This window comes from Streptomyces sp. NPDC043952 (assembly GCF_056435325.1).
Map to the genome: position 1 here is coordinate 127,725 of NZ_JBWKES010000015.1, position 46,290 is coordinate 174,014.

A 46,290-nucleotide genomic window follows, 5' to 3' on the forward strand; every position below is an offset into this window, starting at 1 on the left:
ACCACCAACCCCCCCCCCCCCCCCCCCCCCGCCTCCCCCCCCCCCCCCCCCTCCCCCCCCCCCCCCCCCCACCCCCCCCCCCCCCCCACCCCCCTCCCCCCCCCCCTCTCCCCCCCCCCCCCCCACGGCCGTCAGGGGATCGTCTCCGCCGCTCACGGCAGACCCGACGCGGTCCCTCCTACTTGTGCACCGTCACACAAGCGTCGTCCGCGTAGTCGATCTCCCTCTTCACCTTCTGGACACCACCGCAGATGATCGTGCCGTTCGGGTAGCTGCGGTTGCTGAGCTTCGAGAAGTAGACCACATGGCCGCCCCCGGACCACGAGGTCCAGGACCAGGTTTCCTTGTCGTGGACGATGTACTTGGCGTAGTAGTAGCCGGAACGGATGTGGCCCGCCGCCTCGGAGACGTTCACAGCGCCGACGTACAGGCCCTTACCGACAACCTCAACACAGTTGTCACGCTGGCACTTCGCGGCAGACGCGTTCGCCACACCACTGCCGAGCAGGGTCATCGCTCCCGCGACTGCTATCGCGGCAGCGACGGTTCCCGTTCGTATACGCACTCTTTCCCCCTTTACAGATGACACTCGAAGGTTCACTTCGAGTGGGACGGCGCGAGCATACGTACGAACTAATGTGCGCAGCAAGGGAGTTCTGACAGACGCGGCGCCGCGGCCGCCGGCGCCACGAGCCGGTCGGCCACCGGCGCCGACCGGCATCACGTCGACGCCCCGGCACCAGCGTGGTCTTGCCCGCAGGGCGCTCGTCCGCACCCGAGCGGTGGCGCGTCGCCCATGAGGTCTTTCCCGCCGCTGCCCTGGGGGAGCGGGCAGGCGGGCTCCAGTGATCAGACTCGGTGCCATGCCGGCACCTCGACCGCCTCCGTCACAAGGCCATCGGCGCGGCCCTCAAGAGCTGACGGCTCCCTCCGGGCCGTCGAACTCCGGGGCGCCGGCACCCTTTCGGAAACCGACGGCTCGGTGAAGGGCGGGCGAACATTCCCTGTTCGTCCGCCCTTTTGGTTCTACCGGTGGGTAACCTCATTGGCCGTGACCAGTCAAAACAGTTCACTGCCGGCCTCCAAGGGCCCCGACTCCCTTCCCCCCAGCCGCCGTACGGTCGTCAAGGCCGCGGCGGCGACCGCCGTGCTGGCCGGGCCGCTCGCCGCCGCCCTTCCGGCCCGCGCCGCCGCCCAGGCCCCCGCCTTCCTGCACGGCGTGGCCTCCGGCGACCCGCTGCCCGACGGCATCCTGCTGTGGACCCGCATCACCCCGACCCCGGACGCCACCCCCGGCTCGGGCATCGGCCCGGACACCGTGGTCAGTTGGGTCGTCGCCACCGACAAGGCGCTCACCCAGGTCGTCAGCCGGGGCTCCACCACCGCGACGGCCGCCTCGGACCACACCGTGAAGGCCGACATCCGCGGCCTCCAGCCGGCCACCGACTACTGGTTCCGTTTCTCCTGCGGCGGCACCGACTCCCCCGTCGCCCGTACCCGCACCGCCCCGGCCGCCACCGCGGACGTCGCCGGGCTCCGCTTCGGCGTGGTCACCTGCGCCAACTGGGAGGCGGGTTACTTCTCCTCGTACCGCCACCTCGCCACGCGCAACGACCTCGACGCCTGGCTGCACCTCGGCGACTACATCTACGAGTACAAGTCCGGCGAGTACGCGGCCCGCGGCAAGGTGATCCGGCAGCACGCCCCCACCAACGAGATCATCACGCTCGCCGACTACCGCACCCGGCACGGCAAGTACAAGACCGACCCCGACCTTCAGGCCCTGCACCTGAAGGCGCCGGTCATCGCGATCTGGGACGACCACGAGTTCGCCGACAACGCGTGGTCGGGCGGCGCGGTCAACCACACCGAGGGCGCCGAGGGCACCTGGACCGCCCGCAAGGCCGCCGCCAAGCAGGCCTACTTCGAGTGGATGCCGGTGCGCCCGGCGATCGAGGGCACCACCTACCGGCGGCTGCGCTTCGGCAAGCTCGCCGACCTGTCCCTGCTGGACCTGCGTTCCTTCCGCTCCCAGCAGGTGTCCGGCACCAGCGGCTCGGTGGACGACGCGAACCGCACCATCACCGGCCGGGCCCAGCTCGACTGGCTGAAGGCGGGCCTGAAGGCGTCCGACACCAAGTGGCGCCTGGTCGGCAACTCGGTGATGATCGCGCCGTTCGTCATCGGTTCGCTCACCGCCGACCTGCTCAAGCCGCTCGCCCAGCTGCTCGACCTGCCGCAGGGCGGCATAGGCGTCAACACCGACCAGTGGGACGGCTACACCCACGACCGCCGGGAACTCCTCGACCACCTGACGTCGAACAACATCGGCAACACCGTGTTCCTGACCGGCGACATCCACATGTCCTGGGCCAACGACGTGCCGGTGGACGCGGGCACCTACCCGCTGTCGGAGTCGGCCGCCACCGAATTCGTCATCACCTCGGTGACCTCCGACAACCTCGACGACATCGTCAAGGTCCCCGAAGGCCTGGTCTCCACGGTCGCCGCGCCGCTCATCGAGGCCGCCAACCGGCACGTGCACTGGGTGGACACCGACCGGCACGGCTTCGGCGTCCTCGACATCACCGCCGACCGCGCCCAGATGGACTACTACGTCCTGTCCGACCGCACCGACCCGAACGCCACCGCCGCCTGGGAGCGCTCGTACCGCACCCGCACCGGCACCCAGAAGGTCGAGCGGACCTACGACCCGGTCTAGGCGTTCCGCAGGCCGTCGAGGAAACCGAGCGCCACGCGCCAGGTCGCCTCGGCGGCCTGTGCGTCGTAGTCCGGCAGGCCGGGGTCGGTGTACAGGTGCCCGGCCCCGGCGTACCGGTAGACCTCCACGTCGGCGCCCGCCCGGCCCATCCGCAGGTACCAGGCGCTGAGCCAGTCGTCCGTCTCGAACGGGTCCGGCTCGGCCACGTGCAGCTGCACCGGCAGCTCGTCCACGTACGCGTTCGGGGCGAGGTCCGAGGTGCCGTGCAGAAGCAGCAGCCCGCGCGCCTTGTCGTCGCCGAGCGCCAGGGTCTGCGCCACGGAGGCACCCAGCGAGAACCCGGCGTAGACCAGTCCGCGCTCCGAGTACGGCGCCGCCGCCAGCACGGCCCGCTTCAGCAGCTCCTCCTTGCCGATCCCGTCGCCGAACTCCATGCCCTCCTCGACGGTGTCGAACGTCCGGCCCTCGAAGAGGTCCGGCGTCCACACCTCGTGGCCGGCCGTGCGCAGCCGGTCGGCGGCATCGCGCACCGCGGGCCGGAGCCCGTAGGACGAGTGAAAGAGCATGATGTTCATGAGCCCATGGTGCCAGCCGCGGGCGCCCGGCCCCGGAGCGGGACAAGTCACAGGTTCACGATCGCCGTAGCCGGTTACGTTCCAAGGCATGGAGACCGTACTGCGCCCTGTGGTCGTGGTCGGCGCGTCCGTGTTCCTGACCGTCCTCATCGGCTGGGCCACGGACGTGCTGCTGCGCAAGGCGGACGAACGCCACCCCGAGACCCCCCTGTGGGACCGGCTGCGGCGCGCCCGCGTCCCGTACCAGCTCGTTCTGTGCGCCGCCCTGCTCAGAGGCTCCTACGACCAGGCGGAGCTGCTGGAGGAGCACCGGGTCGGCATCGGGCGGACCCTGACCCTGGTGCTGATCGGGGCCGCGGCCTGGCTGGTGATCCGGATCGCGGGGGCCGTGGTCGAGACCACGTACAGCCGCTACGCGCGTGCCCATCACGACGCGGCGCGGGTGCGCCGGGTGCGAACCCAGGTCACGCTGATCATGCGGGTGGTCTCGGCGATCGTCGGGGTGGTCGCGGTGGCCGCGATGCTGCTGACCTTCCCGGCGATGCGCGCGGCGGGCGCCTCCCTGCTGGCCTCGGCCGGTGTCCTCGGCATCGTGGCCGGCGTCGCCGCGCAGTCGACGCTGTCGAACCTGTTCGCCGGGCTCCAGATCGCCTTCGGGGACATGGTCCGCATCGGCGACACGGTCGTCGTGGACGGCGAGTGGGGCACGATCGAGGAGATCACCCTGACCTTCCTGACGGTACGGACCTGGGACGAGCGCCGGATCACCATGCCGGTGTCGTACTTCACCTCCAAACCCTTCGAGAACTGGTCGCGGGGCACCCCGCAGATGACCGGGATAGTGTTCTGGCAGCTCGACCACAGCGCTCCGCTTGAGGCGATGCGCGAGAAGCTGCGCGACATCCTGCGCCAGTGCCCGGCCTGGGACGGCCGCGCCTCCAACCTGGTGGTCACCGACTCCACCCCCAACACCATCGAGGTGCGCGCGCTGGTGACCGCGAAGGACGCCGACGACATATGGACGGTGCGGGTCGCGGTCCGCGAGCAGATGATCACCTGGCTGTCCGCGGAGCACCCCTACGCGCTGCCCCGCGTCAACACCGCGGACGCGGTGCTGCCGCCCTACCGCATCCCCTCCCCGGACCGCCACTCCCTGCGCAAGGCGTACGAGTTCCCGCGCACCGGCCGGGGCTGAGCGGGGCGGGGCCGTCGGCCGGTCCGGTTCCGCTCAGTGTCCGCGTTCCGCGCCTCCGTTGACCTGGATGATCTGGGAGGTGATGTGCCCGGCGGCGGGCGAGGCCAGCCAGTGCAGGGTGGCGGCCACATCGCCCGGTTCGCCGGGCCGGCCGGTGGAGGTCTCGGCGATGAGCTGTGCGCGCCGCTCCTCGGGCAGGCCGTCGCCGAAGAAGCCGGTGTCCTCGACATAGCCGGGCGCCACCACGTTCACCGTGATGCCCCGGTGGCCCAGCCGGCGGGCCAGGTCATGGGCGTACGGATGCAGCGCGGCCTTGGCGGCCGCGTAGGCGCCGGTGCCCGAGCCGCGGTAGGCGGCGATGGAGCTGAGGAAGAGCACCCGCCCGCCGGGCTCGGCGAGCCGCTCCAAAAGGGCCTCGGTGAGCAGCGCCGCGGTCAGGGTGTTGAGTCTGAAGGCGGTGGTCCAGGCATGGGCCACCCGCTCCAGGGGGTCCTCGCTCCCGGCCGGGGCTTCCAGGCCGCCGGAGCCCCCGGCGCTGTGCACGAGCACGTCGACGGTGCCGAACTCACGGGCCACGAGGCGGGCGACCTCCCGCACGCCGGCGGGCTCGGTGAGGTCGGCCGCGTGGGTGAGCGCCCCTGGCACCCCGGCCTTCTCCAGCACCTCCGCGCGCCGACCGAGGAGCAGCACCCGGTCCCCGTCCGCGGCGAAGGCCCGTGCCGTCGCGAGGCCGATGCCCGTGCCGCCACCACTGATCACGATGTTGCGAGTCATGATCCGAGAGTAGAAGTCCCCGGCGGACGGCGCTTCCGGTTGTCCACAGCCTCCCCATATTTGTATGACCGGAAATACACAGCCAGCCGCGTCACCAGCCTCTCCGGACACCACACCTAGCGCAGGCTGCGCACATCGAGGTGGCGCAGGACCCGGTCCACGATCTCCGGGTCCATCCCCGGTTCGCTGCGCGCGGCGAGCACCTCGTGCCGGGCCGCGCTGAGCATCTCGCCCTGGATGCGCCGGATCCGCTTCAGCCGCTTGGCCCGCTGGTGCTGTGCCTCGCGGCGCTCCTCCTCGCCCATGTCGGGGCTGATCCGGATGCCGATGTCGAAAGCCTGGCGCAGCATCTGCTCGGACAGTTCCTCGGGCAGCTCCTCCACCTGCTCGATCTCCCGCAGCCGCCGCTTGGCCGCCTTCGCCACGCGCACCGCGAGCTCCTTCTCGTACTCCTTCTCCCGCTCGGCGTCGGCCCGCACCCGCAGCCGCCTGACCAGCCACGGCAGGGTCAGCCCCTGGAGCACCAGGGTGGCGACGATCACCCCGAAGGCGATGAAGACGATCTCGTCCCGGTCCGGGAAGGGGCCCCCGGCGTCGGTCTTCAGCGGGATGGCCAGCGCCAGCGCGACCGAGGCCACCCCGCGCATCCCGGACCACCACATCACGACCGTCTCCCGCCAGCTCGCCGGGATCTCCTCGTCCACGTCGCGCCGGGCGTGCAGCCGTTTGGTCAGCCAGGTCGCCGGCAGCAGCCACAGCAGTCGTACGACGATCACCACGCCGGCGACGGCGGCCGCCCAGCCGAGCAGTTCGCCCCACCGTCCGCTGGCCGTGCGGATCGCGTTGTGCAGTTCCAGGCCGATCAGCCCGAAGGCGACGCCCGTGACGAGGGTGTCGATGATGTCCCAGAAGGTGTGTCCGGCCAGCCGGGTCATCACGTCGTCGGCGCCGGTGGCGTACTCGGAGAGGTAGAGGGCCGTGGTGAGCACGGCGAGCACACCGGAGCCCTGGAGCTTCTCCGCGAGCACATAGGAGGCGTACGGCACCAGCAGGGTCATGCCGATCTGGAGCGTCGGGTCCCCCAGCAGGTCCATCACCCGGTTCGCGCCCCAGCCGAGCAGCAGCCCCACGGCCACCGCGACCACGGCGGACAGCACCAGCGCCAGACCGGCCCGCCAGGGCGAGAACATGCCGCTCACCGCGGCGGCGATGGCCACGTGGTAGAGCACGATGGCCGTGACGTCGTTGAACAGCCCCTCGCCCTCCAGGATCGACACCAGGCGGCGCGGCAGCCCGAGTTGTCCGGCGACGCTGGTCGCGGCGACCGGATCGGGCGGGGCGATCAGGGCGCCCAGCGCCACGGCGGCGGCGATCGAGAGTCCGGGCACGATCGCGTGGGCCACGACGGCGACGCACACCATGGTCACGAACACCAGGGCGACGGCCAGGGTCAGGATCGGGCGCCTGTTGGTCGCGAACTGCCGCCAGGAGGTGCGCCGTACGGCCGCGTACAGCAGCGGCGGGAGCAGTCCCGGCAGGATCAGCTCGGGCGGGATGTTCACGTTGGGCACGAAGTCGGCCACCGCGAGGACCCCGCCGAACAGCGTCATCAGCACCGGGGCCGGCACCCCGAGGCGGTCGCCCACCGGGACGCTCACCAGGGCCCCGAGCAGCAGGGCGAACAGCAGAGCCAACTGATCCAAGGCCGGCGCTCCGGGGTCGACAGGGCGGGCGAGGCTTCAAGCCTGCCATGCCGCCCGGCGCCCGGCCGTTTGTGCGCATCGCCTAGGGGGTGCCCCCGCACTCTGTTCACCGGCTCTTTCGCCGGCCGTCACAGACCCGCCGTCACAGACCCGCCGTCACAGGGCGGCTGTCAGAAGCCCGCCGTCACAGAGCGGCTGTCACGGACCGGCCGTCACGGACCGGCCGTCACAGGGCGCGGCGCATCGCCCGGTGGGGTATGCCGGCGTCCGGGAACTCCGGTCCGTAGGCGGCGTAGCCGAGCCGCTCGTAGAAGCCCAGCGCCCGCGTCTGCGCGTGCAGGTCCACCGCGGTCAGGCCGCGCGCGCGGGCCGCGTCCTCGATGGCCCGCACCAGGGCGGCGCCGATGCCGAGCCCGCGCGCCTCACGGGAGACCGCGAGCCGCCCGAGGGAGCCGACGGAGGCGTCCGCGCCGGTCTTGGCGACGGCCGCCTCGCCGGTCAGCAGCCGGCCGGTGCCCAGCGGGGCGCCGTCCGCGCCCAGGGCCAGCACATGCACGGCGACGGCGTCGTACGCGTCGTACTCGATGGTCTCGTCCACGCCCTGTTCGCGGACGAAGACCTCCTTACGGACCGCGAAGCACGCCTGAAGGTCTGCGGGGCCCTCGGCGACGCGGACGGTGCGGGTCATCCGTAGGTCTCCTCGCGGACCTGGTCGAGGGCCTGCTGGAGGTCCTCGGGGTAGTCGGAGGCGAACTCCACCCAGCGGCCGTCGCCCGGATGCTCGAAACCGAGGCGCACCGCGTGCAGCCACTGGCGGGTGATGCGCAGCCGCTTGGCCAGGGTGGGATCGGCGCCGTAGGTGAGGTCGCCGACGCACGGGTGGCGGTGGGCGGCCATGTGGACGCGGATCTGGTGGGTGCGGCCGGTCTCCAGCTTCACGTCGAGCAGGGAGGCGGCGCGGAAGGCCTCGATGAGGTCGTAATGCGTCACCGAGGGCTTGCCGTCGGCGGTGACCGCCCACTTGTAGTCATGGTTCGGGTGGCGGCCGATCGGGGCGTCGATGGTGCCGCTCGTCGGGTCCGGGTGGCCCTGGACCAGGGTGTGGTAGCGCTTGTCGACCGTGCGCTCCTTGAACTGGCGCTTGAGCGAGGTGTACGCGTACTCCGACTTGGCGACCACCATCAGGCCGGAGGTGCCCACGTCCAGGCGGTGCACGATGCCCTGGCGCTCGGCGGCGCCGGAGGTGGAGATCCGGTACCCGGCGGCGGCGAGACCGCCGATGACGGTCGGTCCGGTCCAGCCCGGAGAGGGGTGCGCGGCCACGCCGACCGGCTTGACGATCACGACCACGTCATCGTCGTCGTGCACGATCTCCATGCCCTCGACGGGCTCCGCGACCACCTGCACCGGCGCGGGCGCCCCCGGCATCTCGACCTCCAGCCAGGCGCCGCCGCGCACCCGCTCGGACTTGCCGACGACCGCGCCGTCGACCTGCACCTTGCCGGACGCGGCCAGCTCGGCCGCCTTCGTGCGGGAGAAGCCGAACATGCGGGAGATGGCGGCGTCGACGCGCTCGCCCTCCAGGCCATCGGGCACGGGCAGGGTACGGATCTCGGGAATCGTGCTCACCCGTCGAGTATGCCGGACCGGCGGGGCGCCCCCGACCGAGCCTGTGGAAAACCGGCCCCGGCCGGTCCGCCGGGGCCGTACCGTCAGTCCTGGTGGAGCGTGCCGTCAGTCCTTGTGGACCGTGCCGTCCGGGTCCAGGCCGCGGAAGGAGAGCAGCACGATCAGGATGCCGCCGCACACGATCGCCGAGTCGGCGAGGTTGAAGATCGCGAAGCCCTTGGGCGCGATGAAGTCCACCACCTGGCCCTCGAAGATCCCCGGCGCGCGGAAGATCCGGTCGGTGAGGTTGCCGAGCGCGCCGCCGAGCAGCAGGCCGAGCGCGATGGCCCAGGGGAAGCTGTAGAGCTTGCGGGCCAGACGCATGATCACCACGATCACCGCGGCCGCGATCACCGTGAAGATCACGGTGAAGGCCGCGCCGAAGCCGAAGGCGGCGCCCGGATTGCGGATGGCGTTCAGTTCCAGCAGGTCCCCGACGAGCTTGATCGGCGCGTGGCCCTCCAGCTTGGCCACCACCAGCGTCTTGCTGATCAGGTCGAGCGCGTAGGCGAACGCGGCCACGGCGAACAGCACGGCGATACGGCGGCCACGGCCGGTCCGCTGCGGCGCCTGTGCCGCCGACTGCTCCGGGGCCTGCTCCGGGGCCTGATGTGCGCCGTCCTCCGGGGTGTCCGGCGTATTGATGATGCGCTCCGCCTCTGCCACGTGCGTCCCTCGACCTAGGTACCTGACTGAGGACGAGACTACGGCACGCTCCGGCGGCCCCACACGCTCAGGAGCGGCGTTCCTGCTTCTGCTTGCACTCCACGCACAGGGTGGCCCGCGGGAAGGCCTGCATCCGTGCCTTGCCGATGGGGTTGCCGCAGTTCTCGCACAGGCCGTAGGTGCCCGCGTCCAGCCGCTCGATCGCGCGCTCGGTCTGGGTGAGCATCTCGCGGGCGTTCGCGGCCAGCGCCAGCTCGTGCTCGCGGGTGATGTTCTTGGTCCCGGTGTCGGCCTGGTCGTCGCCCGCACCGTCCCCGGAGTCGCGCATCAGGCCGACGAGGGACTCCTCGGACGAGCTGATCTCCCGCCGCAGCCGCTCCATCTCGGACTGGAGCTCCGCGCGCGCCTCGGCGACCTCCTGCGCGGTCCAGGGGTCCTCGCCGGGGCGCACCGCCAGCTCGCCGGGCTCCGCCGCGGCGAGGCGCGCCTTGGGAACGGCGGTGTCCTCCGCCGTGACCGTGCCAGGAGTCTTCTTCGCAACCACCTTGGTGGCTCCCGTCTGCTTCGCGGCCCGCGCCGCGCCCGCCTTCTTGGCCGTGCTCTTGTCGTCCGGCTCCGCCTTGTGGGCCGCGGTCTTCGCGGCCTTCCTGGCGGAGGTCCCCGCCGCGGCGCCGCCCCTGGCCGCCGTTGCCCTGGCCGCCGCTCCCTCGGCCGCCGCCTCCTCAGCCGCCGCTTTCTTGTCCGTCGCCTCCCTGGCCGTCGCCTCCCCGGCCGCGGTCTTCCTGGCGGCCGGTTTCTTCGCCGCGGCCTTCCTGGGCGGCGTCTTCCCGGCCGCCGAGGACTTCCGGGCGACCGCCGTGGTCTTCCCGGCCTCCCCGGTTTTCTCCGCAGCCGCGGTTTTCTCCGCCGCCGCCGTCTTCTCGGCCGCCGTAGCCTTGTCGGCCGCCTTGCCCTTCCCTGCCGCCGCCTTCTTCGCCGGCGTCTTCTTGGCGGCCGTCTTCCTCGCCACCGGGTGGGCGGCGGCCTCCTCGGCCCCGCCCGTCTGCTCCAGGACCGGCTTCACGGCGGCTCCCTTCCCGGCCGCGGCCTCGGTGGCCGCCGCCTTCTCTTCCCCCTCCTCGGCCGCGCCCTTCCGCGCCGCCGCCGTCCTGGCGGCGGCCTTGCCGGCAGCGGTTGTCTCGGTATCCGTCTTCCCGGCCACGGCCTTCTTCGCGCTCTTTCTCGGCACCATGGCCGCGGCCCCTTCGCATAGGGTGATCTTGCTCGCGAATCGTGCTGGGACGATAAATCGACTTGCCTCCCGCGGCAACGGGGCACACCGCCCGATTCGCCCGCCCGCACCCCGCGCGACGGGCCTGCATCCGTTGTGCCCCGCTCCCCGCGGGGTAATCCGCCGCGCCGGGCATCACCCCGGCCACCCTCGCCATTCGGGGCACCCGGCACCCACGCCGGGCCCCCGGCGGCCGCCGCCCGAAAAGCGGTCGGCCGCTGTCCGCGGGGCGCCGTACACTGGGCGCAGCGAGAAGCGTGGATGGGGACGAGTAGCGGCGTACGCAGCCCAGAGCGACCCGGGGACGGTGGAAGCCCGGGGGCGAGCGCGACGTGAAGATCACCCCGGAGCCGCCGGAAGAAAGCCGCAGCCGCAGGGCCAGGCCAGTAGAACCGGTTTCGCGAACCCAATGAGGGGGCTCACCCGCGGCCGGTGCCGCGGCGGGCCAAGGAGGGTGGTACCGCGGGAGCGCGCCGCACACGGCGTAGGAATCGAAGCTCTCGTCCCTCCGACGGAAGGCAGCAAGTCCGTTGGAGGATGCTCGCAGATGACAGCGCCGACGTACCGCCAGGTGCCCGCACAGGTCGACCTGCCCGCGCTTGAGCACGCCGTGCTCGACTTCTGGCGTGAGCAGAAGATCTTCGCCAAGACCCTGGAGCAGTCCGAGGGCCGCCCCGAATGGGTGTTCTACGAGGGGCCGCCCACCGCCAACGGCATGCCCGGCGCCCACCACATCGAGGCGCGCGTCTTCAAGGACGTCTTCCCGCGCTTCCGCACCATGCGCGGCTATCACGTGGCCCGCAAGGCCGGCTGGGACTGCCACGGCCTGCCCGTGGAGCTGGCCGTGGAGAAGGAGCTGGGCTTCTCCGGCAAGCAGGACATCGAGGCGTACGGCATCGCGGAATTCAACGACAAGTGCCGCGCGTCCGTGACCCGGCACACCGACGCCTTCGCCGAGCTGACGACCCGCATGGGCTACTGGGTCGATCTGGACGACGCCTACCGGACCATGGACCCGGAGTACGTGGAGTCGGTCTGGTGGTCGCTGAAGGAGATCTTCGGCAAGGGCCTGCTGGTCCAGGACCACCGCGTCGCCCCCTGGTGCCCGCGCTGCGGCACCGGCCTGTCCGACCACGAGCTGGCGCAGGGCTACGAGACGGTCGTCGACCCCTCGGTGTACGTCCGCTTCCCGCTCACCTCCGGCCCGCTCGCCGGCGAGGCCGCGCTCCTGGTGTGGACGACGACCCCCTGGACCCTGGTCTCCAACACGGCGGTCGCCGCCCACCCGGAGGTCACCTACGTCGTCGCCGCGAACGGCGAGGAGAAGGTCGTCGTCGCCGAGCCGCTGCTCGCCAAGGCGCTCGGCGAGGGCTGGGAGCCCACCGGGCAGACCTTCACCGGTGCCGAGATGGAGCGCTGGACCTACCAGCGCCCCTTCGAGCTGGTCGAGTTCCCGAGCGTCAGCGAGGGAACCGATGGGCACAGCCCGGAGCCGGCCCACTACGTGGTCAACGCCGACTACGTGACCACCGAGGACGGCACCGGCCTGGTCCACCAGTCCCCCGCCTTCGGCGAGGACGACCTCAAGGTCTGCCGCTCCTACGGACTGCCCGTCGTCAACCCGGTGCGCCCCGACGGCACCTTCGAGGAGGACGTGCCGCTGGTCGGCGGCGTCTTCTTCAAGAAGGCCGACGAACAGCTCACCGAGGACCTCAAGCGGCGCGGCCTGCTGTTCCGGCACCTGCCGTACGAGCACAGCTACCCGCACTGCTGGCGCTGCCACACCGCGCTGCTCTACTACGCGCAGCCCTCCTGGTACATCCGCACGACGGCGATCAAGGACCGGCTGATCCAGGAGAACGAGAAGACCAACTGGTTCCCGGAGACGGTCAAGCACGGCCGCTTCGGCGACTGGCTGAACAACAACATCGACTGGGCGCTGTCCCGCAACCGCTACTGGGGCACCCCGCTGCCGATCTGGCGCTGCGAGGACGACCACCTCACCTGCGTCGGCTCCCGCGCGGAGCTGTCCGAGCTGTCCGGCACCGACCAGTCGGACCTCGACCCGCACCGCCCGTACATCGACGCGGTCACCTTCGCCTGCCCGCACGAGGGCTGCGGCAACACGGCCACGCGCGTGCCGGAGGTCATCGACGCCTGGTACGACTCGGGTTCGATGCCGTTCGCGCAGTGGGGCTACCCGTACAAGAACAAGGAGCTGTTCGAGAGCCGTTACCCGGCCCAGTTCATCTCCGAGGCGATCGACCAGACCCGCGGCTGGTTCTACACGCTGATGGCCGTCGGCACCCTGGTGTTCGACAAGTCGTCGTACGAGAACGTCGTGTGCCTCGGCCACATCCTGGCCGAGGACGGCCGCAAGATGTCCAAGCACCTGGGCAACATCCTCCAGCCGATCCCGCTGATGGACCAGCACGGCGCGGACGCGGTGCGCTGGTTCATGGCGGCGGGCGGCTCCCCTTGGGCGGCCCGCCGGGTGGGCCACGGCACCATCCAGGAGGTCGTCCGCAAGACGCTGCTGACGTACTGGAACACGGTCGCCTTCCAGGCGCTGTACGCGCGCACCTCGGGCTGGGCGCCGAGCGCGGCCGACCCGGCCCCGGCCGAGCGCCCGCTGCTGGACCGGTGGCTGCTGTCCGAACTGCACGCGCTCACCGACCAGGTGACGCAGGCGCTGGAGGGGTACGACACCCAGCGCGCCGGCAAGCTGCTGTCCGCGTTCGTCGACGACCTGTCCAACTGGTACGTCCGCCGTTCGCGCCGCCGCTTCTGGCAGGGCGACAAGGCCGCGCTGCGCACGCTGCACGAGGTGCTGGAGACGGTCACCCGGCTGATGGCCCCGATCACGCCGTTCATCACCGAGCGGGTGTGGCAGGACCTGATCGTGCCGGTCACGCCGGGCGCGCCGGAGTCGGTGCACCTGGCGTCGTGGCCGGAGCCGGACCTCGGTTCGATCGACCCGGAGCTGTCGAAGCAGATGGTGCTGGTGCGCCGGCTCGTGGAGCTGGGCCGGGCCACGCGCGCCGAGTCGGGCGTCAAGACGCGTCAGCCGCTGTCCCGTGCGCTGATCGCGGCGAGCGGTTTCGAGACCCTGGACGGCGAGCTGCACGCACAGATCACGGAGGAGCTGAACGTCTCCTCGCTGGCGTCGCTGTCCGAGGTCGGCGGCTCCCTGGTGGACACCACCGCCAAGGCCAACTTCCGTGCGCTGGGCAAGCGGTTCGGCAAGCGGGTGCAGGACGTGGCCAAGGCGATCGCGGCCGCCGATGCCGCCGCGCTGTCGCTGGCGCTGCGCCAGGGCACGGCGTCGGTCGAGGTCGACGGCGAGACGGTCACGCTGGCGCCGGACGAGGTGATCATCACCGAGACGCCGCGCGAGGGCTGGTCGGTGGCGTCCGACTCCGGTGCGACGGTGGCGCTGGACCTGGAGATCACGGAGGAGCTGCGGCAGGCGGGGCTCGCGCGTGACGCGATCCGGCTCATCCAGGAGGCGCGCAAGAACAGCGGCCTGGATGTGGCGGACCGGATCGCGCTGCGCTGGACGTCCTCGGACCCGGCGGTGATCGCGGCGCTGACCGAGCACGCCGGGCTGATCGCGGAGGAGGTCCTGGCGACGGACTTCGCCCAGGGCGAGGCCGACGACAGCTACGGCGATGCCTTCACCGACGAGGGGCTCAGCCTGGTGTTCCGGCTGCGCAAGGCGTAAGCGCCGGCAGCTACTTGCGCGAAGGGCCCGCTCTCCGATGCGGAGGGCGGGCCCTTCTTGATGGGTGCGGCTCGCAACTCTTGCCGTGCGCGGTTCCCCGCGCCCCCCAAAGCTTCGGCGCGCCCCGTTTGAAAGAGCACCGCACACATAGTCCGTAAGAGCACCGCACACAAGAACGCGGCCCCGGACCGGAGTCCAGGGCCGCGTTCTCAGCGTTGCCGACGCCTATGGCGCACTACTCACCGTTGCCGGCGCTCAGTTGTCGTCCTCGTCGATCAGGAAACCGCGCATCGGCGAGGGGGCCTGGCCCATCGGGGACGGGCCCTGGGGGCGGACCGGAGCCATCGGCTGGGTCATGGCGGGCGTCATCTGCTGCTGACCGCCGTAGGACGGGCCGGACGACTGGGAGGGCGAGCCACCCATCGACTGGTTGCCGCCGTAGGACGGGGCGCTCGCGCCGGCCGGAGCCATGGAAGGCGCCGGGGACGGCGGCAGGGACGCGGCGGCCGGGGTGCGCGGCGGGGCCAGCGAGTCGTCGGACTGGGTCTCCAGCTGGCGCAGCTGCGACTCCAGGTACGACTTCAGGCGCGTGCGGTACTCGCGTTCGAAGCCGCGCAGGTCCTCGACCTTGCGCTCCAGCGTGGCGCGAGCGGACTCCAGGGAGCCCATCGCGACGCGGTGCTTCTCCTGCGCGTCCCGCTCCAGGGCGTCGGCCTTGGCACGGGCGTCACGCTCCAGACCCTCGGCGCGGCTGCGGGCCTCGCCGACGATCTTGTTGGCCTCGGAGCGGGCCTCGGCGATCGCCTGGTCGGCGGTCTGCTGGGCCAGCGAGAGGACGCGGGCGGCGCTGTCGCCGCCGGGGCCCTGACCGGGACCGCCCATGGGACCGCCCATCGGGCCACCCATCGGACCGCCCATGGGGCCACCCATCTGCTGCTGCATGGGCGGCTGACCGCCCATCGGGCCCTGACCCATCGAACCCTGGCCCATGGGGCCCTGTCCCATCGGACCCTGGCCCATCGGGCCGGGGCCCCCCGGACCACCCTGCCCACTGGGACCGGCGGGCAGCTGCGGGGCACCGCTCGGCAGCTGGGGCGGACCACCCATGGGGCCACCCATCTGCTGCTGCGGCGGGCCCGATATGCCGGCGGGTACGGGAGCGCCGGGACCTCGCATGCCCTGCTGTTGCTGCTGTTCCTGCTCAGGAGGCTTCCGGGAGTTCTGCTGGTTCTGCGCCGCGGCCCGCGTGGCGGCGGCCAGCTTCGCGCGCAGGTCCTCGTTCTCCCGGAGCAGGCGGGTCAGTTCGGCTTCGACCTCATCGAGGAAGGCATCGACCTCGTCCTCGTCATAGCCTTCTCGGAGGCGGACGGTCGTGAACTGCTTGTTCCGCACGTCCTCGGGGGTCAACGGCATCTCTTCACCTCAACGTAGTCATCGGCAGTCGGCAAGACCGGATCGTCCACACGCTCATCTCACGAAGTTCTGCACGATGGCGATGAGAATGTAGACGATGATCATCAGTACGAAGAAGGACAGGTCGAGCGCCACGCCCCCGAGACGCAGCGGCGGAATGAACCGCCGCAGAAGCTTCAGCGGTGGATCGGTGACAGTGTAGGTGGCCTCCAGTACGACCACCATCGCCTTGCCGGGTTGCCACGAGCGGGCGAACTGGAAGACGTAGTCCATGACCAGCCGGAAGATGAGCACGACGAGAAACACCATCAGCGCGATGTAGATCACCTGCGCGAACACGCCCATGGCCTGTGTTTCCCTCTCCCCTGTTCCGAGCTCTTGCGTACTGCGGTCCGGTCTGCGTCTCAGCTCTGGTTGAAGAACCCGCCCTCTGCGATGCGGGCCTTGTCCTCCGCCGTGACATCGACGTTAGCAGGAGACAACAGGAACACCTTCTGCGTCACCCGCTCGATACTGCCGTGAAGACCAAACACCAAACCGGCCGCAAAGTCGACAAGTCGCTTCGCGTCTGTGTCATCCATCTCAGTCAGATTCATGATCACCGGGGTGCCCTCACGGAAGTGTTCCCCGATGGTACGGGCCTCGTTGTAGGTCCGCGGGTGCAATGTGGTGATCCGGTAAGGCTCTCGTTCCGACACGACCTTGGGCATGATCACCGGCGCGTTCTTCTCCAGGGACTGACGTTCTTGTGTGATGGACGCCACGGGCGCGATCCGCGCCGGGCGACCCGATTCCGCGGGTAGCGAAGCCGCTCTGGAGACCGGTTCGCGAGGCGCTGGAGGCTGCACCACTCGCACCGATTCATCCCTTTGGGGCTGATGTGCATCATGCGGTTGATGCAACGGCTCGTGCCGTCGGTGGTCGCGCTCGGGCTCCGGGTCCAACTCGGGCTCGAAATCGTCATCGGGGTCGAATCCGCGGCCGTCGTACCCATCGTCCTCCACGAGGCCGAGGTAGACCGCCATCTTGCGCATCGCGCCGGCCATGCTCTGAGTCCTCCGCTCTGTGGTGGATCGGCTGACGACTGCCAAGTGCCCGCGATCCACGCGGTCGTTGTGTCCGTTTCGCGAACACTGACCATATTTTCTGCTGTGGTCCGACTTCCTGGCGACGTTACCCGAGCCGGGGACGGACACCGAGTACCGCAGTGCCGACGCGCACATGTGTCGCCCCGGCCGCCACGGCCTGCTCGAGGTCCGCACTCATCCCTGCCGACACCATGGTTGCAGCCGGATGGACTCGGCGCAGGTGGGTCGACAAATCCATGAGGCGCTCGAACGCCGCCTGTTCGCGCCCCGCGTACTCCCCGGTGAGCGGAGCGACCGTCATCAGACCGTCGAGCCGCAGCCCCGGCGAGCCGGCGACGAGGTCGGCCAACTCTTCGATTCCTTCGGGGGCTACACCCCCGCGTTCGCCCCGGCCGTCGGCACCGGCGTCGAGCGCGACCTGGATCAGGCACCCCACCTCGCGCCCGGCGCGCACCGCCTCCTTGGACAGCGCGGTGACGAGCCGTGCGCGGTCGATCGACTGCACGACATCGGCGTAACCGACCACGGAACGCACCTTGTTGGTCTGCAACTGGCCGACGAAGTGCCATTCCAGGGGCAGATCCGCACAAGCCGCCGCCTTCGGGGCGGCGTCCTGGTCGCGGTTCTCGGCGACATGGCGCACACCGAGCTCCGACAGGATCCGCACATCGCTCGCCGGGTAGGTCTTGGTGACCACGATCAGGGTCACCTCCTCCCGCCGCCGGCCCGCGGCCGCGCAGGCGCGGGCGATGCGCTGCTCCACATGCGCCAGATTTCCGGCGAGTTCGGTCTTACGGTCCGTCATGCCCCATCAGCCCAGCCAGACATAGGCCGCGAGCCGCCCGGTGGTGCGGTCTCGGCGGTAGGAGAAGTGGTCCCCCGACTCCAGCGTGCACACCGGCGAATGCGCCCGGTCGCACACCCCGAGCCGGTCGAGCTGCGCGTGCACTCCGGCGCTCACGTCGACCGCCGGTGTGCCCCAGCTGGTTTCAGCGTGCGCCGTCGGCTCCACCGCCGCCACCTCGGCCCGCATGGTCTGCGGCACCTCGTAGCACCGGCCGCAGACGGCCGGTCCGGTGCGGGCGACGATCCGCTCGGGCGCGGCGCCGAGTTCGACCATGGCCCGTACGGCGGCGGGGACGACCCCCTTGACCATGCCGGGCCGGCCCGCGTGGGCCGCGGCGGCGATCCCGGCGACGGGGTCGGCGAGCAGCACCGGCACGCAGTCGGCAGTGAGCACGGCGAGGGCGAGTCCGCGCCGTGCGGTGACGAGGGCGTCGACCTCCGGCACGGGCCGGGTGCCCCAGGGCTCGTCCACCACGGCCACCTCGGCGCCGTGCACCTGGTTCATCCACACCACGCGGGCGGGGTCCAAGTCGAGCGACTTGGCGGCGAGATCCCGGTTGGTCCGGACCGCCTCGGGCGTGTCGCCGACCGCGCCGCCGAGGTTCAGCTCCTCATACGGAGCGGCGCTCACCCCGCCCCACCGGTCGGTGAAGGCGAAGTGCGCGCCGCTCACGCTCTCGCGCTGTCCTATCACTTCAGGAAGTCCGGGACGTCCAGTTCCTCGGCCGCGCTGTCCGAGTAGGCGGGGCGCGGCGCCGGGGTGATCGGCGGGGCGACCGGGATGTCGGCCGCCGGCTCGGGGGCCGGCTCCGGCTCCTCCTTCGGCTTGACGCTGCCGAGCGAGCCGAAGGACGGACGGCTCTCGGACTGCCGTACCGGCGCGGGCTCCTCGCGGCGGGCGGGGGTCGAAGGGGACGCCGAGCCCAGGGCGCTCTCCCGGCGGGCCGGCGGCTGGCCGCCGTCGAAGCCGGCCGCGATCACGGTGACGCGGACCTCGTCGCCGAGGGCGTCGTCGATGACCGCGCCGAAGATGATGTTGGCCTCGGGATGGGCGGCCTCGCTGACCAGCTGGGCCGCCTCGTTGATCTCGAAGAGGCCGAGGTCGGAGCCGCCGGAGATGGAGAGCAGCACACCGCGGGCGCCGTCGATGGACGCCTCCAGGAGCGGCGAGGAGATCGCCATCTCGGCGGCGGCCACCGCGCGGTCGTCGCCGCGGGCGGAGCCGATGCCCATGAGGGCCGAACCGGCCTCGGACATGACCGACTTCACGTCGGCGAAGTCCAGGTTGATCAGGCCCGGCGTGGTGATGAGGTCGGTGATGCCCTGGACACCGGAGAGCAGGACCTGGTCGGCGGACTTGAAGGCGTCCAGGACCGAGACCTGGCGGTCCGAGATGGACAGCAGCCGGTCGTTCGGGATGACGATGAGGGTGTCGACCTCTTCGCGCAGCTCGGCGATGCCGTCCTCGGCCTGGTTCGCGCGGCGCCGTCCCTCGAAGGTGAACGGGCGCGTGACCACGCCGATGGTGAGGGCGCCCAGCGAGCGCGCGATGTTGGCCACGACGGGTGCGCCGCCGGTGCCGGTGCCGCCGCCTTCACCGGCGGTCACGAAGACCATGTCGGCCCCCTTGAGGACCTCCTCGATCTCCTCGCGGTGGTCCTCTGCGGCCTTGCGGCCGACGGCCGGGTTGGCGCCGGCGCCGAGTCCGCGGGTGAGTTCCCTGCCGACGTCCAGCTTGACGTCGGCGTCGCTCATCAACAGCGCCTGCGCGTCGGTGTTGATGGCGATGAACTCGACACCCTTGAGACCGACCTCGATCATCCGGTTGATGGCATTGACACCACCGCCGCCGACACCGATGACCTTGATGACTGCGAGGTAGTTCTGCGGTGCTGCCACGTCGAAGGCCTCTCGCCTCGAATTACGTCGTCGCCGCCGGGCGGTTGCCCGCGCCGTGACGACAGATGCCGAATGGGACGGTCCGTAGCGCCGACCCGAACCCTAAGCCTGAAGTTTAGGGTTACCAGTGTGTCTGTTCCCTGGAGTCTTCTGAACAGGACACTAAGTCGACAAGTGGCGCCCGTTCAACGAACACGCCGAACCTCCCGTTTTTCTTTTCACCCTATGTGATCAGCCATAGGCGTGCCCAACCAGGGTGCTGGCCTGCACTGATACGCGTCAACTCGCCGATGACGCAGGGGCGGTGGGGACGCTGACGTCGAAGTGGCGTGCGCCGGAAGCTGCTTTCATGAGTGCCGTGAGGGTCCGTGCCTTGGCGCGGCCGTTCTCCGCGCTCCCCCAGGCCACGACGCGGCCGTCGGTCAACTCCAGCCGGATGTCGTCGTAGGAGTGGACCTCGACGGTGCCGGTGAGGCGGCGGACGGGGCCCGGCAGTTCGCCGGCGACCAGGACCGCCTCGCGGGTCAGCCGGTCGGTGCCGAAGCGCCGCAGGCTCGCGGCGGCCGAGCCCGAGGCGGACACGGACAGCCGCAGCAGCGGGATGCCCTCGGGCGCCCGGGCGACGGTGGCGAACCGGACGCCCTTGTGGTCGACTTCGATGAAATTCCCGCCTTTTCGGACCAGGAGGACCGCGGTCCGCTCGGTCACCTTCAGCTCGATGCCGTGCGGCCAGGAACGGGACACGTCGATCGTGTCAATGCGTGGCAGTCTGCGGCGGGTTCGGGCCGCGATGGCGTCGGTGTCGACCGACACCAGGGGCGCCCCCACCGGTACGGCGGCGGCGGCACGCACCTCGGCGGGCGTCAGCACCCGCGTACCGGAGACCGGGACGCGCTCGACGCGCAGCCACGAGGAGCCGTACAACACCCAGAGGGAACCGGCCGTTACGAGCACCACGGCCAGGGCCAGGATGACGATCGTACGAAGTCGTAGTCGCCTTATCCTTCGGGCGAGCGGCGGGCCGGACGACTCCTGCTGGCGTTCCCCACGTTCACGAGTCGCTGGTCCGGCCACGCCCACTACCCTTTCGTCATACGGTCCTAACGGCGCGAGGCGATGGCCTCGTACACCATGCCGACGAGGAGGTCGTCGGCGTCCCGGCGGCCGAACTCGCTTGCGGCGCGGGACATCTCGTAGAGCCGGTGCGGGTCGGCGAGCACGGGCAGCACGTTGTTCTGTACCCACTCGGGCGTCAGTTCCGCGTCGTCCACGAGGAGTCCGCCGCCCGCCTTGACCACCGGCTGGGCGTTCAGCCGCTGTTCGCCGTTGCCGATGGGCAGCGGTACGTAGGCGGCCGGCAGTCCGACGGCGGAGAGTTCGGCGACGGTCATCGCGCCCGCGCGGCAGAGCATCATGTCGGCCGCGGCGTACGCGAGGTCCATCCGGTCCAGGTAACTTACCGGGATATAGGGGGGCATCCCCGGCATCTGCTGGACGTGCGGCAGTTCGTTCTTCGGGCCGACCGCGTGCAGGATCTGGATGCCGGCCTGCTGGAGCCACGGGGCGACCTGCTGGACGACCTCGTTGAGCCGGCGCGCGCCCTGCGAGCCGCCGGAGACCAGCAGCGTGGGCAGGTTGGGGTCGAGGCCGAAGCGGTGCCGGGCCTCGGGGCGCACGGCGGCGCGGTCCAGCGTGGCGATGGAGCGGCGCAGCGGGATGCCGATGTAGCGGGCGCCGCGCAGCTTGCTGTCCGGCGTGGAGACGGCGACCTGTGCCGCGTACCGGGACCCGATCTTGTTGGCCAGGCCGGGGCGGGCGTTGGCCTCGTGGATCACGATGGGCACGCCGAGCCGCTTGGCGGCGAGGTAGGCGGGCAGCGCGACGTAGCCGCCGAAGCCGGCCACGGCGTCCGCCTTGGTGCGTTCGAGGATCTGCTCGGCGGCCTTGATGGTGCCGCGCAGCCGGCCCGGCACGGTGATCAGCTCGGGAGTTGGCTTGCGCGGCAGCGGCACCGCCGGGATCAGCGCCAGCTCGTAGCCGCGCTCCGGGACGAGCCGGGTCTCCAGGCCGCGCTCCGTGCCCAGGGCCGTGATCCCCACGCTCGGGTCCTGCCTGCGCAGGGCGTCCGCGAGGGCGAGCGCGGGCTCGATGTGGCCGGCGGTCCCCCCACCGGCGAGTACGACATGCACCGAAATTCACCGCTCTCCGGACGAACGCGCCGCCGAGGCACGCCGTCGCATCGTGTTCCATCTCCGAGGCCCCCGATCCGCACCGGGGCCTCCCGCCCGCTTTCTACCAAAGCGAGGTTGCCGCAGCGCAAGCGCCGTCCGCGCAGCGGGGTCGTCGCGCGCGAACGCGATCAGCAGCCCGATGGCGAACATGGTCGGCAGCAGGGCGGATCCTCCGTAGGAGAACAGCGGGAGCGGGACACCGGCGATCGGCAGCAGACCGAGCACCGCACCGATGTTGATCACCGCCTGAGCGATGATCCAGGTGGTCACGCCTCCCGCGGCGTACCTCACGAAGGGGTCTTTCGTGCGTCCGGCCACGCGGATACCCGCATAGCCTAGAGCCGCGAACAGGGCGAGCACCGACAGTGTCCCCGCCAGGCCCAGTTCCTCACCGGTGACCGCGAAGATGAAGTCGGTGTGCGCTTCCGGCAGTTGACCCCATTTTTCCACACTCGCGCCGAGGCCGGAGCCGAAGAGTCCGCCGGAGGCGAGCGCGTAGATGCCGTGCACGGCCTGCCAGCAGTCGGCGCCCTGGGCCCGCGGCTCGGTGGCGCCGATGCAGGCAAGGCGGGCCATCCGGTTGGGGCTGGTCTCGATCAGGATCACCCCGATCACCACCGCGACCGACAGGACGCCCGAGAACAGCCGGGTCGGGGCGCCCGCGAGCCACAGCAGTCCGAACAGGATCGCTGTGAGAATGATCGCGGTGCCCATGTCGCCGCCGAGCATGATCAGTCCGAGCAGCAGGAAGGCGACCGGCACCAGCGGCACCAGCATGTGCTTCCACTGGTTGAGCAGCTTCCGCTCCTGCTTGCGGGCGATCAGGTCGGCGCCCCACAGCACCAGGGCGAGCTTGCCGAACTCGCTGGGCTGGATCTGGAAGGAGCCGCCCAGGGAGATCCAGTTCTGGTTGCCGTTGACCGACATCCCTATTCCGGGGACCTGCACCAGGGCCATCATGAAGACGGCACCGGCCAGGATCGGATAGGCCAGCGCCCGGTGCAGCTTCACCGGCATCCGGGAGGCCGCGAACAGCAGGATGCCGCCGATCACGGCGGCCAGCAGCTGCTTGCGGAAGAAGTAGGAGCCCGGCAGCGACATCTGGAGCGCGGTGACCTGGGAGGCCGAGTAGACCATCACCAGGCCGAGCACCGTGATCAGGACGCTGCCGCCGACGATCAGGTAATAGGCGGTCAGCGGCCGGTCCCAGGCCCGCCGGGCACGCGTGACGAACCGCTGTACGGGGTTCTCGCGCACGGACCTGGACAGGACGGGCCGCCGGGAGGCCCGCTGCACGGGGGGCTTTCCGGTACGGCTACTGGGCATCGGCGCCTCCACTGGACGTCGGCCGCCCCGCGCGTCCCTCCCTGGGATCCACCCGGCGGGCGGCCGGGATCAGGCGCGGAGTTCGCCGACCGCCGTCGCGAACGCGTCACCGCGCTGGTTGTAGTTGGTGAACATGTCCATGGAGGCGCAGGCCGGAGCGAGAAGCACCGTGTCGCCGGCGACCGCGAGCCGCCTGGCCTCCGTCACCGCCTGGAGCATCGCCCCAGTGTCGGTCCGGTCGAGGTCGACCACGGGTACTTCCGGGGCGTGTCGCGCAAGGGCCTCGCGGATCAGGGCCCGGTCGGCGCCGATCAGGACGACGGCGCGCAGGTGTTTGGCCGAGGCGGCGACCAGTTCGTCGAAGGTCGCGCCCTTGGCGAGGCCGCCCGCGATCCAGACGATCGACTCGTACGCCGCCAACGACGCCTGCGCGGCATGGGTGTTGGTCGCCTTGGAGTCGTCCACGTAGGCCACGCCGTCGATGTCGGCGACGTGCTCGATGCGGTGGGCGTCCGGCCGGAAGGCGCGCAGTCCGTCCCGTACGGCCTGGGCGGACACCCCGAAGGCGCGCGCGAGGGCCGCCGCCGCGAGGGCGTTGGCGATGTTGTGCGGGGCCGGCGGCCGGACGTCGGAGACCTCGGCCAGCTCCTGTGCGTTTTTCTGCCGGTTCTCGACGAAGGCGCGGTCGACCAGGATGCCGTCCACGACGCCGAGTTGGGAGGGTCCGGGGGTGCCGAGGGTGAACCCGATGGCCCGGCAGCCCTCTTCGACGTCGGCCTCGCGCACCAGGTCCTCGGTGGCCTTGTCGGCCACGTTGTAGACGCAGGCGACCTGGTTGCCCTCGTAGATACGGCCCTTGTCCGCGGCGTACGCCGCCATGGAGCCGTGCCAGTCGAGGTGGTCGGGGGCGAGGTTGAGGACGGCGGCGGAGTGGGCGCGCAGCGAGGGCGCCCAGTGCAGCTGGTAGCTGGACAGCTCCACGGCGAGGACGTCGTACGTCTCCTCGCCCAGGACGGCGTCCAGCAGCGAGACCCCGATGTTGCCGACGGCCGCCGTGCGCAGCCCGGCCGCCTCCAGGATGGAGGCGAGCATCCGCACGGTGGTGGTCTTGCCGTTGGTGCCGGTGACGGCCAGCCAGGGGGCCGCGTCGGGTCCCCGCAGCCGCCAGGCCAGCTCCACGTCGCCCCAGACCGGCACGCCCGCCTCGCCGGCCGCCTGGAACAGCGGCTTGCCGGGCTGCCAGCCGGGGGTGGTGACAATCAGCTCGGTGCCCTCCGGGAGGGTCGCCCCGTCGCCCAGGCGCACGGTGATGCCGAGCGCCCGGAGCCCTTCGGCCTGCTCGCGGGCGCGGGCGTCGTCGCCTTCGTTGACGACCGTGACGATCGCGCCGCGGGTGTGCAGGGTCCTGGCCGCCGGGATGCCGGAGACGCCGAGTCCCGCGACGGTGACATGCTTGCCCTGGAAGTCGAAGGGCGCCGAGCCGGTGGTCACTTTTCCGCTGCCCATCCCGCGTAGAAGAGGCCGAGTCCGACGATCACACAGATGCCTTGGATGATCCAGAAGCGGACCACGACCAGGACCTCGGACCAGCCCTTGAGTTCGAAGTGGTGCTGGAGTGGCGCCATCCGGAAGACGCGCTTCCCGGTGAGCCGGAAGGAGCCGACCTGGATGACGACCGACATGGTGATGAGGACGAACAGACCGCCCATGATGGCCACCAGCAGCTCCGTGCGGGAGAGGATGGCCAGGCCGGTGAGGACACCGCCGAGGGCGAGCGAGCCGGTGTCGCCCATGAAGATCTTCGCCGGCGAGGTGTTCCACCACAGGAAGCCCAGGCAGGCGCCCATCAGCGCGGAGGCGACCACGGCGAGGTCGAGCGGGTCGCGCACCTCGTAGCAGGCGGCCGGGTTGGTCAGGGTCTGCGCGTTGGCGCAGGACTCCTGGTACTGCCAGACGCCGATGAACGTGTAGGCGCCGAAGACGAGGACGGAGGCGCCGGTGGCGAGGCCGTCCAGACCGTCGGTCAGGTTCACGCCGTTCGACATCGCGAGGATCATGAACAGCGCCCAGATGACGAACAGCACCGGGCCGATCGACCAGCCGAAGTCCGTGATGAACGACAGCTTGGTGGAGGCCGGGGTGTTGCCGCGGGCGTCGGGGAACATCAGCGCCAGTACGGCGAAGGCGATGCCGACGATCAGCTGGCCGGCCATCTTCGCCTTGGCCCGCAGGCCCAGCGAACGCCGCTTGACGATCTTGATGTAGTCGTCCAGGAAGCCGACCAGGCCCATGCCGACCATCAGGCCGAGCACCAGCAGACCGGAGAACGTCGGCGGCTTGCCGGTGATCACCTTGGACAGGAAGTACGCGGCGACCGTCGCCAGGATGAAGGCGATACCACCCATGGTCGGCGTACCGCGCTTGCTGAGGTGCTCGCGCGGGCCGTCGTCACGGATGAACTGGCCGTAGCCCTTGCGGGCCAGCAGCTTGATCAGCAGCGGGGTGCCGACCAGGGTGAGGAAGAGGCCAATGACACCCGAGAACAGGATCTGGTTCATCATCGGGCGGCAACCTCACCCTCGGCACCGGTCTCCAGCAGCGCCGCGGCGACACCTTCGAGCCCCACCGAACGGGACGCCTTCACGAGGACGACGTCCCCCGGTCGCAGCTCGCTGCGCAACAGGTCGATCGCCGCCTGTGCGTCGGACACGTGCACCGACTCCTCACCCCACGAACCCTCGTTATATGCGCCCAGTTGCAGCCAGGAGGCCTCAATCCCCCCGACGGCGACGAGCTTGCTGACGTTGAGCCGGACGGCGAGCCGTCCGACGGCGTCGTGCTCGGCGAGCGCCTCGTCCCCCAGCTCGGCCATCTTGCCGAGCACCGCCCAGGTGCGCCGCCCCTTGCCCATGGCCGCGAGTGCCCTCAGGGCGGCCCGCATGGACTCGGGGTTGGCGTTGTAGGCGTCGTTGACGATGGTCACGCCGTCCGGGCGCTCGGTGACCTCCATGCGCCAGCGGGAGAGGGAGCCCGCCCCGGAGAGCGCGGTGGCGATCTCTTCCGCGGACATGCCCAGCTCATGGGCGACGGCGGCCGCGGCGAGCGCGTTCGACACGTGATGCTCACCGTACAGGCGCATGGTCACATCGGCTGCACCGGAGGGTGTGTGAAGCCTGAAGGAAGGCTGTCCGGTGTCCGTGAGTCGTACATTCTCGGCACGTACGTCCGCTTCGGCCGACTCTCCGAAAAGGACCACCTTCGCCTTGGTTCGCGGTGCCATGGCGCGCACCAGCGGGTCGTCGGCGTTGAGGATCGCCGCGCCGTCCTCGGGCAGCCCCTCGATGATCTCGCCCTTGGCCTGCGCGATCTGCTCGCGTCCGCCGAACTCGCCGATGTGGGCGGTGCCGACGTTGAGGACGACGCCGATCCGCGGCGGGGTGAGGCCGGTGAGGTAGCGGATGTGGCCGATGCCGCGGGCGCCCATCTCCAGGACCAGGAAGCGGGTTTCCTCGGTCGCGGTGAGGGCGGTGAGCGGCAGCCCGATCTCGTTGTTGAACGAACCCGGCGTGAACACCGTGGGCGCCTTGTCGCTCAGCACCTGGGCGATGAGGTCCTTGGTGCTGGTCTTGCCCGCCGAGCCGGTCAGGGCGACGAGGGTCGCGCGGAGCTTGCCGACGACGTGCCGGGCGAGGGCGCCGAGGGCGTTCTGGACGTCCTCGACCACGATCGCGGGCACACCGACCGGGCGCGACGCCAGTACGGCGACCGCGCCCGCCTCGACGACCTGCGGTGCGAAGTCGTGGCCGTCCACGCGCTCGCCGACGAAGGCGGCGAACAGGCTGCCGGGCACCACCTCGCGGGAGTCCCGGACGACCGGTCCGGTGACCTGGACGGACGGATCCGGTATGTCGTGCGTCTGCCCGCCGACGACAGCTGCGATCTCGGCGAGGGAGAGGGCGATCACAAGTTCATCCCTGGGTCTTCTGGATAGCTTCGCGAAGCACCTGGCGGTCGTCGAAGGGACGGACCACACCGGCGATGTCCTGGCCCTGCTCGTGGCCCTTGCCCGCGACCAGCACGGTGTCGCCGGCCTGGGCGCGGCCCACGGCGGCGGCGATGGCGGCGGCCCGCTCCTCGAAGAGGAGCACCTCGCCACGCTCGTGCGCGGGGACCGAGGCCGCGCCCTGGAGCATGGTCGCGAGGATCGCGAGCGGGTCCTCGGAGCGGGGGTTGTCCGACGTCAGTACGGCCGTGTCGGCGAGCCGGGCAGCGGCGGCGCCCATCGGGGCGCGCTTGGTCTGGTCGCGGTCGCCGCCGCAGCCCAGGACGATGTGCACCCGGCCCTTGGTGACCTTGCGCAGCGCCTTGAGCACCGACTCGACCGCGTCGGTCTTGTGGGCGTAGTCCACGACCGCGAGGTAGGGCTGCCCGGCGTCGACGCGCTCCAGGCGGCCGGGGACGCCCGGAACGGCGGCGATGCCGTCGGCGGCGGCCTGCGGGTCGAGGCCGGCCGCGGCGAGGGCGACGATGGCGGCGAGGGTGTTCGCCACGTTGAAGGGTCCGGCCAGCGGCGACCTGGCCCCCACCCGCTCGCCGTTCGGGCCGAGGACCGTGAACGTCGAGTCCAGCGGGCCGACCTGGACGTGCTCGGCGCGCCAGTCGGCGTCGGGGTGGCCCTCGGCGGAGTAGGTGACGACGGGGACGGTGGCCTCGGCGGCGAGGCGGCGGCCGTACTCGTCGTCCGCGTTGACGACGCCGAGTTTGCTGCGTTTCGGTGTGAAGAGTTGTGCCTTGGCCCGGAAGTAGTCCTCCATGTCGGAGTGGAACTCCATGTGTTCCGGGCTGAGGTTGGTGAAGACCGCGATGTCGAAGACGCAGCCGTCGACCCGGCCGAGGACCAGGGCGTGGCTGGAGACCTCCATGGCGACCGCCTCGGTGCCGCGTTCGCGCATGACGGCGAACAGGGCCTGGAGGTCGGTGGCTTCGGGGGTGGTGCGCTCGGACTTGATGCGCTCGTCGCCGATGCGCGTCTCGACGGTGCCGATGAGACCGGTGGCCTTCGCGCTCTTGAGGCCGCCCTCGACCAGGTAGGCCGTGGTGGTCTTGCCGGAGGTGCCGGTGATGCCGATCTGGAGGAGGTCGCGGCCCGGTTGGCCGTAGATGGTGGCGGCCAGTTCGCCCATCCGGGCGCGCGGGTCGGGCACCACCAGGACCGGCAGGCCGGTCGCGGCGGCGCGCTCGGCGCCGGCCGGGTCGGTGAGCACGGCGGTCGCGCCGAGGCCGGCGGCCTGGGTGACGAAGTCGGCGCCGTGCAGGCGGGCGCCCGGCAGGGCGGCGTACAGGTCGCCGGGGCGGACGGCGCGCGAGTCGTGGGTGATCCCGGTGATCTCGGCGGTGGCGTCCGGGGCGGCGGCACCCAGCTGATCGGCCAGCTCCGCGAGGGGTGTGGCGGAGACGTGGACCGGTCGCGGCGGTCCCGGATATGTCACGGAAGCGCCCTTCTGGGTGGTTTGGGACTGATCAGCGTGTGGCACGGCGGTGAGCGTACCGGGCGTACCGGCCTCGGAGCGAAGCGAGGGCTCGGGGCCCGTGTGGTTCCCGGGTCCTGGGGTGATCGTCGTCACTGGCTGATTCCTGTGCTTTCGGTGCTGGTCAGGGCTTGTAGTCGACCGGCAGGTTCGCGGGCGGCGCGCCGGTGGGCGGGACCTGGAGGGTCTTCAGGGCGAACTCCATGACCTTCTTGTAGATGGGCCCGCAGATCTGGCCGCCGAAGTAGCCCCCGGAGGTGGCGTTCTGGATGGCGCAGTAGACGGTGATGCGGGGCTTGTCGGCGGGGGCGAACCCGGCGAAGGACGAGGTGTAGCCGCGGTATCTGCCGGTGGCCGGATCCACTCGGTTGGCGGTGCCGGTCTTGCCGGCGACGTTGTAGCCGGGGATGCGGGCGGAGATGCCGGTGCCCTGTTCGTCGTCGACCACGGACTCCAGCATCTCGGCGACCGACCTGGCGGTCTTCGCGCTGACGACTCTGGTCTCCTTGGGCTTGGCGGCCGGGGTGAACCGTCCGTCGGGTCCCTTGGTGCCGCGGATCAGGGTCGGCTGGATACGGACGCCGTCGTTGGCGATGGTCGAGTAGACGGAGGCGGCCTGGAGGGCGTTGATGGAGAAGCCCTGGCCGAAGGGGATCGTGTACTGCTGCGAGGTGGACCACTTCTGCGGCGGCGCGAGGATGCCGGGCGTCTCGCCGGGGAAGTCCAGCCCGGTGTAGCTGCCGATGCCGAACTTGCGCAGGTAGGAGTAGAGGACCTGGTTGGCCTGCGGCTGGGTCTTGCCGAGCTGGCCGGTGGCGAGGATGGTGCCGATGTTGCTGGACTTGGCGAGCACGCCGTTGAGCGTGAGGTTCCAGGTGGCGTGGTCGACGTCGTCCTGGAACAGCCGGTCGCCGCGGTGCAGCCGGTTGGGTACGACGACGTGGGTGAGCGGGGTCGCCGCGTTCTCCTGGAGGACGGCCGCCATGGACATCACCTTGGCGGTGGAGCCGGGCTCGTAGGCGTCCTGGACGGCCGCGTTGCCCAGGGCGTCCGGGTTCGCCTTGGAGAGGTCGTTGGGGTCGAACCCCGGCGCGTCGGCCATGGCGAGGATCTGCCCGGTGCGGGTGTCCTGGACGACGACGTAGCCGCGGTCGGCCTTGGACTTCTTCACCTGCTGGGTGATCGCGTCCTGGGCCGCCCACTGGATGTCGCGGTCGATGGTCAGCTCGACGTCGGAACCGGGCACCGCGGGGGTCTCGGCGGAGCCCGCGGTGGGCACCTCGCGGCCGCCGGACTGGGCGTAGCGGATCTTGCCGTTCTTGCCCGCGAGCTGCTTCTCCAGCATCCGTTCGATGCCGCCGCCGCCCTTGCCGTCGGCGTTCACCCAGCCCAGTATCGCGGCGGCGAGGTCGCCGTTGGGGTACACGCGCTGGCTGCTGGGGTCGGCGAAGACCCCGGCGAGCACGTTGACGGCGCCGGCCTTCTGGGCGAGGGCCGCCTTCAGGTCCTTGATCTGCTTCCAGACCTGGGGGGTCTGCCGGGTGGCGAGCCGGGTGTAGCGGGAGTTTCTGTCGGCGGGCCGCAGCTTCTTCACCAGCGTGGCCTGGTCCTGGCCGAGGATCGGCGCGAGCAGGGCGGCGGCCCGCTCGGGACCGTCACTGATCTTCAACTGCTTGGCGCTGAACATCGTCGGGTCGGCCGTGATGTCGTAGGCGTCCTCGCTGACGGCGAGGGCCACGCCGTTGCGGTCGGTGATCCCGCCGCGCTCGGCGGCCAGCGTATGGACGACGTACCGGTTCACCTCGGCCTTCGCGGCGTACGCGCTCGCCTCCACGGCCTGCACCTGGAGCAGCCGGACCACGAAGGTGAGCAGCACCAGGCCGAGGGCGAGGCCGACCAGGCGCAGCCGGGGCCGGGGGCTGCCGAGCCGCAGCGGGCGCTGGGCGGGCACCCGGCCCGCGCTCGGGCGCCGGGCGGGGCGGGCGCCGGGTCCTTGCCGCAGGCGGCCTGCGCCCTGCGGCCGGGGCGGCTTCGCGGGGCGGGGCACGCGGCGGCGCGGGGGTTCCCTGTCGGACACTTCCGTCACCTGCCGGGGGTCGGGGTGGGAGCGGACTGGGGGGCGAGGGCGGTCGGGGCCGTGCGGGCGGGGACCGCCGGGGTGGCGTTCTGGGGCGGTGCGGGGCTCGGTGTCCCGGTGGCCGTGAGGCCGGACGGCGGGGTGAGGGTCAGGGACTCGGGGGCGGGCGGCCCGTCGAAGACGGCCGCCTCCGGGGAGGCCGCGCCGGGTACGCCCTTGACCGTGCCGTTCGGGTCGAGGAAGGCGGGGTCGCCGCCGGGGACCATGCCGAGTTCACGGGCCCGGCGCTGCAAGGCGTCGGGGGACGAGTAGGCGTCGATGTCCCGCTGGAGGGCCTGTTCCTCGTCGGTGAGGTTCTGGGTCCGCTTCTGGAGGTCGGCCAGTTTGAAGGAACCCTCGCTCAGGGCGGAGTTCAGCACCAGCAGCCCGATGAGGCCGCCGCCGAGGAGCAGCACGACGAGGAGGACGAAGGGGGTGCGGGCGGCCTTGGCGCGGCCGGCCGGGAAGAGCCGGGCGAGCCGGGCGGCCCGCCCCTTCAGTTCGGGTTTCCTAGCCACCGCTCCCCCAGTGAGTTCCGAGGACCGAGGTCCCGCGGACCAGCCCACCCGTCCGGCTCACTCGGCGTCCTCCCTGATGCGTTCGGCACCCCGCAGCCTGGCGGGGGCGGCCCTGCGGTTCTCGGCGACCTCCTCCTCGGTGGGAAGTTCGGCACCGCGGGTGAGCAGCTTGAGCCGCGGCTGGTAGCGCTCGGGCACCACCGGCAGTCCGGGCGGCGCGGTGTTCGCCGCCCCCGTCGCGAACACCTGTTTGACCAGCCGGTCCTCCAGCGAGTGGTACGACAGCACGGCGACCCGCCCGCCGACGGCGAGGGCCCGCACGGCGGCCGGGATCGCCCGCTCCAGGACCGACAGCTCGCCGTTGACCTCGATGCGCAGCGCCTGGAAGGTGCGCTTGGCCGGGTTGCCGCCGGTGCGCTTGGCGGCCTGCGGCAGGGCGTCGCGGATCAGCTCGACCAGGCGGGCGCTGTTGCTGAACGGCTCCTTCTCGCGCTCGCGCACGATCGCCCCGACGATCCGCTTGGCCTGCTTCTCCTCGCCGTAGGCACGCAGGATGCGCACCAGCTCGCCCGGCGGATAGGTGTTGAGGACCTCGGCGGCGCTCATGCCGGTCGTCTGGTCCATGCGCATGTCGAGCGGCGCGTCCTGGGCGTAGGCGAAGCCGCGGTCGGCCTCGTCGAGCTGCATGGAGGAGACGCCGAGGTCGAACAGGACGCCCTGGACGCGCGGGACGCCCAGCCGGTCGAGGACGTCGGGCAGCTCGTCGTAGACGGCGTGCACCAGGGTGGCCCGCTCGCCGAAGGGCGCGAGGCGCTCCCCGGACAGGCGCAGCGCCTCCTTGTCCCGGTCGAGGCCGATCAGCCGGGCCTCGGGGAACCGGGTCAGCAGCGCCTCGCTGTGCCCGCCGAGGCCGAGGGTGCAGTCGACGACCACCGCTCCCGGCCGCTCCAGGGCGGGTGCCAGCAGGTCCAGGCACCGCTGGAGCATCACCGGGACGTGTCGACTCTGGCTCAAGGGGGCCTCTCATTCCGGCGAGGCGCCGTGCGCACCGCGGGCCCCCGCCAGCTCGTGAACAGGGGGACGGCCGGCGCCGGAAGCGTCAGCCGACCGGGAGCGGGAGGAGGCCGAGCCGTACGTACGCGCCGCGCACGCGGGGAGACGGGTCCGGGCGGGTGCCGGGTCTCCGTGGTTTCACCAGCAGGGAGAGCCACGCCTCCCGCTTCGCGTCACTTTAGTCCACGGTGTCTCACGGTCAATCAACCGGCCTGCGCGTCGCGCACCGCCTCCGCGCGGACGCCGTCTTTCGAACACATTCACCCTTCCGGCCCTGGTTTGCCGTCCGTATGGGGTAGCTCACAACAAGCCACGATGACGTTCTTTGTCCGCTCTCACAGCGGGCACTGTCCGCGGGTGACCAGTAACGTCATGAGTATGTCGACTTCCGCAGCAATTCCCACTGGATCCGAAGGCGCCATAACCGGTGGCGGCTCTGTGACCGACCGCCTGGTGGAGGCCAACCAGCGGTACGCCGCCGAATTCACCGATCCCGGCATGGACGCCCGTCCCGTGCTCAAGGTCGCCGTCGTGGCGTGCATGGACGCCCGTCTCGACCTGCACGCCGCCCTGGGCCTGAAGCTGGGTGACTGTCACACCATCCGCAACGCGGGCGGGGTCGTCACCGACGACGTGATCCGCTCCCTGACCATCAGCCAGCGGGCGCTGGGCACCCGCAGTGTCGTCCTCATCCACCACACCGGCTGTGGCATGGAGACCATCACCGAGGAGTTCCGGCACGACCTGGAGATGGAGGTCGGCCAGCGCCCGGCGTGGGCGGTGGAGGCGTTCCGGGACGTCGACCAGGACGTACGGCAGTCGATGCAGCGGGTGCGCACCTCGCCGTTCCTGCTGAGCACCGAGGACGTGCGCGGCTTCGTCTTCGACGTGCGCACGGGCGCGCTGCGCGAGGTCGACCCGGCCTGACCGGCGCCCGGCCCGCTCCGGGGCACCTCCCGTTCCGGCTGCCGCCCCGAGGCGCTCCCCACCGAAACGCATCGAAAGCCTGACCGAAAGGCCCGTACGACCGACATCGTGCGGGCAGTTGTCCACAGGCGGTGACACGAATCGGTAACGGCAGCGAGAATGCGGAGTGCGACATCGCGCGGAACCATTTCCGCGTGGTGTCCGTGTTTCGGGGTGGGCCGGCCGCGATCAAGCGCGCCGGCCCGGCGGAGAACGGGCCGAGGAGGGCCGGGTGACGACCTATGACGGTCGAGGGAGCCTCAGCGAGCTGAGCGCCACGGTGGAGCGGGTGCGCGGTTCGGTCGAGGACGTGATCGAGGGCAAGCCCGAGGTCGTACGGCTCGCGCTGACCGTGCTGCTCGCCGAGGGCCATCTGCTGATCGAGGACGTCCCCGGCGTGGGCAAGACGATGCTCGCCAAGGCGCTGGCGCGGTCCATCGACTGCTCGGTGCGGCGCATCCAGTTCACGCCCGACCTGCTGCCCTCGGACATCACCGGTGTCTCCATCTGGGACCAGCAGCGCCGCGACTTCGAGTTCAAGCCGGGCGCGGTCTTCGCGCAGATCGTGATCGGCGACGAGATCAACCGCGCCTCGCCCAAGACCCAGTCGGCGCTGCTGGAGTCCATGGAGGAGCGCCAGGTCACCATCGACGGGCAGACCTATGAACTGCCCGCTCCCTTCATGGTGGTGGCCACCCAGAACCCGGTCGAGATGGAGGGCACCTACCCGCTGCCCGAGGCCCAGCGCGACCGCTTCATGGCCCGCGTCTCCGTCGGCTACCCGAGCGCGGAGGCCGAGCTGCGGATGCTGGACGTGCACGGCGGGGCCAACCCGCTGGACGACCTCCAGCCGGTGGCGCACGCGGACGAGATCGTGAAGCTGATCGACGCGGTGCGCGGGGTGCACGTCGCCGAACCGGTGCGGCGGTACGCGGTGGAGCTGGTCGCCGCCACCCGTGCCCACCCCGACCTCAGACTCGGTGCCTCGCCGCGCGCCACCCTGCATCTGCTGCGCGCGGCGAAGGCGTCCGCCGCCCTCGCCGGCCGGGAGTACGCGCTGCCGGACGACGTGCAGGAACTCGCCGTGGCCGTCCTCGCGCACCGGCTGCTGCCCACCGCCCAGGCCCAGCTCAACCGCCGCGGCGCCGAGCAGGTGGTGCAGGAGATCCTGCGGCACACCCCGGTGCCCGCGGCTTTGGGCCCGCGCGGTGGACTCGACGGCATCGGCCGCGGCGTGCCGGCCTGTCCCCAGCAGCCCCCGCGGGGTCTGTGATGAGCGCCGCGGGGTGGGAGCGGGCGGCGGACGAGCGCGGGGAGGCGGACCAGCGCGGGGAGGGCGGGTTCCGCACCGCGCTGGCCGGTCTGACCACCCGCGGCCGCTCCTTCCTGGCGGCCGGGATCGCCGCCGCGATCTGCGCCTATGTGCTGGGCCAGAGCGAACTGCTGCGGGTCGGCCTGCTGCTGGCCGTGCTCCCGCTGACCTGCGCGACCGTGCTCCACCGCACCCGCCACCGGGTGACCGGCACCCGGACACTCGACCCCGCGCGCGTCCCGGCCGGCGGCGAGGCCCGCGTCCGGCTGCGGATGGACAACGTCTCCCGGCTGCCCACCGGGCTGCTGATGCTCCAGGACCGGGTGCCGTACGTGCTCGGGCCCCGGCCCCGGTTCGTGCTGGACCGGGTGGAGCCGGGCGGCCGGCGCGAGGTGTCCTACCGGGTCCGCTCGGACCTGCGCGGCCGCTACCCGCTCGGCCCGCTCCAGCTGCGGCTCACCGACCCCTTCGGGATGTGCGAACTGACCCGCTCCTTCGCGGAGTCCGACACCCTCACCGTCATCCCCCGCGTGGTCCCGCTGGCCCCGGCCCGGTTCGCCGGCGAGGCCAGGGGCTACGGCGAGGGGCACCGGCGCGCGCCCGCCCTGGCCGGCGAGGACGACATGATCCCGCGCGGCTACCGGTACGGCGACGATCTGCGCCGCGTGCACTGGCGGTCCACCGCGCGCTACGGCGAGCTGATGGTGCGCCGCGAGGAACAGCCCCGGCGCGCCCGTTGCACCGTCCTGCTGGACACCCGAGGCGGCGCCTACGAGGGCGCGGGCCCCGACTCGGCCTTCGAGTGGGCCGTCGCCGGCGCCGCCTCCGCGCTGGTGCACCTGCTCGAACGGGGCTTCTCGGTACGGCTGCTGACGGACACCGGCAGCGCCGTGCCCGGCGAGAGCGCCGAGGGCTTCGCGGGCGGCGGCCAGGACGCCGCGGAGGCGGCCGGGCTGATCCTGGACACCCTCGCGGTGATCGGCCACTCCAGCGGCGAGGACTTCTCGCGGGCCCACGAGGCGCTGCGCGGCGGCGAGGGCCTGCTGATCGCCTTCCTCGGCGACCTGGACGAGGAACAGGCCACCACGGTCGCCGGCATGGGCCGGCGCGGCGGCGGCGCCGTCGCCTTCGTGCTGGACCCGGCCGCCTGGACCCGCGACCCCAGCGAGCCCCCGCGTCCAGGCGACCCGCACGCGGAGCGGCTGCGGCTGCTGCGCGACGCGGGCTGGACGGCGTGCGCGGTGCCGCGCGGCGCCGCCTTGGACGAGCTGTGGCAGCAGGCGGACCGCGAGCGCTCGGGTCTGGCCGCGGTGGCGCGGGAGGCGCGGGCATGAGCGGGCGGGCGCGGCTGACGCTGTGCGCGGCGGCGGCCACCCTGATGGCCTCCTGCGCGCTGCTGCCGCTGGTGAACGGACCGTCCTGGCTGCTGGAGCTGGTGCCGCTGGTGGCCGTGCAGAGCGGCGTGGGCGCGGCGGCCCGGCGGGTGCCGCTCGGCCGGCCGCTGACCGTGGTGGTGCAGGCGGTGGCCACACTGCTGCTGATCACCCTGGTCTTCGCCCGCGGCCACGCGATCGCCGGAGTGATCCCCGGCCCGGACACCTTCGCCTACCTCACCGACCTGCTGCGGCAGGGCGCGCAGGACGTCAGCCAGTACGCGATACCGGCACCGCTCACCGACGGCATCCGGCTGATGCTGATCGGGGGCGCGCTGCTGATCGGCCTGCTGGTGGACACCCTCGCGGTGACCTTCCGGAGCGCGGCGCCGGCCGGGCTGCCGCTGCTCGCGCTGTACTCGGTGGCCGCCGGGCTGTCCCGCGGCGGAGCGGACTGGCTGTGGTTCCTGGTGGCGGCGGGCGGCTATCTGATGCTGCTGCTCGCCGAGGGCCGGGACCGGCTCGCCCAGTGGGGCCGCGTCTTCAGTGCCACGCCCCGCGCCCCGGACAGGGGTGCCCTCGCGCCGGTGCGCACCGGGCGGCGGATCGGCGCGGTCGCCCTCGGGGTGGCCCTGCTGGTGCCGCTCGCGCTGCCCGCGATGCAGGGCGGCCTGCTGGCCGGGGAGGGCGCCGGGATGGGCACGGGCTCCGGCCGCGGCGGCACCATCTCGGCGGTCAACCCGCTGGTCTCGCTGCGCGACAGCCTGAACACCACCGACGACCGCACGGCGCTGTCCGTGCGCACCAGCTCCGCCGACCTCTCGGACCTGTATCTGCGCATCGTCTCCCTGGACGACTTCGACGGCACCACCTGGAAGCCGGCCCAGCGGCACATCGTGGGCGTGCCGGACACGTTCCCGGCGCCGGCCGGGCTGAGCCCGGACGTCCGGCGGGACACCCTGCGGACCACGGTCCAGGCGGCGGACTGGTACGCCCAGGACTGGCTGCCGATGCCCTACCCGCCGAGCAAGGTGCAGATCGGCGGCAGCTGGCGCTACGAACCGGTCGGCATGACGCTGGTGGGCGACCACGGCCAGACCACACGCGGCAAGACGTACGACGTGACCAGCCTGGACGTGCGGCCGACCGCGGCACAGCTGGCGTCGGCGCCGGAGCCGCCGGCCGCGCTGCGGCACGCGTACACCAAGGTGCCGGACACGCTGCCGGAGGTGGTGGCGCGGACCGCCCGCCAGGTCACGGCGGGCGCGCGGAACCACTACGAGGAGGCCGTCCGCCTCCAGGACTGGTTCTCCACCGACGGCGGCTTCCAGTACGACACCCAGGTGGCAATCGGCAGCGGTCCCGACGCGATCGCGAACTTCCTGAAGAAGAAGCAGGGCTTCTGCGTCCACTTCTCCTTCGCGATGGCGGCGATGGCCCGCACCCTCGGCATCCCGGCGCGGGTCGCGGTGGGCTTCGCCCCCGGCACCCCGCAGGCGGACGGTTCGGTGGCGGTGACCCTGAAGGACGCGCACGCCTGGCCCGAGCTGTACTTCCAGGGCGTGGGCTGGACACGGTTCGAGCCGACCCCGACGCGGGGCGTGGTGCCGTCGTACACCCAGTCGGTCACGCCCGGCACCTCGCAGCCGGACCAGTCGCTGCCGTCCGAGAAAGGCTCCTCGCAGCCCTCGGCGGCCCCGTCCGCCGGTGCGAACTGCGCGAACGAGCCGGGGATGTGCGGCGCGCCGTCGGCGGCGGCGGTCCCGGCTCGGGGCGGCGGCGGGCCGGGCCCGTGGTGGTTCGCGCTGACTGGTCTGGCCGTGCTGGTGCTGCTGGCCGCTCCGTTCGCGCCGCTGCTGTGGCGGGTCCGGCTGCGGTCCGTACGGCTCGGGGGGCACGCCCGCACCGACGAGGGGGCGGCGGCGCGGGCGCCGGCCGCGTGGCAGGAGCTGACGGACAGCGCCTGGGACCTGGGCATCGTGCCGGACGAGTCGCTGACGCCGAGGAGCGCGGCCGATCGGATCATCCGCCTGGGCCGTCTCGACAAGGCGGCGGGCGACGCCGTACACCGCGTCGCCACCGCCCTGGAACAGGTCCTGTACGCCCCCCGGCCCCGCCCCGCTCCGGGGGTGGCCGACGACGTACGCCGGGCCACGGCGGCCCTCTACGGCACGGCCTCCCGCGGGACGCGCCTGCGGGCCCGCTTCCTGCCGCGCTCGGCGGTCCGGGTGCTGTGGGCGGTGGCGTCCCGCTGGACGGCGCTGCGCGCGCGGGCGACGGCGGCCCGACCGCTCGTACGCCGCCCGCGTTCCTCGGAGCGTTAGCCGGCGCGGGGGCGGCGGCACGGGCCGCGACAACGCCTGAGGGGTGACCACCGGTACTGGTGGTCACCCCTCAGGAAAGCTCAGGTACGCCCGGCCGGACCGGCGGAGCGTTACCGTCCCTGTTCGTCCCGCCGTCTCTGCCACCGCTCCTCGATGCGATCCATCATGGACCGCTTGGGCCGCAGCGGGCGCCGTACGGCACCCGCGGGTTGTTCCCCCGGCTTGGGCGCCTTGCGCCAGCCCGTGACCGCGAGCACCGCGCAGCCGAGCATGACGAGGAAACCGACGACGCTGACCCAGATCAGCTGGGCGACCATTCCGGCCATGAGGAGCGCGATACCGACGAGGAAGCCCGCGACCGCCTGGTAGACCCGCCGCCGGGTGTACGTACGCAGCCCGCTTCCCTCAAGCGCTGACGCGAACTTGGGATCTTCGGCGTACAGCGCTCGCTCCATTTGCTCGAGCATGCGCTGCTCGTGCTCCGAGAGCGGCACGGAGTCCTCCTCATCGTGCGGTCGCCGGGGCGACCCGGGGGGTCCCTTCAGGATAGGCAGGGAATCGCCCCCGTGAAACCCGCCCCTCTGCGCCAACTGACCAACCGGGGCCCGCCATGGCCGTCCCGACTCGCCGATGCTTCCATTCCCCGGCGGCCGACCCGTCATGCCGGGTGGTGTACCTCGATCATACGGCGCAAACCCCTCGATCGGGGGGCTTGTGCTGTACTCCATCCGCCGCCGATGCCCTGATCAGCGGCGGGTCGGCCCGCTGGACTCAGACCTCCGCGGCACCCGGCGTCTCGCCGAGCACGTGCAGCTGGGTGGCCACGGAGTGGAACGCGGGCAGCTCGGCCGCCGCCGCCTCCAGCCGCAGCAGCGCGTCCAGCGCGGCGGGCTCGGTGTCCACCAGGACGCCGGGCACCAGGTCGGCGAAGACCCGCACGCCGTGCACCGCGCCGACCCGCAGGCCCGCGCCCTCGACCAGCGCGGTCAGCTGGTCGGCGGTGAAGCGGCGCGGCATCGGGTCGCCGGGGCCCCAGCGGCCGTCGGGGTCCTGGAGGGCCTGCCGGGCGTCGGTGAAGTGGCCGGCGAGGGCGCGGGCGAGCACGGCGCCGCCGAGGCCCGCGGCCAGCAGGCTGAGCACGCCCTCGGGGCGCAGGGCCGCGACCGCGTTGCGCACGCCCTCGGCCGGGTCGTCCACGTACTCCAGGACGCCGTGGCACAGCACCGCGTCGTAGCCGCCGCGCTCGACCACGTCGAACAGGCCGTGGGCGTCGCCCTGGACGCCCCTGACCCGGTCGGCGACGCCGGCCTCGGCGGCGCGGCGCTCCAGCGCGAACAGCGCGTTCGGGCTGGGGTCGACCACGGTGACCCGGTGACCGGCCCGCGCGAGCGGCACGGCGAAGTTGCCGCTGCCGCCGCCGGTGTCGAGGACGTCCAGCGCGTCCCGTCCCGTCGCCTTGACCCGCCGGTCGAGGGCGTCCTGGAGGACCTCCGAGACCACGGCGGTGCGCAGCGAGGCGCGGGTGCCGGAGCGGTCGGAGCGCAGCGGGGCCGTGTGCGGGTGGTGAGGGGAGACGGGCGGGCGCATCGGGTCCGACACGGCAGTTGGCTCCTCGGCAGGGCTGGACGTCTTTCAGGCGTCTCCACCCTATTGCCTCCGGCGCTCCGCCTGGTCATCGCGGGCGCGGCGGCCGTGTCCGTCTCGCTCGGCGGACGCCGGGCGCACCACCCGTGGTCAGCCCGCATCCGGTAGGTCACCGCGGCCTGCCGGACCGCCCGCCTCCCCGGCGTCCGGGCGGGGCCGGGGCAGGACCGGCTGGAGGACGAGCATCCGCTCCACGAGGCGCAGGAACATCGCCGCGTCCCGTATCAGGTCGTCGGCGTCCCGGCGGCTCGCGGCGCCCTGGATGCCGGCCTCGGCGCGGGCCCTGCGGGCGGCGCCGGAGGCGAACAGGGCGCTCCACTCGGTCAGTTCGGGGGCGATCTCGGGCAGGACCTCCCAGGCGCTGCGGATCCGGGCGCGGCGGCGCGGGGAGGTCTCGGGGCGGCCGCGGGCGGCGAGCACGGCGGCGGCGGTGCGCAGGGCGGCGAGGTGGGCCGTGGCATAGCGCTCGTTCGGCACGTCCAGGGCGGCGGCCTCGGCCAGGCCGGCGCGGGCCTGGGCGAGCAGGTCGAGGGCGGCGGGCGGGGCCGCGGCCTGCCGGAGCACGGGGTGCACATCGCTCGCCGGGCCGGTCGCGGAGGGGACGGCGCGGGTCAGTGAGGGGGCAGGGCCGAGGGCGCGGCGCCGGGGTGCGGCGGCTGCGGACGAGTGGGCCATGACGAACCTCCTGTCGTCTGGGTGACGGCACGGGTGCCGTATGTGCCCATCGTGAGGTATGCCACTGACAATCCGATCCGACCTGGGCTTTTGCTTCGGGCGAAGGCGGGGCATAGTTTTGTACTGACCAGTCAGTTCAAAATATCGAACCGCAGGGGGGCTTGTGGACGGCGCGCACGTCACGGCCGAGCACCTCGGGCTCAGGGGACCGCGGGGGTGGGCCTTTCGCGGCATCACCCTCGACGCGGAACCCGGTTCGCTGACCGCGATCGAGGGACCGTCCGGCTCCGGCCGTACGTGTCTGCTGCTCGCGCTCACCGGACGGATGAAGTCCACCGAGGGAGTAGCCACCGTCGGCGGATCCACACTCCCGAGACACCTGGCGGCCGTGCGCCGCGTCAGCGCGCTCGCCAACGTGGCCGGGGTGACGGACCTGGAACCCGCCCTGACCGTCGGCGAGCACCTGCGCGAACGCGCCCTGCTCCAGCGGCGGTTCGGCGATTCCCTGCGCGAGCTGCTGCACCCGCGGGCCGGGCGCTCGCACGAGGCACGGCTGCGCGTGGACGCGGCGCTCGCCGCGGCCGGGCTCGACCCGGAGTCGCTGCCCAAGGGCTCCCGGACGGCCGTACGCGACCTGGAGCGGGTGCAGGAGCTGCGCCTGTCCATCGCCCTCGCCCTCATCGGCCGGCCCCGGCTGCTGGGCGTGGACGACCTCGACACCAAGCTCTCGGAGGCCGAACGCGCCGACGTGTGGGACCTCCTGCGCTCCCTGGCGGGCGCGGGCACGACGGTCCTCGCGGTGTGCCGTACCGCCCCCGAGGGCTGCGCCGCCGTGTCCACGAGCCGGACGGACGAGGACGCCGCCGACCGGGACGCCGCGGGCCGCACCGAGGAGGACGCCGATGCGCTCGCCTAGGCTGGCCGCCCTCGAACTGCGCCGCTTCGGACGCGGCAGGCTGCCGCGCGCCGCCCTCGTCGCCCTGCTCGTGCTGCCGCTGCTCTACGGCGGCCTGTACCTGTGGTCCTTCTGGGACCCGTACGGCCGCCTGGACCGCATCCCCGTGGCGCTGGTCAACGACGACAAGGGCGCCACCGCGGGCGGCAAGAAGATCAGCGCGGGCGACGACCTGGTGTCCGGGCTGCGTGACAGCAAGACCTTCGACTGGCACGAGGTGAGCGACGCCGAGGCCCGCAAAGGCGTGGAGAACGGCACGTACTACCTGTCGCTCACCATGCCGGGCGACTTCAGCGCGCGCATCGCCTCCAGCTCCGGCGCCGACCCGGAGACCGGCGCCCTCCAGGTGCGCAGCAACGACGCGAACAACTACATCGTCGGGCAGATATCCCGCACGGTCTTCAACGAGGTGCGCTCGGCCGCCTCCAGCAAGGCGTCGCGGTCCTTCCTGGACAAGATCTTCATCTCGTTCTCCGACATCCACGACAAGACGGTCACCGCCGCCAAGGGCGCCGAGAAGCTGAACACGGGCCTCGGGAGGGCCGCGAAGGGCTCCAAGGACCTCGCCGACGGACTGGCGGACGCCAAGAGCGGCAGCGGAAAGCTCGCCAAGGGCATCAAGAAGCTGGACACCGGCTCCGGCGACCTCCAGCAGGGCTCCCAGCAGGTCGCCGACGGCACCCAGGCGCTCGCCGACAAGGTCGACGGCGTCTACGCCCAGGCGGGCCCCTTCCTCAAGGACAACGAGAAGACCGTCGGGGACACCGCGGGCCTGGTCGCCGACTCGGCCAAGACCGTCCAGGACAACCTCGACACCCTGGTGAAACGCGCGCCCCTGGCCGCGAAGGCCGCGCAGCTGTCCGCCACCGTCCTCGCGGACCTCTACAAGGAGCGCTGCGAGACCGCCACCGTCCCCGACCCGGCCTGCCCGCAGCTCAAGAAGGCGAAGCAGGCCGCCGAGGACGTGGCCGGCGTCGCCGACGACCTTGAGGCGCTGATCGCCGACCAGAACGGCGACCTGACGACCATGCGGGACAACCTGGGCACCCTCCAGAAGCAGGCGACCGCCCTCCAGAAGGCCGCGCCCCACCTCTCCGAGGACGTCCACGACGCCGTCAAGAAGATCGACAAGCTGAACGACGGCGCGCAGAAGGTCGCCCAGGGCGCCAAGAAGCTGCACACCGGCCTCACCACCGCCGACACCGGCGCGACCACCCTGGACGCGGGCATCGGCACCGCCGAGACCGGCGCCCAGACCCTCGACGGCGGCCTGTACAAGCTGTCCGACGGCTCCGGGAAGCTCGCCGGCGGGCTGCACGACGGCGCCAGGAAGATCCCCGACTACGACAAGCACGACCGCGACCGGCGCACCGGCGTCATGGCCGACCCGGTCCAGCTCGCCTCCCACGACCTGCACAAGGCGCCCAACTACGGCACCGGTTTCGCCCCGTACTTCATCCCGCTGTCCCTGTGGGTGGGCGCGATGGTGGCCTACATGCTGATCGCGCCGCTCAACCGGCGTGCCCTGGCGGCCGGTTCCCCGGCGTGGCGGATCGCGCTCGCGGGCTGGCTGCCGGTGGTCGCGGTGGGCGTGCTCCAGGTGGGCGCGCTGATGGCCGTACTGCACTGGGGGATCGGGCTCCAGATGCTGCGGGCGGCCGGCACCATCGGCTTCCTGTTCCTGGTCGCCGCGTGCTTCGCGGCGATCGTGCAGTGGCTCAACGCCCGCTTCGGCGCGGCCGGCCGGATCCTGGTCCTCGCCCTGCTGATGCTCCAGCTGACCTCGGCGGGCGGCACCTATCCGGTGCAGACCAGCCCCGGCTTCTTCAACACCATCCACCCGTATCTGCCGATGAGTTACGTCGTGGGGGCGCTGCGCCGGCTGATCACGGGCGGCGGGCTCGGCCCGGTGTGGCAGGCGTGCGCGGTGCTGACCGCGTTCACCGCGGGCGCCCTCGCACTGACCGCGCTCGCGGCCCGCAAGCGGCAGGTGTGGACGCTGGACCGGCTGCACCCGGAGCTGAGCCTGTGAGCCCCGGACCGGCCCGGCAGAGCCCGGCACCTGTGAGAATCGGTGCCATGGAAAGCAGCAGCGCCAGGTCCGGCGGCGGCACGCGCCGGGAGGCGACCCGGCAGAAGCTCTACGAGGCGGCCGTCACCCTCATCGCCGAGCAGGGCTTCTCCGCGACCACCGTGGACGAGATCGCCGAGCGGGCGGGAGTGGCCAAGGGCACCGTCTACTACAACTTCGCGAGCAAGTCGGTCCTCTTCGAGGAGCTGCTGCGGCACGGGGTCAGCCTGCTCACCGCGTCCCTGAAGGAGGCCGCGGAGCAGACCGCGCACGAGGGCGGCAGCAGGGTGGACGCGCTGGACGCGATGGTCCGCGCCGGCCTGGTCTTCATCGACCGCTACCCGGCCTTCACCCAGCTGTACGTGGCGGAGCTGTGGCGCACCAACCGGGCCTGGCAGTCCACGCTGATGGTGGTGCGCCAGGAGGCCGTCGCCGTGGTCGAGGGGGTACTGCGCGAGGGGGTGGCGGGCGGCGAGTTCAGCGAGGAGATCGACGTCCAGCTCACCGCGGCGGCCCTGGTCGGCATGGTCCTGGTGGCCGCGCTGGACTGGAAGTCCTTCCAGCCGCAGCGCTCCTTGGACGATGTGCACGCGGCCCTGTCCCGGCTGCTCCAGGGCCGGGTCAGCGGCAGGGTCTGAGCCACCGGGGCGACGGCACACCGCCGCACGGCAGGCGAAAGGCGCCGGTCCGCTTCCGGACCGGCGCCTCCGCGCTCCCCCGTACCTCTCCCCCGTCTCCCCTCGTGCCCCCGTGTTCCCCCTGGGTCGTGGCCAGGCGGCGGGCGCCGTTCCGCCGCCCCGTGCCGGCGGTTCCGGGCCGCGCCCCCTTGCCGGGATCCACTCTCCCGTACCGGCCCCCGCCGGCCCATCCGTGCGCCTACTCATCCGGTGACCTAGGTACGGATACTCAGACCTGCGCGTACCTGGCCGGGACGACCGTCCCAGGCCCTCGCTACGATCGCCTGCGTGTCCGTACTCCCGCTCGTCTTCACCAGTGGCTGGGCCAGCGGCATCAACGCCTACGCGGTGGTGCTGCTGCTCGGCCTGTTCGGCGTGACCGGGGTGAGCGACGACGTGCCCCAAGCCCTCCAGCGGCCCGAGGTGCTGATCATCGCGGGCGTGCTGTTCCTGTGCGAGGCGGCCGCGGACAAGGTCCCCTACGTCGACTCGGTGTGGGACTCCGTGCACACCGTGATCCGGCCCGCCGCGGGCGCCTGGGTGGGCGCGCTGCTCGCCGGGCACAGCGGCTCGTACTCCGAGGTGACGGCCGCGCTGATCGGCGGTGCGACGGCGCTGGCCAGCCACTCGGTGAAGGCCGGGACGCGGATGGCGGTCAACGCCTCGCCGGAACCGTTCAGCAACATCGCGCTGAGCATCGGCGAGGACCTGGGCGTCGGCGCGCTGGTCTCCTTCGCGGTCTTCCATCCGGGGGCCGCGGCGGTCATCGCGGCGGTGCTGCTGGCCGCGGGGCTGGCCGCGCTGTTCTTCCTCGTCTCCCGCATCCGGCGCTTCCTGCGCCGCCGCGCCCAGCGCCGGGAGGAGCGCCGGCTGGCCTCGCGGGTGCCCTGAGCTGCCCAAACCCCGCCCGGCGGCCGGATTGTCAGTGGTGGTCGCTAGAGTCGCAGACATGGCACGGATCGCGGTGATGGGCGCCGGTATGGGCGCGATGGCGGCCGCCGCCCGGCTGGCCGTCGCGGGCCACCGGGTGGTGGTGTACGAGCGCACGGACACCTACGGCGGTGCCCTGCGCCGCTTCGAGCGGGACGGATTCGGCTTCGACACGGGTCCGGGACTGCTGACGCTGCCCGCCGTCTACCGCGACCTGTTCGTCAAGACCGGCAAGGAGCCGCTGGAGGATCGCGTCGAGCTGGTCCAGGTCGACCCGTCCGCGCGGCACCTCTTCGCGGACGGCACCGAGGCCGCCCTGCCGAACGCCTCGCGCGCGGGCGTCGTCGCCGCGCTGGACGAAGCGCTGGGCGGCGGCGCGGGCGGCCGCTGGGGCGACTTCCTGGTGCGGGCCCGCGAGGCCTGGGACCGCACCCGCCGGCCGCTGCTGGAGGAGCCCCTGTGGCCCGACTGGCGGGTGCTGACCGGGAAGGAGCCCTATCCGGCGGTCCCGCACAAGCGGCTGCTGCGCACCCGGCGGGCGGGCACCCTGGCCGAGATCGGCGCCTGGGAGCTGCGCGACCCCCGGCTCTCGGCGCTGCTCGCCGGATATGCCCTGGCCTACGGCGTCGACCCGGCCACCGCCCCGGCGAGCGCGGCCGTGCTGCCGTACATGGAGCACGCCTTCGGCACCTGGTATGTGCGCGGCGGGATACGGGAGTTGGCGCGCGCGGTGTACGAGCGGTGCCTGGCGCGGCGGGTGGAGTTCGTCTTCGGCGCCGAGATCACCCGCGTCCTGCACAAGGACGGCCGGGCGGCCGGGGTCGAGCTGGCCGACGGGACGCATGCCGACGCCGACTTCGTGGTCGGGGCGGAGCCCTGGCGGCTGGGCGGCCTGGTGGAGGGCGCGCCGTACGGACCGGGGGCGGTCGCGCCGGAGGTCGAGGACCGGTTTCCGGGGCGGATGGTGGTCTGCCTGGCCCTGGGGGGGGGGAGGGGGGGCGGGGGGGGAAGCCAACCAAGGGTTGGCGCCCTTCCCCCCCAAAAAGGA

General features: G+C 72.1%; 39 protein-coding genes. 12 read left to right on the forward strand and 27 right to left on the reverse strand.

Annotated elements, in window-relative coordinates; genetic code table 11:
* Window positions 1–178: 178 nt before the first annotated feature.
* Complete coding sequence (locus tag AC069R_RS19245; protein ID WP_478768025.1) at window positions 179–415, reverse strand: hypothetical protein; 237 nt, start codon at window positions 413–415, stop codon at window positions 179–181.
* Between the two features lie 636 nt (window positions 416–1,051).
* On the opposite strand from AC069R_RS19245, the gene AC069R_RS19250 reads away from it, so the two are divergent.
* The gene (locus AC069R_RS19250) at window positions 1,052–2,722 is read left to right on the forward strand and encodes an alkaline phosphatase D family protein (RefSeq protein WP_478768027.1); all 1,671 of its coding nucleotides are present in this window, start codon (window positions 1,052–1,054) and stop codon (window positions 2,720–2,722) included.
* Here the strand turns inward: AC069R_RS19250 and AC069R_RS19255 are convergent.
* Window positions 2,719–3,297 carry a dienelactone hydrolase family protein gene (locus tag AC069R_RS19255; RefSeq protein ID WP_478768029.1) on the reverse strand — a complete coding sequence of 193 codons (579 nt, stop codon included), beginning with the start codon at window positions 3,295–3,297 and terminating at the stop codon, window positions 2,719–2,721. The genes AC069R_RS19250 and AC069R_RS19255 overlap by 4 nt on opposite strands.
* 88 nt (window positions 3,298–3,385) lie before the next feature.
* On the opposite strand from AC069R_RS19255, the gene AC069R_RS19260 reads away from it, so the two are divergent.
* On the forward strand, window positions 3,386–4,492 hold the full coding sequence (locus tag AC069R_RS19260; RefSeq protein ID WP_478768030.1) for a mechanosensitive ion channel family protein: 1,107 nt from the start codon (window positions 3,386–3,388) through the stop codon (window positions 4,490–4,492).
* A gap of 33 nt (window positions 4,493–4,525) precedes the next feature.
* On the opposite strand, the gene AC069R_RS19265 is transcribed toward AC069R_RS19260, so the two are convergent.
* From AC069R_RS19265 to AC069R_RS19290, 6 genes are all read right to left on the reverse strand, one after another.
* Window positions 4,526–5,266, reverse strand: a complete 741-nt coding sequence (locus AC069R_RS19265) for an SDR family NAD(P)-dependent oxidoreductase (protein WP_478768031.1) — start codon at window positions 5,264–5,266, stop codon at window positions 4,526–4,528.
* Window positions 5,267–5,382: 116 nt separating this feature from the next.
* Window positions 5,383–6,969: a Na+/H+ antiporter gene (locus tag AC069R_RS19270; RefSeq protein WP_478768033.1), complete on the reverse strand. Its 1,587-nt coding sequence runs from the start codon at window positions 6,967–6,969 to the stop codon at window positions 5,383–5,385.
* 226 nt (window positions 6,970–7,195) lie between these two features.
* On the reverse strand, window positions 7,196–7,657 hold the full coding sequence (locus AC069R_RS19275; RefSeq protein WP_478768034.1) for a GNAT family N-acetyltransferase: 462 nt from the start codon (window positions 7,655–7,657) through the stop codon (window positions 7,196–7,198).
* A complete protein-coding gene (locus AC069R_RS19280; RefSeq protein WP_478768035.1) occupies window positions 7,654–8,598 on the reverse strand; it encodes an RluA family pseudouridine synthase in 945 nt (314 codons plus the stop codon). The genes AC069R_RS19275 and AC069R_RS19280 overlap by 4 nt, the downstream gene beginning before the upstream one ends.
* Window positions 8,599–8,703: 105 nt before the next feature.
* A complete protein-coding gene (gene lspA / locus AC069R_RS19285; RefSeq protein ID WP_478768037.1) occupies window positions 8,704–9,303 on the reverse strand; it encodes a signal peptidase II in 600 nt (199 codons plus the stop codon).
* A 67-nt stretch (window positions 9,304–9,370) separates the two neighbouring features.
* Window positions 9,371–10,534, reverse strand: a complete 1,164-nt coding sequence (locus AC069R_RS19290; protein ID WP_478768038.1) for a TraR/DksA family transcriptional regulator — start codon at window positions 10,532–10,534, stop codon at window positions 9,371–9,373.
* Window positions 10,535–11,120: 586 nt separating this feature from the next.
* Here AC069R_RS19290 and ileS point away from each other — a divergent pair.
* The gene (gene ileS / locus AC069R_RS19295; protein WP_478768039.1) at window positions 11,121–14,297 is read left to right on the forward strand and encodes an isoleucine--tRNA ligase; all 3,177 of its coding nucleotides are present in this window, start codon (window positions 11,121–11,123) and stop codon (window positions 14,295–14,297) included.
* 255 nt (window positions 14,298–14,552) lie between these two features.
* Here ileS and AC069R_RS19300 read toward each other — a convergent pair whose 3' ends face one another.
* From AC069R_RS19300 to rsmH, 16 genes are all read right to left on the reverse strand, one after another.
* Entirely contained in the window at window positions 14,553–15,710 is a 1,158-nt protein-coding gene (locus AC069R_RS19300; protein WP_478768041.1) for a DivIVA domain-containing protein, read from the reverse strand.
* A gap of 54 nt (window positions 15,711–15,764) precedes the next feature.
* Window positions 15,765–16,055 carry a YggT family protein gene (locus AC069R_RS19305; RefSeq protein WP_037653106.1) on the reverse strand — a complete coding sequence of 97 codons (291 nt, stop codon included), beginning with the start codon at window positions 16,053–16,055 and terminating at the stop codon, window positions 15,765–15,767.
* A gap of 59 nt (window positions 16,056–16,114) precedes the next feature.
* Window positions 16,115–16,756: a cell division protein SepF gene (locus tag AC069R_RS19310; protein ID WP_037653104.1), complete on the reverse strand. Its 642-nt coding sequence runs from the start codon at window positions 16,754–16,756 to the stop codon at window positions 16,115–16,117.
* A 127-nt stretch (window positions 16,757–16,883) separates the two neighbouring features.
* Complete coding sequence (locus AC069R_RS19315; protein WP_478768044.1) at window positions 16,884–17,603, reverse strand: YggS family pyridoxal phosphate-dependent enzyme; 720 nt, start codon at window positions 17,601–17,603, stop codon at window positions 16,884–16,886.
* Window positions 17,604–17,609: 6 nt separating this feature from the next.
* Window positions 17,610–18,338, reverse strand: coding sequence for a peptidoglycan editing factor PgeF (pgeF, locus tag AC069R_RS19320; RefSeq protein ID WP_478768045.1), 729 nt, complete (start codon window positions 18,336–18,338; stop codon window positions 17,610–17,612).
* A complete protein-coding gene (ftsZ, locus tag AC069R_RS19325) occupies window positions 18,335–19,543 on the reverse strand; it encodes a cell division protein FtsZ (protein ID WP_397986403.1) in 1,209 nt (402 codons plus the stop codon). Before ftsZ ends, pgeF begins: the two co-directional genes overlap by 4 nt.
* A 279-nt stretch (window positions 19,544–19,822) precedes the next feature.
* Window positions 19,823–20,617 (reverse strand): cell division protein FtsQ/DivIB, encoded by a 795-nt coding sequence (locus AC069R_RS19330; RefSeq protein ID WP_478768047.1) that lies wholly within the window; start codon window positions 20,615–20,617, stop codon window positions 19,823–19,825.
* 26 nt (window positions 20,618–20,643) lie between these two features.
* Window positions 20,644–21,732: an undecaprenyldiphospho-muramoylpentapeptide beta-N-acetylglucosaminyltransferase gene (gene murG / locus AC069R_RS19335; RefSeq protein WP_397986401.1), complete on the reverse strand. Its 1,089-nt coding sequence runs from the start codon at window positions 21,730–21,732 to the stop codon at window positions 20,644–20,646.
* A gap of 6 nt (window positions 21,733–21,738) precedes the next feature.
* A complete protein-coding gene (ftsW, locus tag AC069R_RS19340; RefSeq protein WP_478768048.1) occupies window positions 21,739–23,100 on the reverse strand; it encodes a putative lipid II flippase FtsW in 1,362 nt (453 codons plus the stop codon).
* A gap of 69 nt (window positions 23,101–23,169) precedes the next feature.
* Window positions 23,170–24,606: a UDP-N-acetylmuramoyl-L-alanine--D-glutamate ligase gene (gene murD, locus AC069R_RS19345; protein ID WP_478768049.1), complete on the reverse strand. Its 1,437-nt coding sequence runs from the start codon at window positions 24,604–24,606 to the stop codon at window positions 23,170–23,172.
* Entirely contained in the window at window positions 24,588–25,661 is a 1,074-nt protein-coding gene (gene mraY, locus AC069R_RS19350) for a phospho-N-acetylmuramoyl-pentapeptide-transferase (protein ID WP_285553910.1), read from the reverse strand. The genes murD and mraY overlap by 19 nt, the downstream gene beginning before the upstream one ends.
* On the reverse strand, window positions 25,658–27,064 hold the full coding sequence (locus tag AC069R_RS19355; RefSeq protein WP_478768051.1) for a UDP-N-acetylmuramoyl-tripeptide--D-alanyl-D-alanine ligase: 1,407 nt from the start codon (window positions 27,062–27,064) through the stop codon (window positions 25,658–25,660). The genes mraY and AC069R_RS19355 overlap by 4 nt, the downstream gene beginning before the upstream one ends.
* Before the next feature lie 4 nt (window positions 27,065–27,068).
* On the reverse strand, window positions 27,069–28,589 hold the full coding sequence (locus tag AC069R_RS19360; protein ID WP_478768052.1) for a UDP-N-acetylmuramoyl-L-alanyl-D-glutamate--2,6-diaminopimelate ligase: 1,521 nt from the start codon (window positions 28,587–28,589) through the stop codon (window positions 27,069–27,071).
* A gap of 163 nt (window positions 28,590–28,752) precedes the next feature.
* A complete protein-coding gene (locus tag AC069R_RS19365; RefSeq protein ID WP_478768053.1) occupies window positions 28,753–30,705 on the reverse strand; it encodes a peptidoglycan D,D-transpeptidase FtsI family protein in 1,953 nt (650 codons plus the stop codon).
* Between the two features lie 5 nt (window positions 30,706–30,710).
* A complete protein-coding gene (gene ftsL / locus AC069R_RS19370; protein ID WP_478768055.1) occupies window positions 30,711–31,262 on the reverse strand; it encodes a cell division protein FtsL in 552 nt (183 codons plus the stop codon).
* 57 nt (window positions 31,263–31,319) lie between these two features.
* Entirely contained in the window at window positions 31,320–32,276 is a 957-nt protein-coding gene (gene rsmH / locus AC069R_RS19375) for a 16S rRNA (cytosine(1402)-N(4))-methyltransferase RsmH (protein ID WP_478768056.1), read from the reverse strand.
* Window positions 32,277–32,693: 417 nt separating this feature from the next.
* Here rsmH and AC069R_RS19380 point away from each other — a divergent pair, with 417 nt between their 5' ends.
* The 4 genes from AC069R_RS19380 to AC069R_RS19395 all read left to right on the forward strand — a co-directional run bounded on the left by AC069R_RS19380 (window position 32,694) and on the right by AC069R_RS19395 (window position 38,290).
* Entirely contained in the window at window positions 32,694–33,242 is a 549-nt protein-coding gene (locus AC069R_RS19380; protein ID WP_478768057.1) for a beta-class carbonic anhydrase, read from the forward strand.
* A gap of 271 nt (window positions 33,243–33,513) precedes the next feature.
* Window positions 33,514–34,554 (forward strand): AAA family ATPase, encoded by a 1,041-nt coding sequence (locus AC069R_RS19385; RefSeq protein WP_478768059.1) that lies wholly within the window; start codon window positions 33,514–33,516, stop codon window positions 34,552–34,554.
* Entirely contained in the window at window positions 34,554–35,927 is a 1,374-nt protein-coding gene (locus tag AC069R_RS19390; RefSeq protein WP_478768060.1) for a DUF58 domain-containing protein, read from the forward strand. Before AC069R_RS19385 ends, AC069R_RS19390 begins: the two co-directional genes overlap by 1 nt.
* On the forward strand, window positions 35,924–38,290 hold the full coding sequence (locus tag AC069R_RS19395) for a transglutaminase TgpA family protein (RefSeq protein ID WP_478768061.1): 2,367 nt from the start codon (window positions 35,924–35,926) through the stop codon (window positions 38,288–38,290). The genes AC069R_RS19390 and AC069R_RS19395 overlap by 4 nt, the downstream gene beginning before the upstream one ends.
* Window positions 38,291–38,400: 110 nt before the next feature.
* On the opposite strand, the gene AC069R_RS19400 is transcribed toward AC069R_RS19395, so the two are convergent.
* From AC069R_RS19400 to AC069R_RS19410, 3 genes are all read right to left on the reverse strand, one after another.
* Window positions 38,401–38,784 (reverse strand): DUF3040 domain-containing protein, encoded by a 384-nt coding sequence (locus AC069R_RS19400; RefSeq protein WP_397986388.1) that lies wholly within the window; start codon window positions 38,782–38,784, stop codon window positions 38,401–38,403.
* A 277-nt stretch (window positions 38,785–39,061) separates the two neighbouring features.
* Window positions 39,062–39,889, reverse strand: a complete 828-nt coding sequence (locus tag AC069R_RS19405; RefSeq protein ID WP_478768063.1) for a class I SAM-dependent methyltransferase — start codon at window positions 39,887–39,889, stop codon at window positions 39,062–39,064.
* Between the two features lie 135 nt (window positions 39,890–40,024).
* Window positions 40,025–40,609, reverse strand: a complete 585-nt coding sequence (locus tag AC069R_RS19410) for an SAV_6107 family HEPN domain-containing protein (protein WP_478768064.1) — start codon at window positions 40,607–40,609, stop codon at window positions 40,025–40,027.
* A 163-nt stretch (window positions 40,610–40,772) separates the two neighbouring features.
* Here AC069R_RS19410 and AC069R_RS19415 point away from each other — a divergent pair, with 163 nt between their 5' ends.
* From AC069R_RS19415 to AC069R_RS19435, 5 genes are all read left to right on the forward strand, one after another.
* A complete protein-coding gene (locus tag AC069R_RS19415) occupies window positions 40,773–41,525 on the forward strand; it encodes an ATP-binding cassette domain-containing protein (protein WP_478768066.1) in 753 nt (250 codons plus the stop codon).
* The gene (locus AC069R_RS19420) at window positions 41,512–43,596 is read left to right on the forward strand and encodes a YhgE/Pip family protein (RefSeq protein WP_478768067.1); all 2,085 of its coding nucleotides are present in this window, start codon (window positions 41,512–41,514) and stop codon (window positions 43,594–43,596) included. The genes AC069R_RS19415 and AC069R_RS19420 overlap by 14 nt, the downstream gene beginning before the upstream one ends.
* A gap of 47 nt (window positions 43,597–43,643) precedes the next feature.
* Window positions 43,644–44,273 (forward strand): TetR/AcrR family transcriptional regulator, encoded by a 630-nt coding sequence (locus tag AC069R_RS19425; protein WP_478768069.1) that lies wholly within the window; start codon window positions 43,644–43,646, stop codon window positions 44,271–44,273.
* 327 nt (window positions 44,274–44,600) lie between these two features.
* Window positions 44,601–45,203: a DUF4126 domain-containing protein gene (locus AC069R_RS19430; protein WP_478768070.1), complete on the forward strand. Its 603-nt coding sequence runs from the start codon at window positions 44,601–44,603 to the stop codon at window positions 45,201–45,203.
* 58 nt (window positions 45,204–45,261) lie between these two features.
* Window positions 45,262–46,290 (forward strand): phytoene desaturase family protein (locus AC069R_RS19435; RefSeq protein WP_478768071.1); only part of this gene is annotated, 1,029 nt, incomplete at its 3' end.

Excerpts from the sequence above, each read along its gene's own strand:
- AC069R_RS19255 (WP_478768029.1), bottom strand. The coding sequence starts at position 3,297 with ATGAACATCATGCTCTTTCACTCGTCCTACGGGCTCCGGCCCGCGGTG.
- AC069R_RS19260 (WP_478768030.1), top strand. The coding sequence starts at position 3,386 with ATGGAGACCGTACTGCGCCCTGTGGTCGTGGTCGGCGCGTCCGTGTTC.
- AC069R_RS19265 (WP_478768031.1), bottom strand. The coding sequence starts at position 5,266 with ATGACTCGCAACATCGTGATCAGTGGTGGCGGCACGGGCATCGGCCTC.
- AC069R_RS19275 (WP_478768034.1), bottom strand. The coding sequence starts at position 7,657 with ATGACCCGCACCGTCCGCGTCGCCGAGGGCCCCGCAGACCTTCAGGCG.
- AC069R_RS19290 (WP_478768038.1), bottom strand. The coding sequence starts at position 10,534 with ATGGTGCCGAGAAAGAGCGCGAAGAAGGCCGTGGCCGGGAAGACGGAT.
- ileS (WP_478768039.1), top strand. The coding sequence starts at position 11,121 with ATGACAGCGCCGACGTACCGCCAGGTGCCCGCACAGGTCGACCTGCCC.
- AC069R_RS19300 (WP_478768041.1), bottom strand. The coding sequence starts at position 15,710 with ATGCCGTTGACCCCCGAGGACGTGCGGAACAAGCAGTTCACGACCGTC.
- AC069R_RS19305 (WP_037653106.1), bottom strand. The coding sequence starts at position 16,055 with ATGGGCGTGTTCGCGCAGGTGATCTACATCGCGCTGATGGTGTTTCTC.
- AC069R_RS19310 (WP_037653104.1), bottom strand. The coding sequence starts at position 16,756 with ATGGCCGGCGCGATGCGCAAGATGGCGGTCTACCTCGGCCTCGTGGAG.
- AC069R_RS19315 (WP_478768044.1), bottom strand. The coding sequence starts at position 17,603 with ATGACGGACCGTAAGACCGAACTCGCCGGAAATCTGGCGCATGTGGAG.
- ftsW (WP_478768048.1), bottom strand. The coding sequence starts at position 23,100 with ATGCCCAGTAGCCGTACCGGAAAGCCCCCCGTGCAGCGGGCCTCCCGG.
- murD (WP_478768049.1), bottom strand. The coding sequence starts at position 24,606 with ATGGGCAGCGGAAAAGTGACCACCGGCTCGGCGCCCTTCGACTTCCAG.
- mraY (WP_285553910.1), bottom strand. The coding sequence starts at position 25,661 with ATGATGAACCAGATCCTGTTCTCGGGTGTCATTGGCCTCTTCCTCACC.
- AC069R_RS19380 (WP_478768057.1), top strand. The coding sequence starts at position 32,694 with ATGTCGACTTCCGCAGCAATTCCCACTGGATCCGAAGGCGCCATAACC.
- AC069R_RS19390 (WP_478768060.1), top strand. The coding sequence starts at position 34,554 with ATGAGCGCCGCGGGGTGGGAGCGGGCGGCGGACGAGCGCGGGGAGGCG.
- AC069R_RS19395 (WP_478768061.1), top strand. The coding sequence starts at position 35,924 with ATGAGCGGGCGGGCGCGGCTGACGCTGTGCGCGGCGGCGGCCACCCTG.
- AC069R_RS19410 (WP_478768064.1), bottom strand. The coding sequence starts at position 40,609 with ATGGCCCACTCGTCCGCAGCCGCCGCACCCCGGCGCCGCGCCCTCGGC.
- AC069R_RS19420 (WP_478768067.1), top strand. The coding sequence starts at position 41,512 with ATGCGCTCGCCTAGGCTGGCCGCCCTCGAACTGCGCCGCTTCGGACGC.
- AC069R_RS19425 (WP_478768069.1), top strand. The coding sequence starts at position 43,644 with ATGGAAAGCAGCAGCGCCAGGTCCGGCGGCGGCACGCGCCGGGAGGCG.